A 57,070-nucleotide genomic window follows, 5' to 3' on the forward strand; every position below is an offset into this window, starting at 1 on the left:
CTGCCGGTACTGATCAACGACCGACGTTGCCGTCGACGTCAGCGTCCGGGCACCGGGCACGCCCGGCAGCAGGAGATCGGACAGGTTGACCGTGCAGCTCACGGTCACGGTGACCGTCCCCACCTGCCCCACGGGCACATTGAGGCCGCCGGTGTTCACATGGACGCTGACGGACGCGCACGTGATGCCCTGATCGTTCAGGGACTCGAGGGCGGCCGCGTGCGCGGCGGCCTGCGCGGAGGCCACGGTGCGGTGGATGGACGCCTCGCGTGCCGCGTCCTCGGACGCCGCGTCGATTTTCGCGCCGGAGGTGACGAGGCGTCCGCCGGCGATCGCCAGGCACAGGAACATGATCAGAGAGGGGAGGACGATGGCGGCCTCGATCGCGACACTGCCCTCGTCCCCACCCGCCGGCTGCCTCCAACAGGCCCTGATGCGCAACGGATTCACCCCCCGGCTGTCTGAACTGTCGCGAGTTCTCGTAAAGGGCGAGATCCCTGGCAGGCATACGGACCAGGTCGGCACGGTGCGGTCACACTCCTGCGAATTCCGGCCTCGAACGCTTCGGAATTCGTGAACCCACGAGCCTCCGTCGTCCAGCGTTCGACAGGCCCCGACGCCGACTGCGTGATCTTGAGCCCGGACAGGCCCGGGATCATCGACAAGGCCGTACCGGACACCCGTACGCGTACGCGCTGCCCGTCGCTGCTGGCCAAGACGCCGTAGCCGCGCAGGCTGTCCCCCGCACTGCGCGCAAGGACGTCCTGCGCGCGGGCCGTGCCATCGGCGGGAGACGCCTGGTAGGCGCGGGCCGCGGTGAGGCCCTCGCGGGCCGCGGTCAGGGCGATCTCCCGGGCGTAGTACCACATGGAGGCCTGGATGACGGCGATCGTGGTGAGCAGGATGAAAGGGAAGACGATCGCCATCTGGACGGAGGCGTCGCCCCGGTCGTCCCCCCAGCGCCGCCCGTGCCACCAGGCCCGGATACGGGGGCCGCCCGGCATCAGATCCCGCTCAGGCTCAGGTTGTATTTCGCGATCACTACGGCGATCGTGCCGGCGATCGCCAGGGCGCCGCCGACGGCGGCGACCCAGATGATGACGGTGGTGATGCTGATGTCGCCACGGTCCGGCTGACGCGTGGCCTCCTCCATGCGCGTGGCCAGCCGGCGGACGGCGCGGCAGGACCGTAAGACGGTGTACTTCATCGGGCGTGCTCCTCCACCAGATTGAGCGAGTTCGACGGTCGGAAACGGATTCAGACAGTGAGCATGCGGATCACCGCGGGAAACGCCATCAGCAACATGACCAGAACGGCGAGGAGAGCGCCGGGGGCGGTCATTTTCTCGCTGGCCGTGTTGGCCTCGGCGGCCTGGTCGGCGAGCAGTTCGGTGTTCAGTGCGGCGGTGCGGGCCCGCAGGGCCTTGTAGACGGCGGCGCCGTCGGTGGCCGAGCCGCGCATGATGTCGGCGACATCCGTCAGGACAGGCAGGTCGTACTCGTCGGCGAGTTCGGACAGCGCCTGGTACGGCGGGATCTTCTCCAGCCGGGCACGGCGCAGCGCGCCCTGCAGATACAGGAACGGCCACCCCCGCCCGACAGCCGCTGCCTTCTCCAGCGCCTCAGCCGGCCCGGCGTCCGCGGCCCGCTTGAGCGCCACCAGGTCGAGGTAGGCGGACAGAGCGTGCGCGAACTCCTCCCGCGCCCGCTTGGCCTGGTCACGTACGGCGAGATCGGGAGTGATGAACAGCAGGCCGGCGATGGCCAGTCCGGCGGCCGCGGGCACATAGAAGGGCAGGGAGACGCCCGCGATGATCCACGGGACGGACACCAGCACAGGGCAGAGCAGGCCAAGCGCGGCGAGCGCCGTCTTCTTCAGCATGAACTGGCCCGGCCCCTGTCCGAGCAGGGCAAGATTCGTGACGGGGATCCGTACGCCGGGCAGGTGCTCGAGGCGGGCCAGCAGCCACCTGCCCCACCGCTCCTCCCGGTCCAGCTCCGGCTCGGGCATGCTCAGGCGCGCGGGACCGGTGCGCTTGAGTGCCACCGCCAACGCGGGCTGCTGCTGCTGCAGCAATTCACGCACCAGCAGGGCGACACCGCCGCCCACGGTGCCTCCGGCCGCTACGACGGGAAGCAGATTCACGGCGTGACCCCTTCCCGCATGCGCCCCTGGTCCGGTTCTGCAGCGGGTGTGGGCAGGCGGACGGTGCTGCGCGCGTCGGCGATCAGGAACCGGGCGATGCGGCGGAAGGTGCCCAGCGAGCGCATCAGGGCGAGCGTGGCGATAAACCCGGCGGTCAGGAACGCCAACACCAGCTGGCCCAGCAGGGTGTTGTAGGGGCGGGTGAAGGACGGCACGAAGAATCCGCCGCCGACGATCCCCAGCGTGATCAGGGTCATCCACCGCACGGTCGTCCGCGACTTGGCCCGGTCGGCCTCCACCTTCCGCTTGCCGGCCACCTCCTCACGGACGGTCGCGGCCAGGTCCTCCAGCCCCTGCGCGAGGCCCGGGCCGCGGTCGCCCGCCGAGAGGATCAGCGCGGCCGCCACCTTGTCGGCCGTGATGTCGTCGAGCTCGTCGGCGAACGCACGGAGCGCCTCCTCGGGCCGCCATCCCAGGCGCAGCCGGTCGGAGAGATTGACGATCTGCCCGGCCAGCTCCTCCGGGGCACCCCGACGGCTAGTGATCATCGCCTGTTCCAGGCCCATACCCAGCCGCAGCAGTCCGGCCAGATGCTGCGTCCACGCGCTCAGCGCCTCCAGCTGCCCGATGCGCTCCTGCGCGATCTGCGCCGGCGCAATCAGCCACGGCACCCCGACCACAGCCGCGCCCACCATCGCACCGGCCACGAAATTCCCGGAGACCAGCCACACGCCCACGAACACCACCAGCGCCACGGCGGTCAGCGTGCGCCGCCGCAGCCGGACCTCCTCGCCCTGCTCGGTGCCGCCGCGCATCGCCTTCCACCGCTCGCGCAGCCGCGCCCGGCGCGGGGCGGAAGTCCCCACTGCACCGGCGACGGTCCCGATCAGCCCGCCGATGACGGCCATGCCGCTGAGCAGCGCCCACAACAGGATCACCGGCCGGCCCCCACCATCAGCTCCAGCGGCCGCTCCCAGGCCCCGTAGGTCAGTTGGAGCAGGCCGGAGTCGAAGCCCACACGGCGCAGGTCATCCACGCAGCCCGGGTCCATCCGCGGTACCGCACGCAGCTCCCCGAACTCCCTCCTCGGAGCGAAGATCTCGTTGGTGGCCGGGCGTCCGGACTCGCCGATCCCGGTCACCTCCAGGACATGGGAGACATAGCGGTGGCGGTAGCCGCCGATCCGTGTCTCGTCCGTCATGTCCACGTACACGATGAAGTCCAGGCCGTTGGCGGTCTGCCGGTAGGCCAGTTGCTCGGACAGGTTGCCCTGGGCCAGCGCATACAGCTCGGCGATCCGGTCGAAGACGATGTCGGGACGACGCGCGTGGATGGTGCACAGATTTCCGCCCGAGCCGTTCGTCAACGCCTGCATCATGGCGACGACTTCGGGACCGCGGACCTCACCGACCACGATCCGCTCCAGCGACATCCGCAGCGCCGGATGCATCAGGTCCAGCAGCGTGATCTCGCCCGCGCCGCGGCCGGTGACGTCCTTCTCCCCGTTGGACTCCCGCCCCACCAGGTTGACGACCTGGCGGTGGTAGCCGTTGGCGTGGGCGAACAGCTCGTCCTCGGTCTGGATGGTGGCGAAGCGGCAGTCCGGATCGAATTCCTTGAGCATCGCCCGCAGCAGCGTGGTCTTCCCGGCCTTCTGCTTTCCCGCGATCATGACGTTCTTCTCCGCGCGCACGCACGCGCCGAGGAACTCCCGCAGGATCGGGTCGATCGTGCCCAGCCGCACCAGGCCGTCGAGATCGGCGTGGGAGACCCGGTGGCGGCGGATGACCGCATACGTCATCGGGCCGAGCCCGGTGATCGCCTGCAGACGGGAGCCGTCCTGAAGCGACAGGGCGAGGGTGGGGTTCGCGGTGGAGATGGTCCGCTCGCTGTGCCCGGAGTCGCGGGCCAACTCCCGCAATAGTTCGAGGAGTTCCTCCTCCGAGTCCGCGATCGGGCCGACCATCCGGCGTTCGCCGTCGCCGTAGTCCAGCCACACCTCGCCCGGGCCCTGGATGATGATGTCCTCGACCCGCTCGTCGTCCAGATACGGCTGCAACCGCCCGGCCCGGTAGAGCAGGTCGTACACAGCGCGCCGCAGCGCCCCGTCCTCCTGCGGTGTCATCGCGTGCGCGTCCGACCACAACGCGACCGCCTCGTTGATCCAGTCCAGGCAGCGCTGTTCCTCGCTGGCCCGGTCCATGCCCCAGGCGCTCTTGAGTAACTCCTCACGCTGCCGGGCGACTTGGGCCGCGATGCTCCGGGCGGCCTGGTAGTCGACGGTGACCTGCGGTGCCGCGGTGCCGACCGCGTGCGGAGTCGAGGCGGTTCCGGCCGCAGTCCAGTAGGCCCGCTGAGGGCGGCCGGGCGGGTGAGTGACGGACGGATCGGGGTGCAGGGGCTTAGCGTCCACGGTTTGCCTCCCCAGCGGCGAAGGCGCGGCGCTGGCCGAGGCGGGAGCGGCGCACAGCGGCCCGCTGCACCAGCAGGGCACTGCTGGTACGGGCGGCCTTCATCAGCGGCGACCTGGTGAAGCGGCGGGGCTGCTCGGCGCCGTCGGACAGCACCCGGGCGTCACCCGGCGCGTACGGGAGTGTCGCCACGACCGGCACCTGCAGCACGCGCTGGATCTCGCCGGCGGGGTAGGGACCTTCATCGATGACGAGCAGGCCGACGTCCCCGACGCGTTCCTCCAACGCCATCACCCGGGACTGAGCGGCCTGAAGACTACGGAGGGTGTTGCGCACCACCACGACGACGGCATCCGCCTGTTCGGCCAGGACCCCGGAGAGACCGAAGGCGCCGCTGCGGCCGAGGTCGATCAGGACGTCGTGGCCGTGGTCAGTCTCGATGCCCCGGAACACGGACGCCAGGCCCTTCCACACCGAGCCCAGGCTCGCCGCCTGGGCAGGATCGGTGATGCCCGGCAGCAGCAGCCGGTCACGCGGTGACTCCCGCTGTCCGCCCTCGCCGCTCAAATCGATCAACTGGCGCCAGAAGGCGTCGCCGAACCGGCCCGTTCGGGCGGCCACCGAGAGGTTGCGCAGCCCGTACCGTTCGCCGAGCGTGCTCTGCAGCAGTCCGTGCAGCACGGCCCCGCCGTCCGGATCGCACTCGGCCAGGATCATCTTCCGGCCCGGCTCCAGCGGCCACGACAACAGCAGCGCGAGCGCACTGGTCGTCACCCCGGGGGCGCCAGTGCAGCCGGCCAGCGCGATGACAGCCATCAGCTGCCGTCCGGTGCGGTCAGGACTAGGCGCAGTGCGCTCGCCGACACCCACGCGGCGACGGTCGGCCCGTCGGTAGAGGAGGTTGCGACGTCGACGACGACGATTCCGGTGCCGGGGGCGGCTTTGGACGCCTTCACGACGCGCCCGGTGATGGTCTGCGGAGCGGCGGACGTCCTGTCGGTGTCCGTGTCGCCCTGCGCGGGAACGTGAACCAGCTCGACCTTCTGGCCGGGTACCAGGCTGGTGGCGGGAACCTGTTCGGGCTTGAGTCCGATCGGCACCAACTGCTCGCCAGCCTTGACCAGGGAGTCGCTCGTCACCTGTGACGGCGTCAGCAGCGAGCCGGGCTTCAGTTCCACGGCCGCCCGCTTGCCCACCACCGCCTTCACATCGTCCGCGTGGACGGCCTTCACCGCCGGATCCAGGGAGATCGAGGCCTTGCCGAGGTCCTGTTCGGTGAGAACCTGGCCGACCTGGACGTCGCGGACCACGGTGACGACCTGGGTGCGGTGGCCGACCTGCAGCAGCAGGACGGCAACACCCGCTCCACCGGCGGCGATCAGTGCGAGCGACAGGGCGATCACCCCGGGACGGCGCCTGCGGGCCGACACCCGCGGCGGCGCGACCGGCGCGGCCACTTGCCCCTGCTGGGGGACTCCGGCCCCGCTTGCTGTCTCCGCGCGTTCTTGGGTCTTGGTCCTGCTCAACGTTCATCCTTCCGGTGGCGTTATCTGACGACCTGGAGTTCGCCGATCGCCACCTGCATCTGGGACTGACGGGTTTCGGTGAATTGGCCGGTCTCTCCGGCACCTCCGACGACCTGCCAGTTGACCGTCCACGTGGCTGTCGCGGTCAGGGCGTACTTGCCTCCGGCCCGGGAGGCGGACGTCGTGCTGTACGTGTGGCCGCAGGTCGGGGACTCCCGTTTGCCGTACGCGGCCGCGTACTCGGTGCCGGGCCCGTTGCAGATGACCGCGCTTCCATCGCCCAACGACCACTTGATCTTGCTGACCTTCGCTGTTGCGCTGACCGTCACACCGGCCAGTGACGCGGACGCTGCGTTGGGTCCGTACGTGGTGGGGCTTTCGTTGACCCACATCCACATCGGCACGCCGACCACGTACTGTCCGGTGGCGCGCGGGCTGGCGATGCTCGGGCCGGTCAGCAGCATCCGGTCCACGGCCTCGCGCGCCAGTTGCTCGGGGTCGACGTTGACCGCCGGGGCCTGGGCCGCCCAGAACATCTCGGGGGCGATCTGCGCTCCTGCAGCGGCCGCGAGCGCGTCGCTCAGGCAGATGCGCGTGTAGATCGCTCCGTCGCCGGGCTTGTGCCCGTCCCAGACCGGGTCGCTGGCGGGGGGTTGCGGATCGAGGCGCTTCACCGAGCACAGCTGGGGGCTGGTGTCCTTGTCCGAACCCTTGGCGCTCGGATCGCCCGATGGGCTTCGCCTGTTCGAGGTTCCCGGCTGCTGTTCGCAGACCGTGACGTAGGAGCTCGCACCGGGGCAGTCGCCGCCGATCACCGGGTCGTTGCCGGCGCTCGCCGACGTCGCGGGCAGCGTGCAGAGCGCTGCGGTAGCCAGGAACGTGGCCAGCATGGAGCGGTTCAGCATGTGTGCGTTCCGTCTGGCGTGATCTCTGTGATCATCCACTGTTTCCCCCACTTCTCTACCTGAGCTGTCGTCATGTATCGCAAGGGCTGAGTCGACGGGAATGGCCGCACGGCGCCCGTCTTCCTCGTGACGGTCTTCCAGTTCGAGATGTCCAGGCAGTCCTGCACGGTGGCTTTCGGCGTTGAGCCGGTGAGCGTCAGGGACGTGACCTTCGCGTCGTGCGTCGGAGCGCCCGTGGTGGCGGTGCCAGCCTTCTGCATGACCAGCACGTCGCCCATGGCGCGGCCCAGGGCCTTCTTCGTGGCGTACTTCTCCAGGTCCGTGCCCTTGATGCTGGCCTGTGCGTACGCCTTGACCTGGGCGTCCCAGAATCCGTCGTACGCCGTGAGAACGCCGGCCTTGGCCTGAGCCTGCGGGTCGGTACGTGCGGAAGCGGCCGGCGGCGTAGAAGTGCTCCTGGCCGGCGGCGAATTCTTGGCGGACGACCCGGAGTCACCGCCGTCTCCGCAGGCGGTCACGAGCAGCAGACCGCCGGCGATCAGTACAGCGGTTGCGTACTCCCGGATGCGGACAGCGGTGAGCCCTCCCGGGAGTCGTTGTACACGTGTCATGTTGTCTCCCCGTACGACGTGGTGCGGCATGATCACTGGCGGTTGTCGGCATACGGCGCTCTGGATTCGCGGCCAGAGCCGGCTGCGGTGATGCGTCTGCGGAACCGCAAGTTCGCGCATATGCCAGTCAACTTCCCAGCTAGTTCAGTGAGTTCGCTCGCACAACCCGGGATGTATCGGGTCACGTTCAGAACTGGATGTCGGTTCGTCGTGCTGGCTCCTCCTCTCTCCTGCGGCCAACGTCACGACCGCGAGAAGGAGATCTCGACGCGTCGGTTCGCTCTCCGGCCGGCCTCCGTGGTGTTCGACGCGACCGGATCACGTTCGCCGAAACCCCGGGTCTCGAAGGCGATCGTCGGCGGGAGCCGGTGGGCCAGGACCCCTCGCACGGCCTGGGCACGCTGCGCGGACAGCGCGTCGCCGTGGGCCGAGGACCCGAGGTTGTCGGTGAAGCCGAAAATGCGGATCCTTACCGGCTGCTCATGGCTGATCGCGCGGGCGATCGCAGCGATGCGGGACTGCGCCGAACCGCTCAGCAGCGCGCTGTCCTTGGCGAACAGCACCTCGGCCTGGAGCGCGTACGTCACCTCCGTGTTCGTGTCCGTGCGCCGTTCGGAGCCGTCCTGGTCCGCGACCACCCGGCTGACGGCAACAGGGTCCGAGCCGAAATCGAGAATCTTGGGCGGGGCGAGTGCGGCGCCGCCGCGGAGCGCGAGGCCGGTGCCGCTGTGGTTCGGGAAGGCAACGGCCTCCTGGGCACCGCTGGCGGCGGTCGCACTGAGGGCCGCAGCCAGAGTGGTGAGCGCGAAGAGCCCCGCTGCAAGGCGCGACGGTAGTGGCCGCATGGGGTACCTCACCTCACCCGGAGATCTTGATGGTCGCGGTGTCGAACAGAGGGAGCTGGAAGCCGACCGAGGTCGTACTCGCCGGCGGTGCGGGGAACTGCATGAAGACGTGGACGCTCTCCCCGGCGTTCAGCGTGGTGAGGCCTGTCGTGGTGAGGGGATGGCCGCTCGTGTCGCGCAGCACGTAGTAGCGCTTGCGCTGCACGAAGTCGGTGACCGTGGCTCCGGCCAGCGACGGTCCGGTCCTGAGAACGGCGAGCTCGTCGCCGCGCAACTCGGCGGGTACGACGGCCTTTTGGGTCCCGTCGTTTTTGAGGTCGCCGCGGACGGTGAGGTACCCGGCCGGATCCCGGTCGGCGGATGTGATCGTCAGCGCCAGGCCGTTCTGTCCCTGGAGCTCGGCCAGCCCCGTGCCGCCCAGGCCCTGCTTCGCGCGCGGGGCGGAGCCGCTCGTTGCCGAAGCCGCGGCCAGTTCGCCGCCGCCTGCGCAGCCTGCGGCTCCCAGGACCAGGCCCGCTGCAAGGACCGGTATGAGCAGTCGTCTGCGCAGCGGGATGGTGAAGCACGTTCTCATGGCGCTATGTCCGTCCTTTCTGGCAGATGGTCCTGGTCGGAGTCGTTCTTGCCTCTTCTCCTCGCGCACGATGTGTTGCTCCACCGGATCAACTGCTCGCCTGGGGGCGGCCCCTACGGCGCGACCCGGTGTCATGAGATCTGTCCGCCGGGCCAGAGGACGAGAACGTTGTCGTCGAGCGTGACGTAGCGTCCGGGATGGCTCGTGCGGACATCGTGGAGTTCCTTCTCGGAGAACGTTCCGTGCACCACGACCGCCGTCTCCAGGGCCTCGGCACTGTTGGTGGTGGACTGGGCGGCGACGATCTCCAGCACACACAGCCCGTGGTGTGTGGGTGCGGGACAGGTGAAGCCGGCCCTTGCTTGTGGCCGACGGGAGCGGCGCATGAATCCTCCTCAGCCCGGAGTGCACCGGTCGAGCGGTATGGGACGGGATGTCCGCAGGAAGAAGACCGCCGGGCAGAGGCTGGGCCGGTCGGACGCCGGGGGCGTCTTGCCGGATCTCGCCCACTGGGCTCGGCGCTCGCTGCGGGCACGTGACGGGGGCCTGATGTGACTGCCTGGCCAGCCGGTCAGGCCCCCGTCCGCAGCTCTCGGCGCGGACCGGTACGGGGAGCCGGTACGAGCCGGGAGCGGTCAAGGCGGCCACTCAGGCCTGTGCCGTGCAGGCGACGGCGCCGACAGGCTGTATGCCCGCGGGACCTCCGAGCGCGCTGGCGACGGCTGCGGACGAGACGGCCTGGGCGACCGGCTGAGCTCGTGCGCCGTCCCGGAGCACCTGGCCGGGCGGCATGCGTCCCGCGGGGACTGAGCTGTTCACCGGCGGCGGATGCTGTGGAGGAGGGCTGTCGTACCCGCTCAGGACGATCGTCCGGAGACGGCGGTCGAGGTGGTGCACCTCGCGACGTGCCCAACCGGCGCCGATGTCGCGGAGATGCGCCTCGGTGAGCCCTAGGTCGAACGGGGTCCGGTCCGCGGGACTGCTGGCGTGAGCCCTCCATTCGGAGGCGTCGGCGCGGTCAGCGTCTGCGGTGACGTGCACGAGTGCGTAGAACATGCCGCCCGGCTTCAGCCAGCGGCCCACGTCCGTGAGGAGCCGACCCGGTTCCAGATACGGCAGGCCGTAGCGGCAGGTGACGATGTCGACGCTGCCGGGTGCCAGATGGCCGGGTATCGGATCCGCGACGATGTCCCAGAGCGCGTACGACAGGCCTTTGAGAGGCGCTGCCCTTTCGGCCCGCCGAAGGGCCTCGTCGGAGAAGTCGTACCCGGTTACCGCGAGGCCCCAGGAGGCAAGTTGGCGTGTCCACTGGCCCGTGCCGCACGCGAGGTCGATGGCGGTCATACCGGGGTGCGGGGCGGTGGCCTGCTCGAAGAGTGCGCTCTCGGCCGGACTGACGGCGACCGGCGGGAAAGACGCGGCCCACTCATTCCAGTCTGCTGCCGAGAGCCGGTGGGTTCTTAAGGCGGTGGGGGTCATGGCGTGTTCTTCGGCGGCGCGTCGGTGCAACGGATCTGGCGCAGCCGACTCAGGTCGAAGCCGGGAGTGGTCACCTCACCCGCGGGCACTCCGAACAGGTTCACTGGTGAGGGCTCGTCAGGGAGGTGCGGCAGGGCGGACAGGGCGGCCTGTGGCTCTCGGACCTGGAGGCGTTCTTCGGCCGGCGGCGCTGTCCAGGGCATAGCCGCATCCGCTGCCGGGGCGGCACGCCAACGGCTGCGGCGGCCCGGCCTGCCGCGGTGTGTCAGCGGTGACTTGCTCATGAGCGCGTCCTTCCTGGGAGGTTGGTGCGGCGAGAGCGGGGACCGAGGAGGTCCAGCACCTGGCCCGCGGCGTCGGACGGCGCTGCACGCGCTGTCTTCCGTGCGGAGTGGCTGCTCGGTGACGCTGGCGCCTGCGTGCGGGTGCGGTCCGACGCGGCAGCACGGCCGGCGGGCGGCGGTTGCTGGACCGTGGGCAGGGGCCGGTCCTGCGACGGTGGGATGGACAGGCCCCTGCCCGGTACTTCCGGCAGCCCCCGTTTAGGGGGTTCGGAGGGCGACCGGAAGCAGTGGGAGGAACTGCCCGACACCGCTGGGGCGGGAACCAAACCGCGCGCGGCGGGTGTCAGGTGGTGTGCGTGGCGCGTGCAAGGGGGTCTCCTGGTGGTTGGGTGCGGTTCAAGACAGCGCCAACGACGGTGATCCCGCCCGGCAGCCGGACGATTCACCTCCGCTGCCGGGTGATAGTGCTACGTGCGCACACCATGTGTCAACGATAGTTCTGAAATCCAGAACGATCGTTTCATCTCGGTAGATGGCCGGTGGTGCGGTCTTGTGGCCTCCGGGGCGGTCTGGCCCCATCCGGGAAGAACGCCGGGAATTTAACGATCGAATATGGCCAATAAACGATCGTTGAGAACTGTGGGTGTTGCGCGTACTCTGCCATGCACATGTACGGGAGCCGCTGCCCCCATGGGCCCGTAGGGAGAACCTCGTTGGAGCCTTCGACGTCACTGCCCGAGACGCTTCAGCGTCTGGAAGAGCTGATCCACGAACGAGGCCTGAAGCGCGCGGACATCTTCGACCCGCAGGCGCTGGCCGCGAAGACGGCCCTGCCGGACGCGGTCATCAGCCGCCTGCTCAAGGGCCGCAAGCCCGCAGCCGATACGGTCAATGAGCGCGTCTGCGCACGCATGAAGGTCGTCAGCACCGCTTACCTGGCCCGCACCGGCAAACGCATGTCGGAGCTGGCCGCCGACCTCCATGCACGACTGGGCATCTCCGACGTGTGGGCACGCAACGTTTGCGAAGGCCGGAAAACACCCAACATTGATCTCCTGCACCACTTGGCCGCGTACTTCGGCGTCGAGGACGACGAACGCTTCTTCACGGCGCCACCCGAGGAAGCCCTCAACCGCGTACTGCTGCCCACCCTGCGAGAACTCGATAGCCCCGAAGAAGATCCTGTCGAAGTGCTCATGCGCCGCTACGGCGTGAAAAACGCGCACATGCGGCAGGACGGCTCCATGACACGAGCCCAAATCGAACGCATTTTTGAGGGAGTGCTGCGATCGGTGCTGCCGCAAGAGGGAGAGTCCGGCAAATGAGCACCAAGGAGATGAAGTTACTGATCAGTGCCCTGGGGGAGGAAGCAGCGAAGGAACTTCAGCGCCCGGCGGAACCCCGGGATGTGATGCGCCAGTTCTGCCGGGCCATGAGCGTCCGCAAGGGCCGGCTCATAGAACTCAAGTTCTACTCCTTCCCGCCGGATGCGGGAGTTTCGGGCTTGTGCCTGGACCTCGGCGACCGTTCGATCATCGTCGTTGAGGAAGCCACCGCCTCCGAGGCCCAACTCGTCATTGTGGGCCATGAGCTCAAGCACGCGGACATGGGCACCGGCCATCACGCGGCCGGAATGCCGGCAGCGGCCCGCACTCACGGCACTCTTCAACAGCCCGAAGCCGTCCGCCGCGCGCTCCAGCAAATCCTTGACGAATACGATTTGACGAGTGAGGCCGTCCTGACTGTGTCGGCCCGCGATCATTGCGCCGACGAGCACGAGATAGACGCGGAGACCTTCGGCCTTCTGTTCGCCGCCGCCGTGAGGCCCTGGATAAGGGGGCGGTACGCGCAGGGACCCGTCAGCGACGCGACCGTCGAGGGACGCATCAACCTCTCCCTCCTCAGCCGCGGCGGCACCCTCTTATGAGTGCACACTTCCACATCCCCTACGCCATCCCCACCGCGCTCCTGGCGATCGCCCTTCTCCTCAAATTACCTACCCTCGTGCGGGCCTGGCGTGATCCCAACGTCAAGGCCACCACGCTCCTGCTGGCCTTCGCGACGGCCGTACTCGTCGTCATCACGCCCGTCAACATCGAACGACTCAACCAGCTGACCGGCGTCCCCAACATCGCATCACCCTGGGCCTATTCGTTCCTGACTGCGTTCTGCGCCACCGCCCTCACCATGATCATGCGCTGGCGGGAGGAACCGTCGGCCCAGCGTCAGCGGCGGATGCGCCGCATCTACTGGATCTACGCCGGTATCGTCGTCCTGCTGTGGGTGACGTTTCTGCTGGCCCATGTGCCCGAGCCGAGGATCTACGACCTCGACACCTACTACGCCAGCACCCCCTGGATGAGCGAGCACATCCTCCTGTACCTGGGCGCCCACATGGTGACGTCCGTGGTCGCCACGTCCATGCTGGTCAAGTGGTTCCCCAAGGTTGAAAACCGCTGGCTGAAATCGGGCGTCGTCTTCCTGCAGCTCGGCTTCACCTCCGGGCTCCTCTACGACACGACGAAGCTGATCGCGATCGGCGCCCGCTGGTCCGGCCACAACTGGGACAGCCTCAGCACCAACGTCGCGCCGCCCTTCGCCCTCCTGTCAGGCATCCTCGTCGCCATGGGGTTCATCGTCCCCCAGGCCGGGCCCCTCCAGCAGAGGTGGTTCCGCGACCGGCGTGAGTACCGGCACTTGCGCGCACTGTGGCGGGCCCTGTACGACGTCACCCCCTCGAGCGCCCCGGCCCGGTTCGGCCTCTGGGTGCCCCTCGACCTCCGCCTGGTCCAACGCCAACAGCGCATTCACGACGCCCTGCGCGTCCTGGCCCCCTATTTCGACCAGGACCTCTACCAGAAGGCACACCAAACGGCACTGGCCGACAACACCGAGGAGAAGGCCTGCGCCCTGGCCCGCGCAGTCACCGTCCGCGCAGCCATCGACGCCCACCGCACCGAATGGCCCAGCTCGGAGAGCCTCACCGCACGGCAGCTCGAATTCGGCACCGATATGCACGAGCACATCGACACGATCGCGCAGGCCCTGCATCGCCCTCGCCTCGTCGACAGCATCCGCCAGCGGGTGACCAGCACAGAAAGCGCCGATACCTATGCCCCCTAGTGCTACGAACCGCCGACCCACCTCCGTCGTCATCGGGGCAAGCGCAGCCGGGCTCTTCGCAGCGGCCGCCCTGAGCGAGATCGCCGACGTCACCATCGTCGAGCGCGACCTGCTGCCCCACGGGGCCGAGCCGCGCCGCGGAGTCCCGCAAGCGCGCCACGCTCACTTGGTGTGGAGCGGCGGGGTGAAGGCCTTCAACGACCTGCTGCCAGGCGTCACCGACGACGTCCTCGCCAAGGGCGGCCGCCTGGTCCACATCATGGGCGACATGGTCTCCCGTGCGCCCAACGAAGTGTGGTTCCGCCGCTTCACAGCGACCCATCACCGCAATCTCGTCTGCTCCCGCGACCTCCTCGACTCCGTGCTCCGCGACCGCGTCCGAGCTCTGGAGAACGTCACGATCCGCGAGAACACCACCGCGCTCGGACTCGTCGGAGACGCCGCCCGTGTCACCGGCCTGCACGTCAGCACCGACGGCGACGAAGCCACCCTGGCCGCCGACCTTGTCATCGATGCGTCCGGCCGGGGCTCCCGCAGTCCCGCGTGGCTCGAAGGCCTGGGCCTGCCCAAGACTCCCGAACGGGAAGTCAACGCCGGCGTCGCCTACGCCACCCGCCTCTACCGGGCTCCGGGCCGCACCGCCGACATCACCTTCCCGCTCGTCAACGTCCAGGCCAACCCCGCCAAGGCGCCAGGCCAGGGCGGCATCATCCTGCCCATCGAAGACAACCAGTGGATCGTCACCCTCGCCGGAACCCGCGGGGGAGAGCCGACCGACGACCCGAACGCCTTCGAAGACTTCGCCCTCAGCCTCGGCCACCCCGTCATCGGCCAACTCATCAAGGACGCCGAACCGCTCGGAGAGATCGCCACCACGCGAAGCACGGGCAACAACCGCCGCTACTACGAGAAGGAGGACCGCTGGCCCGACGGCTACGCGGTCCTCGGTGACGCCATCGCCGCGTACAACCCCGTCTACGGGCACGGCCTGACCGTCGCCGCCCAGTGCGCGATAGCCGTCCGGGACATCCTGCAGTCCACCAGCATCACCGCACCCGGCACGGCCAAGCGTCTCCAGCGTGCCGCCGCCCGCCCGGTCGCCGCCGCCTGGGACCTCGCCGTCGGACAGGACGCCTTCTACCCCGGGGCCGCAGACACACCACCCACCGCCGTGGAGAAGCTCCTCGCCCGATTCGTCGACCAGGCAGTCGCCACCGGAGCCCGCAACCCCCGGGCCCTTGGCGCGCTGCTGGACGTGATGAGCCTGGAGAAACCCGCCACCCGCCTCTTCTCGCCCGACATGCTCATCCCCATGCTCCTCGGCCCGAAGAAACCACACCTGCCCCAGGCCCCTCTGAGTGAGCAGGAATGGAAGAGCGTTTCCTAACCGTCCGAGTCAGGGCGCCGAGCCGCCGAGTCCATGGGGAGATTGAACGTGGAGCACGCCAGCGAACCGCACACCGACGATGCCGTCCACGTCACGGTCCTGGCCTTCGAACCCGGTGCAACATACGACTCCCGGGGCCATCCGTGCGCCCAGTGCCTGTGGCGTACGGACAGCGATCTGACTGCCACATCGGATCATGACATGGCGATGCTGGCCCGAGCCGACGGCAGACCCCGCGAACTGGCTTCCTTCGAGGCCCCCGTCGTGGACTGCCCGTTCGGTGAGTTGGACGCCGCCCAGCCGCTGCCCTGGTGCGCTGGGTGGCTCGCCGTGATCGGACAACACCATCTCGCGGTTCAACTCGTGATTGCGATGAACTCGCTGCCCCGCAACATCCTGAAACCGCAGGCCACTTGGCCGCCCCTGCACTCCAGCTTGGCGGCGCTCCTCGAAGCTCGCGAGGAGCAGCTGCAGCGCAGGCGAGTAGGTCGCGAAGGGCACGGATGACGGGACGGTGGCGCGCGGGATGGGGAGGCGCATGGTCGTCCACGACCTCAACCAGCCCGCGAGAAGGGGGAGCCTCTCGGACAAGATCAGTTCCAGCCGTTGTCCTTCGACAGGCGGACAGAGGTGCCGGCCGGAGTGTGCGCGGCGAGGAAGGCGGTGACGCGGCCGAGCTGCCCGGCCGCGCGAGCGGTGAGCTGGTCCAGCGGGAGCGCCCCGGCGTTGGCCTGGGCGGCCCGCTCCAGCGCGGGGACGTTCTTCGGGCGGGCCTGGGCGGCGAAGACGTCGTCGAGGTGAGGCCCGCGCAACTGGATGGGCCCGACACGATGGCCGCGGACGTTCAGCGAGACGAAGTGCTCGAAACGTTCCATGGTGGCGACCCGGTGCGGGCTCGGGTTGTCGCCCCACTCCGCGGTGATCGGCGCGATTGCCGATGTCGACCCGGCGGTGGTGGCCAGCGTGGACGCGTTCTGCACCAGGGACAGCCGGACCGAGGTGGGCAGCCGGGACAGCAGCTGGGTCATGCCGTGGACGTGGCACCGGTACTTGCGCAGGTCCTCGAACATGGCGGCGATGGTTTCCGGGGCCGCGCCGGTCAGGGTGATCAGTTCGTCGAAGTACGGGCGGAACGGCACCCGCTGGTGTTCGGGGGTGTCGCGCCGGGAGCGCGCCGCGCGCAGCAGATCGCGGGCGAGCAGCGCGGTCAGGAGCCGGTCGGTGGGCCCGTTGCCGCCCGGGCACACCCACACGATCATCTGGGAGTCCATCGCCGCGCGGATGTTGTAGACGCCGACCGGCTGGCCGAGGAACGCCCGGGTGACAGGGTTGGCGGCGAGGCGGGCGATCGGGTTGAGGACCACGGCGAACGCGTCCGGCGACAGCGTCGGGAAGACCACCTTCCACCACGAGCGGGTCTCCTCGTTCAGGCGGTCCGCCACTGAGGCGAGCGCCGCCGTGCGGAACGCCGCGTCGCTGAGCAGGGCCCGCACGTGGAAGATCGTGGCCTGGTCCTCGGGCCGGCCGGCCTGGCAGGCGGCCTCGTTGACCGCGACCAGGACGGCGAGCGCGGAGGTGAGGATGGTGAGCGCGCGCGGAGCGGTCGCGTCGTCCCAGGCCAGCACGGAGGCGTAGGCGTCGGCGATCGCCTCGACGACCTCGTGTACCGCCTGCCCATGGTGCATGCCAAGCGGATTCCACGAGCTGACCATGGGGTTGGGGCCGAGAGCGTTGAGGTCAACCAGAGCGATGCGTGGCGCCAGGTGCGCGTGGGCCAGGAACGTCGTGGCCCGCGGCCACGAGTCGCGGTGCGGGTCGACGAAGACCAGCCCTCCGCCCGCGTGCGCCCAGCCGATCGCCTGCGCCAGGGCCCGCTCGGTCTTGCCGCCGCCCGCCTTGCCGACGCCGACCTCGAACAGGGTCTCCTCGGCGTAGGTGGCGACCAGCCGCTGCCGGCCGTCCGGACCTCGGTAGATGCCCTGGAGCAGGAATTCGGGGTCGCCGAAGGCGAAGGTGGGCAGGTCACCGGCGAGGACCGGCTGGCGGCAGTTGACGGTCGGGGGCTTGAGCAGGCCGGTCAGTTCCTCCAGCCTCACCCAGTTCGCGCGTGGGGGCTGGCAGTGCCCCAGGTTCCAGCGCCGCTCGAACCCACGGCGGGTGGGCCAGTGGTCGGCGCCGATCCGCCACGGTCCCAGCCTCCAGCCGCGCATCGCCCATCGTGAGCGGCTGCCGAACACGTCGAGGGCGGCCTGGAGTTGGGCGAGGCGGGCCTGTGCGCGGCCTTCAATGTTGGAGGCGCACATCACGAGGAGCTGGATCCGGACCAGGTGGTCGTCCTCGGCGAGCTTGCCTAGCGCCTCCGTTGGCTCCACCCGGCGAGGCACTGGCGGCATCACCAGCCGCCGTCCCGCACCTGATCCGGACTTGTCGCTGAGGAGTTGCTGCAGCTGCCCGCCCCAGGAGTCCTCGATGCCGCTGGCGTCCTGCCGAAGCCAGCGTGCGGCCCGCTGGGCCTCCCGGCGCTCCGAGCGGCGAGCTGCGCTCATCAGCTGCAGGCGGCGGGCCCGCAGGGTCCACTTCGGGGCGCGCTGGACGTCGAGGCGGATCTCGGCGAGGTCGCCGAGCTCGGCCCGAAGGTCGGACACGGCGTCGACGAGCGGCTGGAGCGGGTCGGGGGCGAGCGGTACCTCGCGCAGCGGTGAGGTGACCTTGCCGCGCAGGATGAACTCGGCTCGCACGGTGTGCGTCCGGGGCTCGTCGACGATCGGCCTCGCCCGGTTGACGGTGATGTCCGGCCCGAACGGTGTGATGGACAGCAACCGTTCACCGCCGACCGGGCCTTCGATGCGGTAGCGCAGCGGAGTGCTGCCGTCCGCGCGCAGCCGGATCTGTACGGTCTTCGCCCGTCGCGGCGCCCACCACGGCATCGCCGTGGACGCGCGGGCGAGCTGGACACCGCGCCGGAAAATCTCCTCCAGACCCGGGTCGAAGTGCCGGTTGGAGACAAGCTCCAAGGCCATTCGCTCGGCCGAGGCCCGCTCCGCGAGCCGGCGGACCAGCCACTCGCCCACGCCCCAGCAGGCGGCGATGACCAGGGCGAGCAGATACCAGTGGTCGTAGAGCCAGTCGACGGCGTCGATGAGACCGGTGAGAAGGTCGATCACCTGACCGGCAGCTGTCTCGTCGGCCCGGCTGGTGAGGTGCGGGGCTGCGGAGTCCACGTCGCGGTTCCCTTCTTGATCGTGCGGGTGAAGTGACGGTCGGTGATGCGGAGGTCGGTGAAGGTGCCGCCGCGGTCCGACCCCGCCCACACCAGATGGACCACCGCCTTGTCGGGACTGCCGTCGCGGCGGGCGATCGCGGCCTGGATGCGGAAACGGGCGGTGGCGAACGCCGGGGCCACCGCCCGGCTCGACTCAGGGAAGACGTCCGGCCACGTGGCGCGGTCGATGCCGGTGGCGTCCGCGCGCAGCAGCGCGCGGCCGGTGGTGAGCAACTCCCGCTCGTCGGAGGCCGGAAGATCGGCGGGCCAGGCTGCGACCAGGTTCCGCTGGACAGCAGCGTCGCCGTCCACGCCCTCGCCGTGCGGCGGCAGCACGGACGACTCGACGGCCGACGATGTCTCTGCCGAGGGAGCCACACTGGCAACCGCACCAGCGGCCGGCTCGCCCATCGGGGGCGCAGCGGCTGCCGAGGACGGAATCGTGGCCGCGTGCACGGTTGGCGCCACCGCCGGCGCCGACGGTTCCTGACCATGCGGCACGCCCAGCAGGGCGACGCCGGCGACGGCGAGGATGACCGTGCTCAGCAGCAGACGCGGGGTGCGCGGGGTGGTGGTCACAGCAGCCGTGCTCCCCCCGCGTAGCCGGGCATCGTGTCGACGGCGTCCAGGCGCACGACGGTGCCCGGGCGGGGGGCGTTGACCATCTGTCCGCTGCCCAGGTAGATCCCGACGTGGTAGATCGTGGCATCGTGGCCGGGTGCGGTGGCGAAGAAGACGAGGTCACCGGGCTTGAGTACGAGCGGCCCGAGACCGGCGGGGATCCGCTGGCCCACGCCGGCCTGGGCGGCCGCGACGCGCGGCAGGGTGATACCGGCTCTCGCGTAGGCGTACTGGGTCAGCCCCGAGCAGTCGAAGCCCTTGATGTCCGTGCCGCTCTTGCCGCCCGGCGAGCAGCAGGCGCCGTAGGACGTGCCGTGCGCGTTGCCGCCGCCCCAGGAGTATGGGACACCCCGTTGGGAGAGCGCGGCCTCGATGACGGTGCGGACCTTGCCCGTGACGTTCTTCAGGTCCGGGTCCTTGGCGGCTGCCGTGTACTGGTTGATCCATCCGAGCACGTCGGTGACGTAGGCGTCGGAGTGGTTGTACTGCAGGATCGCCGCCCTGAGCTGCGAACGCTGGGCGAGATCACGGCCTCCTGCGCACAGGTAGACGGCGGCGCCGAGGGCTGCGTCGTCGGCGTTGTGCGGGTCGGCGACCTTGTCTCCGTTGCCGTCCTCGCCGACGCTTTCCCAGGTGGAGGGCAGGAACTGGAACGGGCCGACGGCGCGCTCCCCGTTCGCGGTGCCGTCCCATGTGCCGCCGTCGGTGTCCGCGACGGCGGTGGTGTTGCCGCCGGCACCGGAGCCGTTGAGGAGGACCCCGTAGATCTTGGGGGTAATGTCGCCGTTGGCAGCGATGTTGTGGTCGATGGCGTGGTTGGACTCGACCTTGGCGATCCCGGCCAGGATCGGCCAGCGCATGCCCCGGCACGTGGGCACGTACGTGCCGACCTGCTGGACGGCCTTCTTGTAGGCGGCGAGCATGCGCGCCGGGATGTCGGCTGTACTGCCGCCCTCGGCGATCCCGCCGTCGTCGATTACCCCCGTCTTCAGCGCCGTGTAGGCGCCGATCGTGCCTGAGACCGGTGCGGCGCAGCACACGGCGGCGAACATCAACACGGCGATCACGCAGGCCCACCGCCTGATCCGTTTCGTACGGCGCGCGGGCCGGCTCACTCGTCCTCACCGCTCTCGGACTGCCGCCGTTCCCGCATGGCGCGCAGTACCTCGGCCTGCCGCATGAGCTCCCGCACCCGGTCCTGATCACCCGGCCGGCGCCAGCCGCCCACACCGCCGCTGCCGCTCGGGTCCGGCCGTGCTCCGCCTCCCGGCCGGGCCATGGGCCCGGGAGTGAGACGGGACGTCCACGACGGCCCGGGAGGCGGCGGCGCGGTCGGGCGAGGTGGCGTGGCCGGGCGAGGCGGGAAGGTGGGACGGGGAGGTACCGGCCGGGACGCGCTGGGCGATGCCGGCGGCCTAACGGGCAGGCGCTGCGTGCTGAAGGGCCCCGAACCGCCTCTGTCGTCTGCTTCCCGTATGGCCTGGGCCACGTGGCGGCCGGTGTCGCCCCAGACGCGGGCGTCCTCGCGCACGGTGTTGCCCCACACCCGCACCTGCTGGGCTGCGTCCTGTGTGTAGCGCGAGCCGCCCTGGCGACCACGGCGGATGTTGGCCGGTAGGCCTACCGTTGCCCCGTAGGCGGCCCTGCCGCCGCGGTGGAGGATGCGGTAGCCGCGCAGGCGGACCAGCCGGTTGTGGGCGCGCGTCGACAGCAGGGTGCGGTCGGAGTTCTGGTCGTGCAGGATCTGACCGGTGGTGCGGTCGACGATCTGGCCCTGGTCGTTGCGGTACCGGTCGGGCGGGCCCGAGGGCCTGCCCGGTCCCCCCTGGCCTCCTTGTCCTCCCGGCCCCCCGGGACCGCCACCGGGGAATCCGCCGGTTTCCGGACCGCCTGCTGCCGTGGGCTTGCGCCACTTTTCCAGCTTCTCCCGGTCCGGCCGCTTGCCGATCAGCAGCCAGTGCGCGCCCTTGACGCCGAGCCGCGCCCCCAACCCGCCCACCGCCGCCGCCGCAGTCAACGGGGCCAGGCCCCGGCCGGCTTCGGCGGTGGCGTCGGCGAGCATCCCGCCGGTGTCCACCGGCATGCCGGCGCCGTCGACGAGGGAGGTGAGCGCGCTCAGCAGCCGGTAGCGGGTGCCGAGCAGACCGAACCGGCCGCCCCCACTACCGGCGAACACGCGGAGCCCGCCGTAACCGCCCATCGCCGCGGGGGAGTTCATGGCGAGGGCGGCGCCGAGCTCGGAGGTGTCACCGGGCAGGTGGGTGCCGCCGACCTTCGCGTAGCGCATCCGCATCGCCGTGCGCCGGCCGAAGGACGTGATGCCGGCCAGCAGCCGGCGGTGCCCGGCCGCGCCCGCGATGGCCAGCACGTCGATGAGCAGGATCCGTTCGACCATGAGGTCGGGCCCGTTGGTGATGGTGGCGTCGACGGCGATGCCGAAGAACGGGATGAACGCGCAGACCGCGACGAGCGCGCAGATCGAGATCCCCCACAGCGACAGCCATTTCCACACGCTCTGGCGCGGTGGCCCAGGCAGCATGCCGGCGACGAAGGTGACGCCGCCGGCCGCGGCGGCCGCGGCGCAGATGCCCTGGGTGGCGAGCATCACGATCGCGCTGGAGAGCAGCATGCCGCAGATGAACAGCGCGGCGACCAGCAGCAGGGCGGCGCCGCCGACCCGCCACCAGGTGGGCTTCTGCGCGTAGGCGGCGCACGCCTTGCCGACGGGACCGGCCTTCTTCATGTCGGCCAGGAACAGGGAGAACGAACGGTCCTCGTCGGTGATGAGCGCCGGGGTGGAGGTGTCCAGGAGTTCGCTGCCGGGGGTGAGCGCCGGGAGATTGTCGTCCACAGCGGTCTCCGCGTGGTCGTGACCGCGCTCGCAGATGTCCTTGGCGTCGCCAATGATCAGCCTGCAGGCGTGCTTCGCCTCCTCGGAGGGGGTCCAGTCCGGGTTGGGCAGGTATCCGCCGGTGATCCACTTCAGGTGGATGGCGTACGCCTTGCGGTCGGAGGCCTTGCCCGGGTCGAGGATGCGCCCGTACTCGAGGAGCATGTAGGGCTTGACGATCAGCGCGTTGGTGATCGAGTCCTGCAGCGGGCGGGCCACCTCCGCCGCGGAGACGGGCGCCTCGTCTTCTCGTTGCAGGCACTTGAGTTCGGCGTTGCCTGCCATTCCCGCGCACGGGTCGGTGGAGGCGATCTTGCCGCCCCAGTCGTAGGAGTTGAAGCTCTGCTGGGCGACCTCGGCGGCCACCTGCTGCGTCTGGCCGAGCGGGCCGTCCTGGGTGAGGAGGTAGTCGGGGCGCACGAACGTGGAGGCGGCGAACGCGCCGATCAGCAGGGTCAGGAAGATTTCGCCCAGTCCGCGGCCGATCCGGCCACGGACGATCATGAACCCGGCGAAGACGAACGCCCAGGCGAGAAGCAGCCCTTTCAGACCGAGTGTGTCGACGACCAGGTGGTCGTAGACGTCGGCGGCCTTCTGTGCCGGACGGATCAGGATCTTCAGCAGCGGGAACCGGAAGGCGAGTTCGATCGCCCAGCCGGCCAGTCCGGTCAGCAGGCGGATCACGGTGAACAGGCCGGACAGGGCGAAGGCGAGGGCCTGGCCCTTGAAGTCGAGGATGGAACCGCCCTCGGAGCTGAGGTCGTAGCCGTCGATCGGCACGCCTTCGGACGAGGTGATGTTCAGCGGGGCGAGGAGGCCTCCGCTCTCGCTGCTGCTGCTCGCCGCGTACACGACCTGGGTGTTGACCAGGACGAACACGCCGGTGAGCAGGACGACGAAACCGGCCGAGCGCAGGGTGGGGCGGTCTGGGCGCCGCATGTCAGCGCCGCTTCTGCCGGGCGGCGCGGCGCCACCAGACGGTGAGAGCGCCCAGGCCCGCTCCGACGGACACCAGCCTCCACGCTGCCGAAGCCCTGCCGTGGTGCTGGGCCGGGGCGGCGTGTGTGGTGCCGCGCTCGCAGTATTTCTTGGCCTCGCCCAGGATCAGGCGGCACGGATCATCGTGTGCCGGTGGTGAACTGGACGCGAAGGCCTGCCCGGTGTGTGGCCACCATGCGTCCGGCACGCCCGCCCCGCAGACCAGGACGAGCACGCCGATGGTCACGGCGAGAACGGTGAGGACGGCCGCGGCCGCGCGGATGTGCCGGGAGCGGTCCCACGAGGAAGAGATCATTGAATGTGTTCCTTCGGGCGGGCGACGGCTGCACCGGCGAGCAGCTGCTCCGCTGAACTCGCGTGGTGGGAGGCGTTGGCGGAGCGGTGTCCCGGTGTGGTGGTGATGGACGACTCGATGCGCGGGATGCGGGGGATGACGGCTTTCACCCGGCCGGTGTTCTGTCGCGGGCAGGCCAGCAGGAACTCGCCCTCCCGGCCCCTGCGGCCCACGGGGGACAGGCCGGTGGTCACCAGCCGCAGCAGCTCTGGGTCGCCCGGATCGAGGCCGACGAACTCCAGTCCGCGTCGGGCGCGTTCGCGGTCGGTGGTGCGGGCCAGCGCCCGGTAGGCCATCAGTCCGCGGTCGGGGCCGAGTTCTGCGGCGTCGTGGGAAGCGGCGAGGAGGCCGGCGCCGTGTTTGCGGCCGTCGTGGAGGATTTCGTGGACCAGGGCGGTGCCTTCGGCAGACGAGGTGAGCCAGTACAACTCGTCCAGGACCACGGCGGTGAACCGCTGGGGGTCTTCGAAGGCGGTCTGGCGGGCGATCGCCGCGATCAGGTAGAGCACCGCGCGGCCGATCAGCGCCTCCAGCGGCTGCTGGAGGAGAATCTCCGGCTTGTCGAACGCCGCCTTCGGCGGCAGCTTCAGCCCCGTGGTGGTGATGACGATCATGTCGGAGGTGCTGGAGGCGTCCAGCCGCACCGGCGGCAGCGCCGGGTCGAAGACCATTCGGGCCAGGGAGTTGGTGGCCACGACCCGCAGGAGACCGGCGAGGGTGGCGGCCGCGTCCTGCCGCTTGCCCACCTCGCTCGCGGCCATCCCGTCGAGGACCTCCACTACGCGGTGCATGGACGGCTGCTCGCCGGTGGCGGCCTGCTCGACGGCGTGGTGCAGCACCTCGCCGCCTGTGCTCATCGGCCCGATACCGAGCTGCAGGGTGAGGTAGGACAGGGCGTAGTGGCGGCCCTCGGGGCCGGTGAACATGCGCAGCGGGTCGATGGAGACCTCGGCCCGGGCGGCGTCGACGATCTGGACGCGGCCCTTCGCCGCGGTCCGGGCGAACGTGGCCCACTCGCGGACCGGGGTGCGGTCGATGCAGATCGCGCAGCCGCCGCGCGCCCACACCGCTTCCGTGATCAGTTTCTGCAGCACGGACTTGCCCGCGCCGAGGTCGCCGACGATGCCCATCGACGCGGACGCGTCCACCTTGGGCGCATCCGCCACGTTGATCATGACCGGGCGGGTGGTGCCCGAGTCGAGGTCGATCCCGAGGAACATGCCGGCCGGGTCGCCGACCTCGCCCACGGTGAAGGCGCCGCCCAGCGCCCAGTCCTCGGAGACCTGGTGCTGGGTGAACTCGCGCAGCACGCCCGGCCGTACGGTCCCGGGCAGGCTGAGGGTGAACAGGGCTTCTTGGAGGCCGGTCGGGCGTATGGCACGGTAGTCGGCGGCGGCGAGCAGGGCGGTCAGGGCGCGGGCGCGGGCGTCGCAGACGGCGGCGGTCGGCCCCCATACCGTCAGTACGGTCACCGACTGGACCTCGACCTCGACCGAGGTACGCGACAGCCGGGCATCCAGCTCGCCCAGATCCCGGGCGGCTTCGCTGAGTGAGGCCGGCATGCCGGTGGGGCGGGCGTCGTACTGGTCGGCCTGGTCGATGAGTTCGTTCTTCTTGCGCCGTACCTGCTGACGTGCCTTCTCCGCGGGCACCAGGGTGAGGTCGATGGTGTAGTCGACGGGGAAGTCCAGGGTTTCCAGCTGGGCGAAGAGATCGGCGGAGTCCTGGCTGATGGTGGGCGGGCACTCGGCCAGCGCCAACTGCGCCTGGTAGCCGGTGCCTGCGTCCGTTTCGACCTGCAGCCAGCGGCGCCGGAGCGGGGAAGCCGCCTTCAGCCGCCACCAGGCGTTCCGGCCCGACCGCGTTATCTGTCCGGCCCTCTTGAGGTCGTCGGTGTCGTCGAGTTCGGGGTCGATGCCGCCTTCCTGGAGGCGGACCTGGCCGAGGTCGGCGTAGCTGGGGGAGTGCAGCACCCCCTCGCGGATCTGACTTCCGTACAGTTCGCTGACCTCGGACTCGGCCAGCAGCGGCTCCGCGAGACCGCGGTGCAGGGCGTGCTGGATCATCCACACGACCTCCGCGGGGCGGGCGGGACGGAAGGCGATGCCGCCGGCGAGCGCGGCCTGGACCCGGGAGGCCTGTTCGCGGTACGCGGTCACCTCACGCCGCGTCACGGGCGCGGCCCGCATGCCCAGCGCGGGGGCCACGTCCGCCCACATCGCACCGAGCGACGCCGACACCTGACCGCCGGCGCCTTCGGTCTGCAGGGGTACGGCCAGCCACAGGGTGCGGTGGTGCATCTCCTGACGGTCCAGCAGGTCCAGCGTGGCTTCGACGTTCTCCACCCATGGGTGTGTGCCGTCGACCGGCACGGTCTCGGCCGGCTCGATGCCCTCGATCATGCGCAGGGCGATCTCCCCCGGATCGACCTGCGCGCACAGCCCGATCAGCCGCGGCGCACCCGACAACGACCGGATCAGGTGAGTGATCTTGGCGAGTTGCTCGTCGCGGACCGCGGCGGGCACATATGTGCCCTGGACGGTCTCCTCGCTGTGGCCGCGGGCGTCCGGGCCGGGGTGCAGCCGGTAGATCGCCCACACGCTGCCGTGCGTCGACCACACCAGGTGTCCGGAGATATGACGGACCGGCACTCTCATCGCGCATCCCCGTTCTGGGCGGTGAGGGTGAGTAGTTGCTGTACTCCCGAGACCGGAGGGGCCGGCGTCGGTGGGGCAGCCGGAGTCGTACGACGGCGTGGTGCCGAGCACGGTGTTGCCGGGCTACGACGACGGGGCGTCCGATCGGTGGAGGGCCGGGAGGCACGCCGTGGCGCGGGCGCCGGAGCGGGTGGGGGTGCGTCCTCGATGGTGAAGCCGCCGAGCAGCGGGTGGGGAGTACGGTCGCGGGCGGCGTGTCCGCCGATCCGTCCCCCGCGCGGCCGCCGGCCGAGCATCAGCCAGCCCAGGGCGGCCTGCATCGGGGCGCGGCCCCCGACCTTCGGCCGGCGCACCGCCCACACCGTCAGCAGCCAGGCCGCGATAGGGACCGGTCCCATCCACGACCACCAGCTGATGGTCTTGGCGAGGAGGAAGCCGCCTCCGACGGCGATCGTGATCTGTGCGGGTGTGTAGGGGCCGAGCGGGATCTTCCAGTCCGCGATTTTGCCCAGCACCCAGGGGTGGCGGCGGGCAGAGGTGTAGAAGCGTCCCACCCGCGCGGGAACGGCCGCGCTCACAGCCAGCCCCCAACGCCCGGTGAGTGGTCACGCGAGCCCGGGAGGTCGGACCGGACGATGCCGGGGACGGCGGGTGCGCCCCTGGCCGGGTTCTTCACCTCGTCCTCGAACATGTTCGCCAGGTCGTTGCGTGAGTTGTAGAGGCCCAGCGCGATCACCATCAGCAGCAGGGCCCCGATCCCCGCCTTCAACGAGAACTTCTGGATCATGATGACGACCACCAGTACGACCAGGCCGGCCTGAAGCCCGTTGGTCGCCCAGGTCTTGAACATGGTGATCCAGCTGTTGCCGAGGTCGTTGAGCTCCCCGGCGAGCATCAGGCCGTACACCGTGTTCACCGGGAACCCCCGTCCTGCACGGTCCCGGACTCCAGCGCGGCGACTTCCCACCGGCCCGAGCGGGCCCTGAGCGTCAGCTCGTAGGCCAGCGGCCACCGGCCGTCCGTGTTCTGGGTGTCCACCTGTGTGAGGACATGGACCTGGGTGCCGTCGGCCGGCATGTGCTCGGCGGCCGCGGCCTGTTCGACGGCGGACACCTGCTGCACGGTGGCCTCCGTGTACGGGGCGGGGGAGACGGCCGGCAGGTTCACGCCGGGCGCAAGGTAGCGGTCGACCTCTCCGGCGCCGGTCAGGTAGGCGGCGAAGAACTCCGTGAGCGCGGACGTCAGATCACCGTCGGAGACACTCACCCGGTACGGCGACGCGGGCACCGTGGCCCGCCCCGGGCCGGCCACCACACCGGGGGCACCGGTCACCGTGAACGAGCCACCGGTGCTGTCCGACACCAGCGGGACGGCGTAGTAGCGCAACCGTCCGTCGGCGTACTGCGCAGCCACCGTGACCGACCACGCGTCGTCGGCTCGCTGCGCACTGCGCACCGCGATGACGGACTCCGGCTTCGCCTGCGCAGCGGAGACCGGGGCGGGTAGGCCGACGTCCGGCGCGAGCGACTGCGCAAGACGGGCCTGCGCACTGGTCTCATCGCCGGCGCTGCTGCGCAGCCACGCGCCGACGAACACCTGCGCATAGCCGCCCGGATCGGCGGCGGCCCGCGTGGTGCGCACAGTGGTGGACGTGGTCGGTGTGGCGGCCTCGACGGCGGTCGGGCTGGAGGTGATGGCGAGGCCCAGGGCGATGGGGCCGGCCGCGACCGCGGTCCAGACTGCCAGGCGTGAAAGGCGCACGCGGCGCCGCATCGCTTCGAGGCGGGCGCCTGCGGCCATCGGTGCGGCGGCCCCGCTCTCCGGAGCCTGCTTGCCAGGAGGCATGGTCGAACTCCCAGGTCAGAACGTGTACTTGCTGACTTGAGAAAACCCGCCGACCCCGACCCGACCACCGACCACGAGACCCCGACCACGGTCACGATGGGGACACGAAGCCCGTGGTCGGGGTCATGGTCGGCCCGACCACGGGCCCCACCATGGGGTGGCCGGGCAAAGGGCACCGCATCCGCCCACGGCCCCCCGGGCTGGAACTGGGTGACCACGTGCCCCGCGGGCAACGGACCCGCAGGCCCCTGCGCAGACAGGTGCCGTCCGGATCTTGTGAGGCATCTACGCAGTGCGCGACCCCACCCTGCGCAGCAGAAGATCCGGAGTTCTCGCGCCGGTTGCGCAGCCGCCCCGCACGACCCGACTGAGCACGATCCTCGGCCGGTTGCGCAGCCCTATCGCGCACTGCCCGCCGAAGGCTGCGCAGTCGGATGCGCAACTGCTGCGCACCGCGGGGGCGAAGGCGGCGTGGTCGGCCCGACCATGAGCCCGACCACGGCAGTTGGACGGCCGCGTTGCCGGATCGTGACCGGTGGTCGGGACTCATGGCCGCCGGTCCGGTCGGGGCCGGCCGATGAGCTGACGGCATGGAACACACGCACGTGCCCGGGCCTGCCGGCCCTCACGCCGGTGGGGCCCAAGCGCCCTGCCCCGGCGATGGCGCGCGGCCCGTGCCGGGGCAGCGCGGTGAGCCGTTTCGGGGCGGGGATCCGCCGTGGCGTGATGGCGGCCGATCAGTTCACCCAGATCTCCAACGCGCTGTTCCGCGAGACCCGGTTGTCCTTCAAGTCCGAGGGACTGTCCGGACTGCTCTCCACACACCGGGACGGCCGGCGGACGGCCGTCGCCCGTCCCGGCGGCGGCCGCTGTGCGACCTGCGCCCGCGCCCGCGCCTGGGCCTGTGCTGTGACCGACCTGCTGGAAGGAAGCACTTCATGAGGGACCCGCTGCGCACCACATCGCATCCGGCCGCGCCGGGCCTGCGGCCGTTCGCCGGCGATCCGGCCCGCTGGGACGCGGAACGCTCCTGTGCCCTGCACCGGGGGCGGATGGCATGCGACACCGGATCTTGCACCACTGCTGCGGAGCCGTATCTGGTGTGCGAGCGCACCGGCTGGGGCTGGCTGGCCTGGACGGTTCCCGCCGACGGCAGCATGCCTGAACGCCCCCACCACATCGGTGTTCTCCCGCCCTCGGCGACCTGGGTAGACCGTGTGGCGGCCCGTTGGCTGGCCCGGCGCCCGGCCGGCCGCATGGCCCTGCACGCGACGAGCCACGGGTCGCTGCGCTACTTTGCCGTCGCGGTGGCCGTCGTCGGATGCTTCGCCGCCATCGACGCGATCGCCCGCGGCGTCCCCCTCGGTGTTGCCGTGCCGGCGGCGCTGGTGGCCCCGCTGCTCGCCGACCATCTCCCCGACCGCCTCGACCTGCGCGCCCGGCAGCGTGTGCGGGTCGTACACGGAGCAGCGGCCACCGGATACCTGCAGCGCCTCGGTGTCCTGCACACCGGTCTCCTCCGTGCCGCCGCGGGCAGTGACCGCCACGAGCTGCGCCGCGCCGCCGGGATCGGCCGGCATCTGCTGTGGGACGCCGCCGGCCTGCTCCAGGGGCAGGACATCCGCCAGGTCTCCCCTCAGCTGATCGCCTGCGAGCGGCTGATGCTCCAACTCGCCGACCAGGTCACCCAGAACACCGAGCACACCACCCCCGAGGACGCTGCGGCCGAGGACGCGCGGGCCCACACGTCCGGGCGGACCCGTGGCCCGAATCCTCCCTGGGGCCCGGCCGGCGGCGTCTGAGACACCCCGGTAGGCGCACGGCACGTCATCTCTGAAGGGAACCCTCCTCATGGCGCAGCCCGGATCCGGCCCGGCCGCCCGCACGGCGGACGTCTACCTGCTCTTCGCGCACGAGCCGTACTACCCCTCTCCCGGAGCCCGGGAGATCAACACCGCCGTCGTGGCCGCCGGCTCCCTGCTCCACCCGCGGGTGCTCCAGCCCGACGGAGCCCGCATCCACCGCCTCCTCACCCACGGACGGCAGCCGGGCGAGATCGTCCCGCTGTCCACCCTCACCCACGAACTGCGCGGGGGTGCCGACTGGCCGGCCGTCGGCGACTGGGAGCGCGTCACCACCGACCTGGTCCAGCTCGTCCGCTCGGGACACTGCGACGCCCTCAGCCTCGGCCTGCCCGGCATCGCGCGCGCTCTGTTGTGTTCCGGTCCGCACAGCCATGTGCGCGCCTACGACGCCGCGGCCGGCGAGTTCATCGACCACGGGCCCGGCGAGCGGGCCGCGGCGCTGGCCGACGTCGGCGTGTTCCTCGCCGTCCTCGTGGCCGAACGGGATCTGTGGCCCGGCGACGGCCTGCTCGCCCCGCTCACGGCACCTTCGTGAGCTGGCAACGGAGCCGGTTTCGAAACGCGGGTGCCGTGGGCTGGCTTTCCGATCCTGATCCTCCGGCTTCTCCAACGCGCCCGTTGTCACGGGCGGTACGTGTGCCGACTCTGCCGTTCCGTGCCACCGGCACCCTCACGGTGGCTTCCTAGGCGACGGTCGGGCTCCGGGCCTACTCAGCGAGTGAACTGCCCTGGTGGTGCCGGCGGGTGACGTTCGTGCATCCCGCGGCGGGCCGCTGCTCCCTGCACCGCCGGCGGCGCGCTCGGTACGTTCTTGCGGGTGCGTGCCGCGTCTGGCGGGTCGGGCCGGTCGCACCCCCACATGCATGGCATGACGATTTCGTCATGTACGGTGGGGGTGTGACGGAGCAGAGCATTTACGGGCATCTTCGTGAGTTCCGTGAGGCCTTCGACAAGCCTGAGCCGCTGGCCTGGCCTGAGATCAGCCATGGCCAGCTGCTGATGATGATGAGCCCGAAGAAGCAGCATCAGCTCGTTGCCCACCGCCTGCGTACCCAGCTGGAGCCACAACTGGGTACGGACCTGGTCCTCATGCTCGAAACGGACATGGAGGATGCGGCACTGGGCATCCTGCGGGTCCCCGACCTCGTCGTGATCGACGAGGAGGAGGCCACAGCCGAGAGCGATGCCATCGACCCGCGCCGCTGCCACCTGGTGATCGAGATCGTCTCCCGGTCCAACCCGGGCAACGACTACGAGGGCAAGCTGCGCGACTATCCGGCCATGGGGGTGCCGCACTACCTGATCGTCGACCCCCGGGACGGGACCGCTGTCCACCACTGGGCGCCGACACGCCGCACTGGCGAACCCACGTACGACAACAGGCAGCACTACGCCTTCGGGGACACCGTCACCGTCACCGGCTGGAAGATCGACACTGCTGCTCTGCCCCGCTACAGCGCGGACGCCGGACGGTGAACGACACCGCCGGCCTGGTGCGGTCCTGGCGCCAGCAGCGGGGCATGTCCCAGACGCGCCTGGCCGAACTCGCGGGGACCGGGCAGGCCGCGATCTCACGCATCGAATCCGGGCGGGACCTGCCCACCCTGGCACTCCTGGACCGCATTGCCTCGGCACTGGACTGCCGGCTGACGGTCACCTTCACGTCCGGCTCGGGGCAGACCCCGCCCCCATCCTGACCAGATGATCAAAAGAGAAAGACAAGCGCGGACGCGGCTCTCGTCACCCTCGCAGGCTCCGTACAACGCGTGGCGGCGTACCTCCGAGGCCGGAACGCGCTGATGTGCGTATCGAGGGGTACATGACACAGAGTCCCCTGCCATGACGATTACTGGCGTCGCCTTCGAGGGCGGCACGACCGTGGCCGGGGGAGTCGCTGTCGCCGAGGTGGCCGGTGGCGATGACGTCTCCGTCTGCGCCGTACACGGTGACGGAGGTTCCCTCCGCGATGTCGTCGTAGCCGCCGGTCCCCGCGCAGCCGCTGCCGTTGTCGGAGGCGTCCTCGGTGAGGGCGAAGGCTCCCTCGAGGGTGAAGGTGCCGGGTCCGGTGCCGGTGGTGGCGGTGATGCCCCAGACGGCGCCCATCAGGCCGGCCCCGGCTGCCAGTCCGAGGAGGCCGGCGGCCGTGGCGCTGAGGTTTCTGCGGGGCGGCGCGGGCGGTGGGGCCGGGAGCGGTGGAGTGTCGGGCAGCGGCGGCATGGTGTCTGTCATGGTCCCCCCAGGGATGAGACGGATCGGCAGGCTATAAGCCGGTTGAAGCTGCTGACGCCTGATCAGTTGAGGATTCACCGATTCGAGGTCACGGAGCGGGACCCTCACCGCCGGGCCTTGAGACGGCCCGGCACCGGGCGGGGAAGACCAGAGGCCGGGCGTCGAAGCATCTGGCCGGTGACGAACCATCACCGCATCCGGAGCTTCGGCAACGTGACCGGTTATTCGTATCGACACCCGCTCGGAGCCTACGGCTGACCCGCAGGTGACCCTCCCGCACAGGCGGCGTGCAGCCGGGCTGCCGGATTCCGGGCACCCGCGCTGAAGGCGGGCGGGTTCCCGGTTTTGGCAGTGTCCCGGAATGCTCGCCCTGAATGGCCGGCGCACGTGCCCTGCTGCCTTATGTCAGGCCCGGGCGGAGTCCGTCGAGCACCCGGTGCTTTTCGCCTTTCCCGACCGTGCCGGCAGGGATGCGGGCGTACCGCTGGGCAGCGCGGGCTCGGGCACCTGCCCCCCCGCACCTGCACGGTTTCAGCGTCCGCTGCCCTGACCCGGGTTGGGCGTGGGGTGCGCAGCCCGGAATGCCGGTGCCGGTCGCCTGCGGACACGGAAGGGCGGACACCCGGCCCCATGGTGTGTTCGGGCAGGGGCGGCCCCTGTTGGCTGCTGATCGTTGGGGTGGTTGTGTCAGTGCCTGCTGCTACACCAATTCCCAGGGCTGGGGCCGCAGTTGGCGGGCCGGTGATCAAAGGGGAGGATGCAGTGGCGAAGCCGCCCGGGGGGTACCACGTTGTCCGCAGGCACCTCCGAAGCGGCCCGCGCCGGGGCGCGGGGAGGCTGAGCGGCTGGATGATCGCCGCGCTGATCGCCGGGGTGTGGTCGGGGAGCCGGCTCATCGGTTTCGGCGAGGCCGCCCCCGCGGCGCCGGGTGCCCCGCGGCCGGCGGTGCCCGGGTCTGCGGGCGCGGGCCGCTGATGGCCCGCCGCCCGCTGCGGCCGCGCCCGCCCCGGGGCCGCGGCGAGCAGGTCGCGGCCGCGGCCGTCGCCTGTGCCGCGGGATGGCTGCTGGCCCGGCTGGCCGCGGCTGCCTGGCATGCGGCTCTCCGGGTCTGGCCGTGGCTTGCCGTCGGTGCCGCCATTGCCGGTGTCGTCGGCGCATGGCGGATTCTCCGTGCGGTGCGCGGCCGGCGGATGCGCGTGCGGGCGCTGGCCCGCCTGCGGCTGACCCTCGCCGAACTCGACGCGATGGACGACCGGGCCTTCGAGTGCGCGTTGCGCGACCTGCTCGTCCGGGACGGCTGGACGGCCCGGCGGGTGGGCCGGCAGGGCGACCAGGCCGCCGACGTCATCGGGCAGGACCGCAAGCGGGGCAGGATCGTCCTGCAGGCCAAACACACCCGGGTTGCCGCGAAAGTCGGCTCGGCGGTGATGTACCAGGTCAAGGGGACAGCCGGCCCGGTCCACGGCGCGCAGATGGCGGTCGTGGTCACCAACGGCTCCTTCACCCGCGACGCCAGGATGTGGGGCGAGCGCCACCACGTGTACTGGGTCGACCGTGACCGGCTGCGCAGCTGGGCCGAGCACGGAACGTCCCTGCAGGACCTGCTCCGCCTGCCCCACCGACCCGCCCGCCGCACGGTGTTGCGCCGGCCGGCCTGAGGAAGGTCCGTCTGCCGGGCCGGTCCTGCGCGGGTTCCTCGTTGCCGCTCCGCGGCGGCTGACAGGTGACGCCGCAGGCCGGGGCACATGATCCCGGCCGCCGGGTGATGGTGTGTCAAGAGACCGGTCGGAGCGCCGGTTTCCTTCTCGGCTGCGGTGAAGAGCGGTCGAAGGGCGGGTGCGGTTGTGGGCGATGCACCGGACGGGCGGCGGGGCGGCGCGGCGCTCGGTGCAGGCGGGGAAGGCGGCGTTGACGGCATTCTCGGAAGAGAGTTGACATGCTGTCGGTACTCGACTTACGTTTGCTGCGTGTAGCCGCTTGGTTGCATGTTTTTGGGGGACGGGCTTCATCGCGTGAGCGGTGGAAGCCGGGGAATTAACCCCAGGAGACATGCGGCGTGAGCGGCTTGTTGCTTTTCCGGGGGCCCAGTCCCTCGCGAGCCCGTCCTTCCTGACCGGGAAGGAACGGCGGTGCCCTCGCAGGTTGAGCCACCAGAAGAGAACTCTGTTGTTTCGGATACCGCCCGGGAGTCCCCGGAAGGGCCCGATCACCGCACAGTCGATTTGATCGCGCTGGTGTCCATCCTGGCCGCCTGCACCGCGATCTGCCTGTCCGTCGGTGCGGCGGCTCTCCAGGCAGTGATCGGCGCGGCCGGTATGTTGTTCGCCGCGTGGCGGACACCGCCGCGGGCCAGGCGGGAGCCGGGACCGGCCCGGCGCCGGCGGCCGCGTCGCCCCGGAACGTGACATGGACCGGGCTCTGACGGTGACCGGTCAAGACATTCCGGCGCCCTGGGGTCCGGCCCGCGCCGACGTCAGTCCGGTGTGCAGGCGCTGGTCACGCCGCGGGGGAGCGGGAGTGCTCCGGCCTGCTTGACGGAGGGACCGTGTCAGTTGCACCGTCGCCGAAGTTCTCAGCCTCCGGAGCTTTGAACCTGTGGCGGAGTGCTTCCGTCGGTGGGCGGGTGAGGGCAGTTCTCCGGAGTACAGGGGCTGATGCGGCTGGCACCCTGCACCTCAGGGGCGGGCTGGGCAATGAGGGGGCTGTGTGACGGACGCGGTGATGACGGCGTGGATCGCCGCCGGCTCTGCGGTGGCCGGTGCGCTCGCCGGCGGTGGGGTGACGGGATGGTTCACCTTGGCGGCCGCCCGGAAACAGGCGCAGAGCACGGTCGATGCCGCTGCCCGGCAGGCGGATGCGGCGTGGGCGGCGGGCCAGCGGCAGGCGGATGCCGCCTGGGAGGCAGGCCGCCGGCAGGCGGATGCCGCCTGGGAAGCCGGACGCCTGCAGGCGGATGCCCAGCTCGATGTCGCCCGCCAGACCGTTGCCGCCCAACACCTTGCCGCCCAGCGTGAGGTCCGACGGGCCGCCTACGCCGCCTTCCTGGCCGCTACCGACACCGCCCACCAGTGCCACCGGGCATGGCAGCAGGCCTTGGGCAGCCCCGAGGCGGCCGGCTGCCGCGACCGTTACCGGGCCGCGCTGCCCGCCGTTGTCGAGGCACTCACGCTCGTGCGTCTCGAAGGTCCCGACCCGGTCGGTTCTGCCGCTGAAGTTCTCGAGCAGTCCCTCGAGGCGAACGCGTCCCTTGACCGGTACCAGAGCGCGCACACCGCCTTCCTCGACGCCGCACGCACCACTTTGAACGCACCCTGACCCACCGCTGGGGTACCGGCCTCGCGCATCTGGCCGGCCCGGGCGGCCGGGGGATATTCGACGCTGCACGGGCTCGCAGCGGCTGCTGCGTGGTCCGCGGTACACGGGTACGGTCCCGCCGGGGCGATTGGGCCCGCTCGGGGAGGGCGGGGCCGTGCGTCTTGGCGCTGCGAACGTCGGATGTACGCACGATGCCGGTGGGGCGGCATATGCGAACGTACTCTGATCGCCGCAACCCTCGCTGCTTGATAGTGCATTGGCGCTCCACGGAAAGATGCCCCGCTTCATGCAAGGAGAGGCAGGCGCAAGGTCTGCCGGCGCCCTGCGGTGCGGTTCCCGGCCCCGGACGTGCCCCGGGGCGGGATCTGTTGTGTCTGCCCGGGCTGCTTGCCACCGGTGCACTGCCTGCGGGGGTGAGGTGGCCGGAGATCGGTGCCGGCACCGTGCTGGGGGTTAGTGCCAGGGGGGTGTGGGGGTGCCGTCGGGGTCGAGGCCGTGGGGCCACCGCTCGTGTGGGGAGGCGCGGCGGGTGTCGACGCGGAAGACGTAGCCGGCGTCGATGGCCTGACGGGCGAGGGCTTCGGCGCCGGCCGGGTCGGCGCGGCTGCGCACCGCCGCGAGGCGCAGCAGGGCGCGCGCGGTACCTGCGTCCGCGGCCTGCCAGGCGAGGGCTTCGGCGCCCGCCGGGTCGCCGGCGTTCTCGCGCAGCGCGGCCATGGCAGTGAGGGCGGAGGTGTGACCGGCGTCGGCGGCCCGACGGTAGAGGGTTTCTGCGCCTGCCGGGTCGCCGGCTTTCTCGCGCAGCCGGGCCGCGGACAACAGGCTGTGCGTGTGGCCGGCGTCGGCGGCCTGACGGTAGAGCGCCTCGGCGTCCTCCAGGTCGCCGGCCCCTTCTCTCAGCTCCGCCAAAGGGACCAGAGCGTGCGTGCAGCCGCTGTCGGCGGCTTTTCTGCACAGGGCTTCGGCGCTGTGCAGGTGGCCGGCTTCGGCGCGCAGCCCGGCCAGGACCGTCAGAGCACGGGTGTGTCCGGCCTCCGCAGCCTCCAGCGCCAGGTCGTCGGCGCTGATGGGATTCCCGGCCTCTTCGTGCAGCACCGCGAGGCAGACCAGAGCGTAGCTGTGGCCGGCGTCGGCAGCCTGCCGGTAGAGGACCTGGGCACTGGCCAGGTCCTCGGCTGCCTCCCTCAACCCTCCCAAGAACGCCAGCACTTGAGGGTGGCCCCTGTCGGCGGCAAGACGGGCGGTGGCTTCGGCATCATCTCGCTCGCCACGCGTTTCGCGCAGGGCCGTCAGCCGGATGAGGGGCTGGCCGTGGCCGGCGTCGGCAGCCCGCAGCGCCACGGCCTGCGCCCCGGACCGGTTGCCGGCCCCTTCCCGCATCCCCGCGATACGGGTCAGCGCCCGCGGATGGCCGTCCGCGGCCGCCTGCCAGGCCAAAGCTTCCGCCACATCAGGCTCGTCGGCCTGCTCATGCACTTCCGCCAGCAGCGCCAGAGCCCGGGGGTGACCACCGTCGGCGGCCCGCCGGTACAAGGCCTTGGCCCCCGCCCAATCCGCGGCCTGCTCGCACCGGGCTGCCTGGGCCAGCAGCGCCCGCACCTCACCGGCCTCGGCGGCCCGCCGCTGCAGGTGGTCGGCCCACTGCAGCCGGTACCGGGCACGGGCCGCCCGGGCCAGGCTGCTGAGATCGTCCGCGTGCATCAGGTGAACGAAGGCGGCGTTCCAAAACGAGGCCGGCGGGCACAGCCGTCGGCGCGTGGCACGGCCGTGCTGCTCCAGATAGCCGGAGAGCTGGAAGAGCGGACTTCTCATGCCTGCTGCGGAACCGGCCAGAGGCCCGCTTGCGGGGGAGCGGTGCCGGGGACGCGGGGTGGTTCGGGACAACGGAGCCTGTTTGCCGTGCACCAGGCGGGTGAGTTCGGCAAAGGCCGACTCCACCCAGTTCTCGTCGAGTTGGGCATAGTCGACCTCGTCGAGGTAATCGACGGCCGCGTCGGTCAGAAAGGCCTGCGGCAGATACAGGCCCACCCCCAGACGCCGCGCATCCATGGCCGCCTCCAGGAGGGCTACGGCAGCCGGTGAGCCGTGCCGGTAGCGATGCAGCAACTCGGGTGCCCCCGCCAGGTCCTGAGTGATCCGTCCGGAGGCGCCGGCCCGGGCGAGCGCATCGGCCAGCAGTACATCCCCCTCGCCCGCCAAAGCGGCCGCCGCATCCAGCGCCTCGCGGTCGAAGGCCTCGGGCACCGACAGCATCCGCGCGGCGAGCAGTTCCCGCACCCGGCTGTGCGGATCCTCCTCACCCGGCTGAGGCAGTGCCAGGTACTGCCGGGCGAACTGCGGCCACAGCGTTCCCAGGACCAGAACGGGGCCACGGCCGGTATCCGTCAACAAGCCGTGCAGGGCCGCAGCAATCCGCTCACCCCTGGCCGGATCACCAAGGAAGTGCTGGGCCTCATTCAGCCACACGACCGTGCCCGGCGGCACCGCATGCAGGCCGGCAAGCGCCGCCTCGGCCCGAGTGGGGGCGAAGGGATGCCACAGCCACCACCCCGCCTGCGCCAGCGGTCGTACGGCCTCCCAGCAGGCCCGGGTCTTCCCGGTCGACGACGAGCCGACCAGCACCGTCATGTGACTGCGGCCCTGCGCCGCCGCATGCACCACCTCGGCCAGCACCTGGTCGTGGTCACGGACCACGTAGCCAGACAGCAGCCCCTCCGACCCGGCCCGGCTGCCCGCATGACGATCCTGCAGAGTACCGGCGGGATGCACCTCCAGATCGTGCGGACTGCACTGCGCTATCGGCCGGCCCACACGGCCCTCTCCCGTCACACCATGCTCCCCGCCGCGGCCGACCGCTGCACACACCACACCGGCTGCACCGGCAGACACACCGAGCGCGCCACCGCGGTGCGCCTCGCCGGCACATGCTCACCTGACGGCACCGCCCCCTGCACCCCCGCACGCAGTCCCACCCGCATCTGCTCCCTTGCCCTGCGTAGCCCGGCACGCGTCGTCCTTTCGGCCGGACTCAGGCACAACTGCCGCCCCGCCACAGCACGCTGTACTCGCTCAGCCGGTAGCTGATTGGTCTCCCGCCGACGTTATGTATCTGCTCGTGGTTCATCATCGCCCGGGCGTCGGGTGGCGAACCCGACACGACGTTCGGATCGCTGATCGTGTTGTTGTCCCGGCGCTCCGCCAGGCGGTGTCGGCGGGATACCAGATCGAGGGACCGCAAGCAGGGCCGTCGTGCACTGCGGAAGCCGGATGCCATGGCCGAGCGTGCGCGGACACGGCCGCGTGTGCTGGTGTGGGTCGGGTGGGTTGCGTGGCTGCCTACGCTGGGTAAATGCCAACGGAGCTGGACGAGTTGGGGCGCACAGGCATCTGCTCGGGGGTGAGGCGTGGTGGCGGCTGGGGCGATCCAGGGCGACACGTTCGATCTGAAGGAACTGTTCGGGCAGGCCCGCTACCAGATCGAGTACTACCAGCGGGAGTACGCGTGGTCGGCGCAGGACGTCAGCACGCTGCTGGAGGACCTGTTTGAGGCCTTCGAGACGCTGCAGAGCCAGGGCCGTCTGCACAGCAGGGACGCGGAGGCGTTCTTCCTCGGCCCGTTCGTCTACGTCCAGCAGTCCCGCACCCAGCGGTTCCTGGTGGACGGCCAGCAACGCTTCACCACGCTGCATCTGCTGTTTCTGCACCTGTTCAGGGCCGCGGTCGGGTGGAGGCAGCGCGACGCGGTGAGCAAACTGGAACGGGTCATCACTGATTTCGGCCCCGGCAACCGCCTGATGTTCCGCCTCGACATCGACGAGCGCCAGGACGCGCTGGAGGCCCTCTACCGCGACCGGCTCTACGAACTCCCGCCGCAGGCCTCGCTGTCGGTGCGCAACCTGCACGAGCGCAGCCGGCAGATCGCCGATCTCCTGGAGGAGCGGCTGGAGGCGGAGCACTGCCCGCAGTTCGTGGACTGGCTGCTGTCGAAGGTCGTGCTGGTCGGCATCCGCGCACCCAGCCGCGACAGCGGATTCCGCATCTTCGAGTCGATGAACGACCGCGGGGCCCGCCTGACCCCGGTCGACCTGGTCAAGAGCTTCCTGCTCTCGAACGCCCGCAGGGACGAGGAGAAACTCAACGAACAGTGGCGCCGCATGCTCGCCGAACTCACCGGCGTCCGCGACGACACCGACGCCCCCCGCACCTTCCTCAAAGCCGCCCTCCTGGCCCGCTACGCCGACCTCGACGGGGACAGCGACACCGGTGACGGGCCGGAGATCGACGCCGCGCTGCACATCTGGGTACGCAAGCACCGCGAGCGCATCGGACTGCGCCACCCGGACGACTACTTCCGCTTCGTCGAGGACCTGCTGCGGCTGGCCGGCCACCACCGCACCTTCCTCGAGGCCTGCAAACGCCCCTATCCCGACCAGGGGCTGTCCGCGCTCTACTACAACGACACCAACGGCCTCAGCGGCCAGATGGCGATGATCCTGGCGGCGATCCAGCCGCACGACACGGACACCCCCGCCAAACAGAAAGCGGCCCTGGTCGCCAACTTCCTGGACCGGCTCTATGTCGAGCGCATCCTCAACGACGAACCCGTCCAGGCCAAGGACTTCCACCACGACATCCACCGCCTCATCCCCCGCCTGCGCCACTGCGCCACCACCGCGGACGTCGCCTCGGTTCTCTCGGCCGAACTGCCCGACACCTCCTTCCGGCAGGTCGTCACCTTCGGCATGCGCGGCAACACCAAGGCCCAGGTGCGCTACCTCCTGGCCCGCCTGACCGCCCACGTCGAAACCGGCCTGGGCAGAACCGACCTCAGCGCCGACTACCTCGGTGCCGAACGCCGCTGGCAGATCGAGCACCTCTACGCCAACCACCCCGAACGCCACGTCCCCCACGACGCCCCCGACGAGGCCACCTTCCGGGCCTGGCGCGCCCGCCTGGGCGTGCTGGTCCTGCTGCGCCGCAGCGACAACGCCAGCTACAACGACCTGCCCCTGGAGACCAAACGCCGCCACTACGCCCGCGAAAACGCCCTGGCCGCGATCCTCGCCCCCGACTACCGCAAGAACCACCCCGCCCTGCGGCGGTTCATCGCGGACAACGGCATCGAAGGCCACTTCCGTGAACTGGGCAGCGCCACGATGGGACAGGCCGTCGAAATCCGCGGCGAACTCTACCGCCGCCTGTGCCTGCGCATCTGGGACCCCCACCGTCTCGGCCTGCGCCCACCCCCCTTCCAGACACCCGCCGGCCCGCCACTCCCGGCCGCGCAGGCCGCCGCGGTACCCGTCCCGCGCCGCCGCCCGCTGCGCACCGACCTGGCCCGCATGATGCGCCAGGGCGTCCTGGCCCCCGGCATCCGGATCGAAGCCGACCACGCGGGCCGGCACCACACGGCCACCGTCGACGCCGACGGAGTCATCACCCTGCCCAGCGGCGACCGCTTCACCAGCGCGGACGAGGCCGGGAAAACCGTCTGCGGCACCCGCCGCTGCACCGGCATGACCTTCTGGCACATCACCACCGCCGACGGCCTGCGGCTGTCGCTGCGCGAGGTGCGCAACCGGGCCCAGCAGCAGGGGCGTCTCGGCGCGGCTCGAAACAGGTAGCCGACGGCGAAGCCCGCGCAGGCGTCTGCTGCTGCGCCGCACCCCGTCTTGTCAGTCGTCGGGTCTGCCGCACCGCGGCGTGGACTGCCGGGGTACCGTGCGCGCAGCGCTGCGGCGGCGTGTCTCAACACCCGGTTCCCGGCGTCGGGTTGAGCAGAGGGCTCTGGAGAGTCTCCCGCGGCTTATGGCGTCGGGCGGACGGCGGCGCGGCGCCGGTAGGCCTTCTGTCGGCACGAGGCCCGCAGTAGGAGGAATCCGCACGTCCAGCCGTAACGGGCTTGCCGCACGGCCGGCCCGATCCCCTGCCGCCGTGACGGATCCGCGTGAGGGATGTCCGACAGGCCCGGGAGCACGTCACTTCCGCAAGCAGTCTTTCCGTGCGCCGGACCACGACCAGACCGCAGCCGGCGCACGGCGTCGGCTCCAGGATCTCGCCGCGGCCGACCAGTTCCGTCCATCGCGCCGACGCCGACCGGCGGGCGGCGCCCGGGCGGGACAGGCCGGTGACCGGGTCGGGGCCTCCCGCGCCGTAGCAGCCGGCACAGATCGGGAAACGATCGCCGACGGTCGCCGCGAACACTTTCGGCAGTGCCTCACGGCTGCCCGAAGAAGCGGGCCCTGGCGGTGAAGAGGTCCAATTCCATACCCGCCAGGGCGCTCCCCGTCCACCCGCCCGCATAGGGGGCACGGTCCCGGCAGAGGGCTTAGGCATGCCCTCATGCCCAGCGAGAGCCGACAGTCACGCTGGTGGGAACCCCTTCCGCAACCAAGGCGACTCGCGCCTCGGGTACCCCGTGTCCCGTGCCACTGGATCTTGACCGTTTGCCATCGGACTTTGACGGACACGAGTTTGTGTCATCGGAGTTTGATCACCGCAGGTCAGCGACTCAGCGCACCGAGGTGCGCTGAGTCGCTGACCTGCATTTAGAAGCCGTATCTCAACCGATCATGGAACGTGCGGTTCGAACAGGTTTCCCGCCGGGGTGATCTTCCCGTTGTACGCGCATGAAGACAGGGCCTCTCGGTAGCTCGGGGATGCGAATCTGACCGAGCAGTGCCGGGAGGCCCTGGTGTCCTTGTTGTACGTGTCCGAGCCGGTCCAGCTCAACTCGGCTGCTCCATCGTGTGATTGCCTCGCGCATGCGTACGGCAACGCGGCCGACCATCCTGACCGGGTGCGCAGGTATCCGTCGGACATGATGGACGCGGAGTGGGCTGCCGTGCGGCCGTTGCTGCGGGTGCCGGCCTGGCTGAACGCCCCGAGAGCTACTGCCACCGTCAACTGCTGGACGCGATCCGTTACCTGGTCTCGGGCGGGATCTCCTGGCGGGCGATGCCTGCGGACTTCCCCGATTGGGGCCGCGTCTACGCCTTCTTCCGCCGCTGGCGCGAGCACGGGCTGATCACCGAGTTCCATGACCGGCTACGCGGGAAGGTCCGTGAACGCGAAGGCCACGAGGCCGAGCCCACCGCGGGGATCATCGACGCCCAGTCGGTGCGGGCCGCCGCGACAGTGCCAGCCGCCTCACGCGGCTACGACGGCGGAAAGAAGGTGCCGGGCCGCAAACGGCACATCGCGACCGACACGCTGGGCCTGCTCCTGGTCGTCGCGGTCACCGCCGCGAACATCGGCGACCGGGACGCCGCTGTCGGCCTGCTGAGGCGGATGCGCCGCCTGCACCGCGACATCACCCTCGTCTGGGCCGACGGCGGCTACACCGGCTCCCTCGTCGACTGGTGCCGGGACAAACTCGCCCTGACCTTGGAGATCGTCAAGCGCACCGACGACATGGAGGGTTTCGTGGTGCTGCCGAGACGGTGGGTGGCAGAGCGAACGTTCGCGTGGCTGATGAACTCCCGCCGTCTGACGAGGGATTACGAAACTCTGCCCGCTACCAGCGAGGCGACGATCCGGTGGTCGATGATCACGCGGATGAGCCGGCGTCTGGCACGGCCACGGGCCGCCGCCGGCACTGATGGGTAGCCGCGTGGTCACACCGGAGCACGTGGTGGATAGCTTCGCGGCCTTCGCAACGCTGCTCGGCGCGGCGGCCGGGTGAGGCGTTACGTCAGGCGGCGTGCGAATTGTGCTGGTGTCGCGTGGTATTGCTTCTTGAACGCGCGGATGAAGTGGCTGCTGTCGGTGAAGTGCCAACGCGCGGCCGCCTCGGAGACGGTGAGCCGTGACCCGGAGGCGGTGAGTGCCTCGGCCGCTTCCTCCAGACGTCGGCGGCGTATGTAGGCGCTGAATGACTCGTCCACACTCGCGAAGGATCGCTGCAGGGTCCGGACGGAGACGTGCAGTTGCGCGGCGACCGCGGCCGGCGACAACTCGGCGTCGGTGAGCCGGGCATCTGCCAGGTCCTTGGCCGCCTGCGCCAGCGCAGGGGTGAAGGCTGGCTCGCGGTCGTCGAAGTGGTCGAGGACCAGCCCTTTGGCGAGTTCGAGCAGGGCGTTGCGGGACGCGTGCGCCCCCGCCGGGCCGAGGCCGCTCACGGTCCGCTGCACCATGCTGGTGTGCGCCGTGAGGATCTGCGCTGCGGGCGACGTGGCCTGACCGGTGCGCGGTTTCCCGGCGACCAGGTACCGCAGGGCGTCGCCGGGAAAGATGAAGATGCGGGTGCCGATCACGGGCGTGGTGTGGAAGTGGTTCTCCGTCACGACGTGGTGCATGAAGTAGGTGTCGGCCGAGACGTACGCGTCACCGCCCTGATCGTGCGGGTCCTGCAGGGCCACCGCGCCGCGCAGCCCGACGTACAGCCTGACCTGATCGTGCTCGTACGTTCCGACCGCCCGGGTGCTCACGGGTGAGGATGCCCAGAGCTCGTTGACGGCGGTGTCTTCCAGCGTCACCGAGCGCATCGTGCCCTGGAAGCCGTCGACCGTGGAAGCGCTGAATTCCGGCAGCGGGTACAGGTCTCCCATACGGTCGTTCCAGGTGTCGATGAACGGCTCCCACGTGCCCCGGCCGGTGCCGGTGGAGTCGGCGTCGACGTTGAACGTGCCCACCCTGGTGGCCGGGCCAGGTAAACGCGGCCTGCCCGTCATGTGCCCTCCGCCCCGATGAGGATGTCGCCGGAATCCCATTCCGTGTCGCGAAGGTACACCCGTTCCACGCACGCCTGTTCCTACGCTTGGTGGCGATTCAACCTCCACGACGATCTACCGCCTGCCGACCGCGCCCGGCGTCGCAGCCACCGTGCTTTGCGTCCTGACCTCGCGCACGGCGCAGGGGCGACCGCGACCTCGCGGGCGAAAGTGAGAAGAACTATGAAGGCAGTGCGCTTCCACCAGTACGGCGACCCCGACGTCCTGCGCTACGAGGATGTGGAACAGCCGGATCCAGGCGCCGGGCAGGTGCGGGTCCGTGTCGCAGCGACGTCGTTCAACCCCGTCGACGCCAACATCCGCGCCGGGTTCATGCAGGGGCCGATCCCCGTGACGCTGCCGCACACACCCGGCATCGACGTCGCCGGCACCGTCGACGCGCTCGGCGAGGGCGTGACCGGCATCCAGGCCGGGGAGCAGGTCATCGGCTTCCTGCCGATGGCGGGACCCGGCGCCGCCGCGGAGTACGTCCTGGTACCGGTTGAGGCCCTGACGCCGGCGCCCAAGAGCGTTGCGCTGGCCGACGCGGCCGCGCTGCCGCTGGTGGGCCTGACCGCGTGGCAGGCGCTGTTCGATCACGCCAAGCTGACCGCCGGGCAGCGCGTACTGGTCAACGGTGCGGGCGGCGCGGTCGGCGGCTACGCCGTGCAGTTGGCCAAGCAGGCCGGCGCCCACGTGATCGCCACGGCCGGTCCGCGCAGCAGTCGGCGCGTCACGGCCGCGGGTGCGGACGAGGTCATCGACCACACGACCGCCGACGTCGTCGCGGCGGTAAGCCAGCCGGTCGACGTCCTGCTCAACCTTGCGCCGGTCGAACCGGCACAGATGGATGCGCTCCTCGGTCTGATCCGGCCCGGCGGTGTCCTGGTGAACACCACCGTGTGGATGCCCGCGCCCAGCGACGAGGAACGCGGCGTACGCGGCATCGACCTGTTCGTCCGCAGCGACGCGGAGCAGCTGTCGCACCTGGTGAAGCTGATCGACGGCGGCGAGCTGCGCGTCGAGGTCGCCCGGCGGGTGCCGCTGGCCGAGCTGCCGGCCCTGCACGCCGACGCTGCCGCGGGCGTACTGCCCAGCGGCAAGGTCGTCGTCACGCCCGGCGCCTGACACGTCCACCTGACTGAGCTGTGAAGGAAACCACCACGATGATCCCCGACGACGATCCGTCGCGCTCGCTGACCGTGGCGAACCCTGACGACCCCGACACGACGTACATCTCACTGGTGGGCAACACCTACGGCATGCTGATCACCGGCGAGCAGACCGACGGCCGATACTGCCTGATCGACATGCGCATCCCCAACGGCGGCGGCCCGCCGCCGCACCGGCACGACTTCGAGGAGATGTTCACGATCCTCGAGGGCGAGATCGAGTTCACCTTCCGCGGCGAAAAACACACCGTACGAGCCGGGTCCACGATCAACATCCCGGCCAACGCGCCGCACAGCTTCCGCAACGCATCGGGTGCGTCGGCCCGCATGCTGTGCATGTGCACCCCCGCCGGCCAGGACGAGTACTTCACACGCATCGGTGACGTCGTCGTCGGCAAAGACGCACCGCCCCCGCAGCTGTCGGACAACGAACTCGCCGAACGGCGTCACCGGGCGGCCGAGTTGGCGTCGGCCTACCGGAGCGAGTTCCTGTAGCTCGCAGGCCCGGCAAGCCCGGCACCGTTCTGCCGTGGGCAAACTCGCCCTGACCTTGGAGATCGTCAAGTGCACCGACGACATGACAGGGTTCGTGGTGCTCCCCAGACGCCGGGTGGCAGAGCACACGTTCGCATGGTTGATGAACTCCCGCCGTCTGGCCCGGGACTACGAGACGGTGCTGGCCAGCAGCGAGGCGGTGATCCGGTGGTCGATGGTCACGTGGATGAGCCGGCGTCTGGCACGGCCACGGGCCGCCGGCCGGCACTGAACATCCCCGACGCCTCCAGGAGGAGCCACCCGCGCTCCGCCAGGCGCCTGGCCTTCGAACGCACCCCCTCGACCTTCGCCGGCGTCGTCCCAAGGTCCAACTCCGCCGCGATCTCCTTGGCCTTCACCGGTCCCTCGCCCGCGGACCGCCGCTTCTCCAACACGCCCAGAATCCGCTGGTAGTCGGGCGCGAGTACGGTCACCGGCAGCCCGTCCCGCCAGGACGGCACCACCGATCCTGGCACCGGTGAGGGCACCGCTTCCTGCTCCGCCCCGGTCACGGCAGTCGTCCCGGCGGCGGACAAGGCCAGGGCTTCGACCAGTTCCTCCCGCCGCGATCACCCGCCGATCTAGCTCGATCTCCGCGGCCTCCAACACCTCAGCCAACCGCGCGGCTTCCTCCCGCAGGCCCTCCACCCGTACCCGGGCAGCCGCCTCCCGCTCCTCCAGCATTCCCAGCACCGACGCCACCGCGCACTCCTCGGTCATGAAGCAGATACAAGACGTCCGCCGCATGCCTCCCTCACCCCGAGTAAAACCATGCCTGACCAGTAGAAATCAACGGATCAGGTTCGGTTGAGATACAGCTTCTTATGTGCAGCACTTCGTAAACGTCTAGGTCAGAGCGTTGCGATCGTCGTGCAGGCTGCTCGTTTTGTGGGGACGGGGCGTCAGGAAGGCTTGACCGCCGAGACCGGGGTGACGGTCACCTTGTTGTCGCACTCGGCCCACCACCCGTCGTTCAGGGCGACCTGGTGCTTCCCGGAGTGCGGCAGCCCGATGACCATCGTCGGATACGCCTTCGGGGTCTTGCCCGACACGCAGTAGCCGTCGCCCTCCCCCTGGACCTGGACGAAGGTCAGCTTCACCCACGCCTTGTGGTGCGGCCGGACCGTCACGGTGGCCGCCCTGCCGGTGGGGGTGACCGTGAGCGGGGTGTTGTGGGTGGGGGAGCCGTTGCCGGCGCCCGCGACCGTCGTCGGATGGCCCTTCAGGACGCACGTCTTCCGGGAGACGTTGGTGAACTGCACGACCGCCGCCCCGGTCCCGGTCCCGACGGGCGGGTGGGCGGCCTGCCAGGCGCTGACCTGGAGGGCGGAGGCCGGGCAGGCGGGCGGCGGGGTGGAGGTGGTGGTGCTCGCAGCCATGGCGGTGCCGGGCAGGATGCCGGTCACCGCCGCCGCGAGGGCCGTGACCGCCGTCGTCGCCAGAGCCGCCCTGCGAATGCCGTTGCTGTGCCGCATGCTGTGGTCCCCCTGAGTCGTCTCGTCCGCGGGTTTCGGTCGTCGGTTGGTGCCCCGCGGTACGAGTGGTCGTGGTACGTGAGTGCAGATGGGACGGGAGAGCGGCAGGGTTCCGTGCGGCGACTGCTTGTGACGGAACGGTGACGACAGGCTGCACCCGTGCAGACGGCCGTCAAGGCAGACCGAAGCACCTCCAGCGCGCCATGAGTTTTACCACACCCCCGGCGCGCACCGAAGGTTCAGCTGAGTCGCTGACCTGCGGTGATTAAACTCCGATGACACAAACTCGCGTCCGTCAACGTCCGATGGCAAACGGTCAGGATCCAGTGGCACGAGACACCCCGTTCGCACCGTGCGCCAGCCGGTACCCGCACGGCAGGCAACCGGCACGCGCAGCCGTAACGACCTTGGCGTCGGTGCCCCGTGGCAGGCACCTATCTCGCCCACGGCCTTGCCCCGACAGGCTGGGGCGGTCGGCGGCGGAGTCTGTCACGGATCCTGCAGAGCGATCGCGAAGCATCGCCAGGGCGTTCGATTGCGGTTGGCCACCCTCCGTGAGACCGCGTACGCCGTGCCGTCGAGCAGCGGATGTTGACGCTCCGTCATCGCCGCTGCGCTCACGCCTGTGGTGGGGCAATGCCCCGATGGAATATTTGACGTGATGATTGCGTCAATGCGTCATGGGGTGATGCTCTTCCCTGCGCCGGATCTCACCGAGGCGGACCGTGAGGTCCTCGACCAGATCGACCGGATGCGTGCGGCGCTGCGGCACGACGTGCGCACTCCCACGAAGTGGACGGCCGGCCTGCGCAAGTTCCTCACCGCGGACGCGGTGGCGGCCTCGAATTCCATCGAGGGTTTCAAGGTGGCCACCGTGGACGTCGAGGACCTCCTGGAGGGCGAGAGCGAGGTCGACGTCTCGGAGGAGAACCGGGAGGAGACCCTTGCCTGCCAGCGGATGATGACCTACATCCAGACCCTCCACGACGTGGAGGACTTCTCCTACAGCAAGGGTCTGCTCAACGGTCTTCACTGGATGCTGCAGGGGCACCGGCACAGTGCCCGCCGGCCTGCGGGCCAGTGGCGCAAGGGGCCGGTCTACGTCACCGACGCCCGCGATCCGAGCATCGCCGCCTACACCGCCCCCGACGCCCCGCTCGTAGCCGCTCTGATGCAGGAACTCATCGACTGGCTCAACGAAAGCGACGGCACACACGCCCTGGTGCGGGCCGCGATGGCCCACCTGCATCTGGTCGCCATCCACCCCTGGGCCGACGGCAACGGCCGCATGTCCCGCTCCCTGCAAACCCTCATGATCGCCAGGGAAGGAGTTCTCGCGCCCGAGTTCTCCTCCATCGAGAGCTGGCTGGGACGGCCGGGCAACACCTGGGAGTACTACCGCGAACTGAACGACCGGGGCAGCCACTATCGACCCGATCAGGACGTTTCCGGCTGGATCAGATCCAACCTCACCGCCTACCACCAGCAGGCCCAGACCGTCCAGGGCCGCCTCGCCCGCTCGGGCCGCGTCTGGAGCCGTCTCGCCGCCTTCGCCGCCGGCCGGAGTCTGGACGAGCGCACCGTCACCGCCCGGCCATGACGTGGCCATGGCCGGACGCGTACGCCGCTCCCGCTACCAGAATGGCGAAGCTCTCAGCCTTCAGCAGGCCCAGCGCGATCTGCGTGACCTCACGGCCGCAGGCATCCTTGAGCCTGTCGGCCGCACCCGTGCCCGCTACTACACCGCGGGCCGCGCATTCCCGCAGGACGCCCTCGACACCGCGCGGACCCCCATGACCCTGACGCGCCCCTACCGCGACTGACCCCTTTTGTGCGAGGAAGGCGCCGCAGGCGCCCTGGCTGTTGCAGAAGCACCAGCCGCCTGCGCTGCTTTGGAGCCGGCCACAGTCGTTGCTGTCCATGTGGTCGCCGAAGCGGCCGACGAAGGTGTGCCGTCCCGATGTTGATGAAGGCGTGGCCCTGCTTGGCTCAGGCCGTCGCCCGCAAGGCGGGCGTCTCCCGCGCTTTCCCCCACGAAGGCCTCGAGGTCAGGGGACCGGCCTGGCTGGGCTCGGGCCGGCCCGCCATTGCCACGGATCGGGTCAGCCGCCATCAGTGGCTCGGTCCGGTCTCGCACCACGTCAGTGATCACCAGCGGGACCGCTCCGTCCGGTCAGCCGGTCAAGGAGGCACGCCCCCGGGCGTTCCCGTGGCAACCCGGCTTTGTCCGTGGGCAGTCGGACCGCGGCAGACCTCGCCTGCTGGGCACCGCTGCCCGGCGGATCAGCCCCGGGCGGGCGGAGGACAGCGGTGTGGGTCGAGTGGGTTGCGTGGCTGCCTACGCTGGGTAAATGCCAACGGAGCTGGACGAGTTGGGGCGCACAGGCATCTGCTCGGGGGTGAGGCGTGGCGGCGGCTGGGGCGATCCAGGGCGACACGTTCGATCTGAAGGAGCTGTTCGGGCAGGCCCGCTACCAGATCGAGTACTACCAGCGGGAGTACTCGTGGTCGGCGCAGGACGTCAGCACGCTGCTGGAGGATCTCTTCGAGGCCTTCGAGACGCTGCAGTGGAAGGGGAAGGTGCCCTCGCCGCGCCCGAGTTGACGCGCGCTGCGACCGGGACCGCTGGATGCCGACGAGAAGCCGCTCCCGGTGAGCAGACCACGCGCCTGCCCGATCTGTCCGGGCGCGTGGCTGCATCAACTACGCTGTCACTGATCGCGTGGCCCGTGTCCGTGTTCCGGGAGCAAGGCCCCTTGACCACCTTCGAAGGCGCCTGGAGGCAGCCGTGACCGCCGGACTTCCTGACTGGATGATCCCACCCAGGCCCAGTGGCTGGGAGGCGGAGGACCTTGACCATCTTCCTCAGGCGCCGCGGCACACCGAACTCATCGACGGAGCATTGATCTTCATGATGTCGCCGCAGCGGTCCTGGCACTCCCGGCTTGTGGAGAGTCTCACGTTCGGCTTGCGGCAGGCAGCTCCCGCGGGCTTCGAAGCGGAGCGGGAGATGACGGTCCGCCTGGACAGGAAGAGCCGGCCCGAGCCCGACATCCTTGTCTCCACCGCCGCATATGACCCTGACCGCACCTGGTACGCGCCCGAGGATGTCGCTCTGGTCGTCGAGGTCGTCTCGGAGGAGTCGGCGGACCGTGACCGGTCTCTGAAACCCTTCAAGTATGGCCAGGCCAAGATCGCCCACTTCTGGCGTATCGAGGACGAGGGGGGCGCCCCCACTGTCCACACCTACGAACTCGACGCTATGACCAGTACCTATGTGCCCACAGGCATCCACAGAGGCCGGCTGAAGGTGTCCGTGCCCTTCCCCCTGGATATCGATCTCGACGCCCTCGTACCGTGACCGAGGAGTGGGACTTGCGCCGATTGTGCCCCTGACGTGGTGGGCGCTGTCGCACCTGGACGCCATCTCACATGGCAGAGTCTGTGGGGTCTTCCGGCCCTGCCTCCGAGAAGGTTCCGTTCTTCGGCCAGCAGCTGTCGGAGGGGCCCGGAAGCGCGTGAGACCGACTGGAAGTCGTGCTGCGGACGCGGCTCAAGCAGGTCGGCGGTGCTCCATCGCCGGGACACGCCGCGAATACGTCGATCAGGTCGCGGGGTGCACCGCGGTCGCCGAGGGCACGGACTTTGGCTCCGATCACGTCTTCCTCCGCGAGGACGGGCCCGTAGGGGCTCTGGGCGATGGGGCGCCAGAAGATCTCTTTGAGGATGTCGACCTCGCAGTCCTGCCCGGTGACCGGGTCGGTCACGGTGAGGCGGGCGGACAGCGCGCCCGCACGGATGGGTGCTGATTTTCTGCGCCGTGCCGGGATCGGGGGGACGGTGGCGGTGTTTGTAGGGCTGGCCAGACGCTGACAGAGCCTGTCCACCCCAGACCTGTGCGGTGTGGCCAGCGTGCATCATGCGGCGGTGACCGGCGGGTCTTCGCCGAGCCGGACAGAGCGTTCGCCGGTGTAGGCGTCGTACTCGGCGCTGTTGAGGAATCGCACCGGCATGCGGGTGCGAACCGGCGCAACGCCGTCGGCTGCCAGCGTTACGACGAGCGCGGCGTTGCCGGGGTCGAACTCGGTCAAGTCGGTGAAGTCGAGGGCCGGCAGCGTGCGTGACCACTTGCCGTGGACGATGCTGTCCGTACCGCCCTCCCATTGGAGCGAGCGGATCCCCAGCATATGGACCCGCTCATCCTGCCATCCGGACTGTTGGCCGATGCCGTTGAGTCCTTCGAGTTCAATGCGCACGCCCGGGTTCTTGGCCGCGTAGAGGCTGGTGTTGCTGAGCGTGACGGTCGCCGATACCTGCTTGAAGGCCTCGATTTGTCGGTGCTGGTCGGGTGTCCCGGCGTCGCCCGCCAAGAAGACGGGCTCGTTCGGGAAGCTGAAGTTGAACGTGATCTCGATGTCGAGGTCAGGGCGTCCGCTGGCGTCGCGATAGGCGAGGAGGGCGACAACGCCGGCGACTGCGACGAGGAGCCAGGAGGCTGCGGCAATCACGGTGTTGACGGTGGCTACTCGGTCCTCTGTGTGCAGACCCAGCTTCCAATCCCAGATGCCCATGCCGATCAAGCAGGCTGGACCAGCCCCGAGAACGATGACGGTGACGACTGTGACCCACGCGCGGGAGTCTCGAAGGTGCTTCACGAGCGGCAGCGTAGGGATACGAACCCGAACGGGTCATCACAGACCGGCAACATCCGCCCGCGGTCCGTGCACGGCTGCCACTGTTGCCGCACGCAACTCCGCACCACCAAGGGGGGCATCGTGCGCCGCACCATCCTGCCCATTACTGCCATCCTGCTGACCGCCGCCTGCGGAAGCGGCGGCGGCCACACCGCCTCGGCGTCTTCGCCCAGCTCGCGTCAGCCGGTCGCGAAGCGCAGCCATGCCACGGCCGCGCCCCGAAAGAGCAGCTCCAGCGCCGCGAAGCCCACGCCGAAGACGTCCCATTCGTCGAAGGGCTGCAACCTCTCACCCACGCGCGACGTCATCCTCTGGTACAAGACGCCAGGGCTGCCCAACAGTGCCCAGGTTGTTGGGAACTACGACCTGGTGAACTGCGAAACCACGTTCAGGTCGTTGCCGCGCTCGTCGCCAACGCAGGCCGGGTATTGCACCGAAGCGGCGTGGGCGAGCGACAACCCGGGTTACAACGCCGACGCCACCCCAGCGAAGCGACTGAAGAAGGTACAGGTGGCCGTCGGGCCCGCCTGCTGAAGCAGGCGGGCCCTGGGACACAGGACCCGATCTGCGAGGACAGCCCGCTACTTGGGCACAGTGACTCCGTTGACCGTCTGGCCGGGGGCCGGGGGCGGGAGTTTCCGCATGCCGGGCATCTTGCCGGCACCTGCGTTCCAGCCCACTCGGAACGTGGCCTCCCGCAGAAGTGCCACTTCGTCCGCCAACGCCTCCATCTGCTCGACCGTAACGGCGGAGGTGCGGTAGCCGAGGTTCTTCTTCACGGGGTTCATCGCTTCGATGCCAACGCCGGATTCGGCCTGTGCGTAGAGCGCGTGCACGATGGTGTTGCGTCGGTCGCGGAACTTCTCCGCACGAGTGAGGCAGGCCTCGATCTCTGCGGCATCCTCCGGGGTGACGCGTCCTACCTTGAGGGCCAGCTTGCAGAATTCGATGAGCTGGCTGGTGTTGGCCGCGTTCGCGTACATGAGCAGCGTCGGCTCGTGCGCGATCGCTCCGAGCAGATGGCGCAGGGCGAAGTCGAGTTGCCCACCAGCAAGGGTCACGCGTCCGACAGCTTCCAAGAAGGGGTCCCGCTCCCGGGGAACGGCGTCAGTGGTCATGGCCGGGATGGTACGGCGGCAGGTCGGGACGCTGCGGCAGGTCTAGGTGAGTGCTCACTCGGCGGTTCTGCACCGGCCCGAGCCCGCGGGAACGGGCCTGGGCCTGACCGTTGCCTCCGGCCAGGCCCGGCCGCTCGGTACCCGCCTGACCTTCCGTAACCATCCCGACGGGGGTGCGGAGGCGCCCCTGCGCCTCACCGGGGGCGGCCCCCGCTGACGGGGATGCCGAGTGCAACGCCGTCCCGGATGACAGAGGTCTTCTCCGGTGGCCGCCAAGGGCGGGGAACGCGACCGTTTGAGACCACCTGAAAGCTCGGTGGATTTCCCGGCGTGGGCGTAGTGCCGGCGTCGGGGCAAGGGCTTTCTCGGGGGCGAGTCTGGGGTGTGGGATTCGTCTGCGTTGTTGGCAAGGTCTGCGAGGATGAGGAGGGCGGCCGACCCCACTAACGCTGGGGTCGGCCGCCGTTTTTCGTCTCCGGCCATTTCAGGTCAGGGCCGGTGGGTGTTCAGGCCAGGTGGTCGAAGGCGCCTGCCTTCGCTCCGGCCAGGAGTGCCCCGATCTCGCCCCGGGTGTAGAGGAGGGGGGTCTGCTCGGGCCGCTTGGAGTCGCGTACGGCGACCAGGTCGCCGATCACGCCGAATTCCACGCAGTTGTCGTTGCCCCCGCTGAACGGGCTCTTCTCCCAGGTGACGGTGGAGAAGTCCAGCTCGGCGGGGTCGGGCTTGGCGTTGCTCACTTACAGCTCCTTGAGCATGTTCTTGATGCGGCTGCGGGTCTCGGGCGGACCGAGGGCCGTGGCCCGCAGATGATCGAAGACCTCGGTGTAGCGCCCCACATCGTCAGATCCCTCGAAGTACACCGAGTTGGTCAGATTCTCCACCCAGACCACATCGGGATTGGGCTCGGGGAAGCCCATGAGCATGAACGACCCGTACAGGCCGGGGTGGAATCCGGCGTCGAACGGTAGGAGCTGCAGCGTGATGTTCGTGCGGGGCTCGATGTCCAGCAGTTGTTCCAGCTGTTCCTTGAGTACGGCGGGTTTCGACTCGATGCGGCGGAAGGCGGCCTCGTCGATGACCGCCCAGAGTTTCGGCGGCGGGGCGTCCTCGCGGGAGAGGATGTCCTGGCGGTTCATCCGGACGTCCACCAGGGCCTGTACCTGTTTGGCGTCCAGGTCGACGCGCATCGCGGTGATGACCTGGCGGGCGTACTCGGGCGTCTGCAGGAGTCCGGGAATCAGTTGCGGTTCGTAGGAGCGCAGGAGTGTCGCGCTCTGCTCCAGTTCGAGGTAGCCGCCGTACTGCGTGGTGTTGATGACCGCGGAGTACTTGCGCCACCACTTCTTGCGCTGGGCCTGATCGGCGCGGACCAGGTCCAGGATGTCCTCCCGGACGGCGGGGTCCGTGACGCCGTAGCAGTCGAGCATCGCTTTGACCAGGATTGGGGTGGTGCCGCGGTCGCCGTTCATGATGCGGCTGAGCGAGCCCTGGTTGACCTCGATGATCGCTCCGACCTCGGCCAGCGTTTTGCCGGACTGGTCGTGCAACTCCTTGAGCTGGGCTGACAGTTGGCGGCGGTACACGGACTTGGGGGCGGGGTTCCTCTTCCAGGCCATGGCGACAGTGTGGCGCTTGCCTGCGGCATGAACAACCAGTCTGAGGAATGTTGATTGGGCATGTTGCCCAATTGAGTTGCTGAGGGGCATGCTGTCTATCGAGCGCGGGGTGTGATGATTCCATCGCTCTTCGTGTCGTCTGTCGTTGTCCTACGCCGACTTCTCGGGCTATCGCTGTCCTCGGAGGCCGACGTGCCGACCCTCAGCGCGAGCCCGGCCGACGCCGGCCAGCTGCCCGCTCTGTCGACTGGGGAGCACGCCCATGAACCAAGCCCGGGCCCACACGGGACCGACCGCCGTTTCACCGCAGGCTTCCTGCGGCTTCTACCTGGTGCACCACGGTGCCGGGTTTGCCTTGCACATGAGCGCCAGCCCGGAGCATCTGCAGGAGATGCGGCAGGCGGTGTTCAAGGCGGTCACCGGGGCGGGGATAGGCGAGGCGATCGCGGAGTCGGCCCGGCTGGTGGCCAGCGAACTGGTCGGCAACGCGGTGCGGTTGTGCGGCCCGTGGGCCCCGGTGATCGTCCAGGTCCATCCGCAGGAGGACCACGTTCTGGTGCAGGTGCACGACCCGGAGTCCGCCGCTTTGCCCGAGCGGCGCGGACAGGCTCCCGATAGCGCGGATGCCGAGGCCGGGCGGGGACTGTGGATCCTCGACGCGCTCGCGCCGGGCTGGACGGTGGAGCCGACCGCGGTAGGCAAGCAGATCACCTGCACCCTGCCTGCGCCGGCCCCGGTGAGCGTCTGACGCCGTCCTTCGGCCCGCACGGTGGCCACCTCTTCCTCGGGCAGCCCGCCGCACCGGAGCCGCGCATCGTGTCCGGCGCCCCGGCGGGTGCCGCGCTCTGCCTCCTCAAGGGCGGTGCCGTTCGCGGTCCGGCCGCCGGCGCACACCCTGCCGGCGGCCGGAGATCCCCCTTCGGAGCACTGTCCGACCGGCACCACCTTCAGCCCCAACCGCTCGTGTCCAGGAGGTTCTTGATGGAGCGTGCTCCTACCCGCGTGAGCCGCACAAACGCCGTCACCGTCCGGCCCGGCCGACCGCTTGCCGGCACGGTGCGGGCGGACGGCTCGAAGAACGCGGCCCTGCCGCTGCTGGCCGCTGCCGCGTCCCTTGGCCGTGAGGTGTACCTGTCTGGCATCCCGGCCGGCACCGACGTCCAGAGCATGCTGGGCCTTCTCGAGCAGTGCGGATACCGCCTCGCCCGCCCGGTCGCCGAGCCGGGGACCGTGATCGTGATGCCCAGGGGCGGCCCGGCCGAGGTGCCCGAACTGGCGGACGCCGCCCGGATCAGGGCCTCCTACTACCTGGTGGCGCCGCTGCTGGTGGCCTGCGGGCGGGCGGTGCTGCCCTGGCCGGGTGGCTGCCGGATCGGCGACCGCGGGATGGACCTGCACTTCAAGGTGTACGAGGCGTTCGGCGACACCGTCCTCCTTGACGACGGGGGATACCGCGTACTCGCCGCCGGCCAGGCTCGCGACACGGTCGCCCTCACACTGCCGTTCCGCTCACGCGGAGCGAGCATCGCCGCAGTGTGCCGGGCGGTCGCCTCCAACAGCCGCCTGGAACTGGGCAATCCGAACCTGTCCCCGGAGACCACCGGCGTGCTGGCCGCCTTACGCACCGCCGGGTGGCAGACCCACGCCGGCGAGGAGAAGATCATGCTGGACCCGCCGCCGGGCGTCCCGGCCGGCACCGTCGCCTGGACGGTCCCCGGCGACAAGATCGAGGCGGGCACCCTGGCCTGCGCGATCGCGGCCACCGGCGGCGAGGGCCGCATCGAGGGGATCAACGGCCCAGACCTCAAGGTCCTTGCGGGCCTCCTGGACGGGGTCGGTGTCCCCGTCACCCTCGCCCCCGATGCCATCACCGTCCACCAGGCCCGCGCGGTCGGCGAACAGCCGCTGCGGGCCATCGCCTCACTGGCCCCGGACGGCCTGGACGCCGACTTCGAACCCCCGCTGATGGCTCTGGCTCTCACCCTGCCGGGCGTCCACCTGTTCTGTGACGACATCAACCCCGGCCGCCACGGCAATCTGATCCCTCAGCTCACCCGCCTCGGCGGCGTGATCGAAGAACTCTCTCCCACCCGGTGCCGCCTGGCCGGCCCCCAGCTCCTGAGCGGGACCGGCGTCAAAGCCACCGACATCCGCACCGGCTCCGCGCTGCTGATCGCCGCTCTGAACGCCCGCGGCGCCACCACCATCAACGGCTTCGACCAGCTCAGGCGTGGACACGCCGACCTGCCCGCCACACTTCGCACCCTCGGCGCCGACATCATCGAGGTATCGCGATGACCAGGACCTTCACTCAGATCGCGGCCACCACCGACGTCCACTCCGCCCTGGAGCGGGCCGACTGCCTGCTTGCGCACCTGCACGATCTGCGGGAGACCTCGCTGATCGCCGACTGCGGCGACTTCTTCGAGGGCACTGGCTACTA

54 protein-coding genes and 3 pseudogenes (1 of these 57 cut by a window edge) are annotated in these 57,070 nt (G+C 70.2%); 24 read left to right on the forward strand and 33 right to left on the reverse strand.

Annotated elements, in window-relative coordinates; translation table 11 throughout:
- The 14 genes and pseudogenes from SSP08S_RS46960 to SSP08S_RS58555 all read right to left on the reverse strand — a co-directional run.
- On the reverse strand, positions 1-441 hold a 441-nt coding region (locus SSP08S_RS46960; protein ID WP_245608100.1), incomplete at its 3' end, for a TadE/TadG family type IV pilus assembly protein.
- Between the two features lie 152 nt (positions 442-593).
- Positions 594-1,004: pseudogene (locus SSP08S_RS63940) on the reverse strand (TadE family protein); the annotation flags it as partial.
- Complete coding sequence (locus SSP08S_RS46970) at positions 1,004-1,207, reverse strand: hypothetical protein (protein ID WP_019074610.1); 204 nt, start codon at positions 1,205-1,207, stop codon at positions 1,004-1,006. The gene SSP08S_RS46970 and the pseudogene SSP08S_RS63940, both read right to left, overlap by 1 nt.
- Before the next feature lie 50 nt (positions 1,208-1,257).
- Positions 1,258-2,145 (reverse strand): type II secretion system F family protein, encoded by an 888-nt coding sequence (locus tag SSP08S_RS46975; protein WP_019074611.1) that lies wholly within the window; start codon positions 2,143-2,145, stop codon positions 1,258-1,260.
- The gene (locus SSP08S_RS46980; protein ID WP_019074612.1) at positions 2,142-3,083 is read right to left on the reverse strand and encodes a type II secretion system F family protein; all 942 of its coding nucleotides are present in this window, start codon (positions 3,081-3,083) and stop codon (positions 2,142-2,144) included. Before SSP08S_RS46980 ends, SSP08S_RS46975 begins: the two co-directional genes overlap by 4 nt.
- Entirely contained in the window at positions 3,080-4,558 is a 1,479-nt protein-coding gene (locus SSP08S_RS46985) for a TadA family conjugal transfer-associated ATPase (protein WP_019074613.1), read from the reverse strand. Before SSP08S_RS46985 ends, SSP08S_RS46980 begins: the two co-directional genes overlap by 4 nt.
- Complete coding sequence (locus tag SSP08S_RS46990) at positions 4,548-5,372, reverse strand: CpaE/TadZ family protein (protein ID WP_019074614.1); 825 nt, start codon at positions 5,370-5,372, stop codon at positions 4,548-4,550. Before SSP08S_RS46990 ends, SSP08S_RS46985 begins: the two co-directional genes overlap by 11 nt.
- Entirely contained in the window at positions 5,372-6,013 is a 642-nt protein-coding gene (locus tag SSP08S_RS46995) for an SAF domain-containing protein (protein ID WP_019074615.1), read from the reverse strand. Before SSP08S_RS46995 ends, SSP08S_RS46990 begins: the two co-directional genes overlap by 1 nt.
- 89 nt (positions 6,014-6,102) lie before the next feature.
- Positions 6,103-6,987, reverse strand: a complete 885-nt coding sequence (locus SSP08S_RS57395; RefSeq protein ID WP_019074616.1) for a hypothetical protein — start codon at positions 6,985-6,987, stop codon at positions 6,103-6,105.
- Positions 6,981-7,598, reverse strand: coding sequence for a hypothetical protein (locus SSP08S_RS47005; protein ID WP_019074617.1), 618 nt, complete (start codon positions 7,596-7,598; stop codon positions 6,981-6,983). Before SSP08S_RS47005 ends, SSP08S_RS57395 begins: the two co-directional genes overlap by 7 nt.
- A gap of 242 nt (positions 7,599-7,840) precedes the next feature.
- Positions 7,841-8,443: an OmpA family protein gene (locus tag SSP08S_RS47010; RefSeq protein WP_019074618.1), complete on the reverse strand. Its 603-nt coding sequence runs from the start codon at positions 8,441-8,443 to the stop codon at positions 7,841-7,843.
- Positions 8,444-8,456: 13 nt separating this feature from the next.
- A complete protein-coding gene (locus tag SSP08S_RS47015) occupies positions 8,457-9,017 on the reverse strand; it encodes a hypothetical protein (protein ID WP_019074619.1) in 561 nt (186 codons plus the stop codon).
- A 131-nt stretch (positions 9,018-9,148) separates the two neighbouring features.
- Positions 9,149-9,403 (reverse strand): hypothetical protein, encoded by a 255-nt coding sequence (locus SSP08S_RS47020; RefSeq protein ID WP_158697313.1) that lies wholly within the window; start codon positions 9,401-9,403, stop codon positions 9,149-9,151.
- A 262-nt stretch (positions 9,404-9,665) separates the two neighbouring features.
- On the reverse strand, positions 9,666-10,496 hold the full coding sequence (locus tag SSP08S_RS58555) for a class I SAM-dependent methyltransferase (protein WP_078532783.1): 831 nt from the start codon (positions 10,494-10,496) through the stop codon (positions 9,666-9,668).
- A 997-nt stretch (positions 10,497-11,493) separates the two neighbouring features.
- Here SSP08S_RS58555 and SSP08S_RS47035 point away from each other — a divergent pair.
- The 5 genes from SSP08S_RS47035 to SSP08S_RS57405 are packed head-to-tail and all read left to right on the forward strand — an operon-like array spanning position 11,494 to position 15,797.
- Positions 11,494-12,105 (forward strand): hypothetical protein, encoded by a 612-nt coding sequence (locus tag SSP08S_RS47035; protein ID WP_019074623.1) that lies wholly within the window; start codon positions 11,494-11,496, stop codon positions 12,103-12,105.
- On the forward strand, positions 12,102-12,707 hold the full coding sequence (locus SSP08S_RS47040; RefSeq protein WP_019074624.1) for a hypothetical protein: 606 nt from the start codon (positions 12,102-12,104) through the stop codon (positions 12,705-12,707). Before SSP08S_RS47035 ends, SSP08S_RS47040 begins: the two co-directional genes overlap by 4 nt.
- Entirely contained in the window at positions 12,704-13,903 is a 1,200-nt protein-coding gene (locus SSP08S_RS47045) for an MAB_1171c family putative transporter (RefSeq protein WP_019074625.1), read from the forward strand. Before SSP08S_RS47040 ends, SSP08S_RS47045 begins: the two co-directional genes overlap by 4 nt.
- Positions 13,893-15,290: an NAD(P)/FAD-dependent oxidoreductase gene (locus SSP08S_RS47050; RefSeq protein ID WP_026179431.1), complete on the forward strand. Its 1,398-nt coding sequence runs from the start codon at positions 13,893-13,895 to the stop codon at positions 15,288-15,290. Before SSP08S_RS47045 ends, SSP08S_RS47050 begins: the two co-directional genes overlap by 11 nt.
- 48 nt (positions 15,291-15,338) lie before the next feature.
- A complete protein-coding gene (locus SSP08S_RS57405; protein WP_019074627.1) occupies positions 15,339-15,797 on the forward strand; it encodes a DUF6283 family protein in 459 nt (152 codons plus the stop codon).
- 86 nt (positions 15,798-15,883) lie between these two features.
- Here the strand turns inward: SSP08S_RS57405 and SSP08S_RS47060 are convergent, their stop codons facing one another.
- Genes SSP08S_RS47060 through SSP08S_RS47095 form a run of 9 tightly spaced genes read right to left on the reverse strand, consistent with a single transcriptional unit; the run spans position 15,884 to position 27,898 of the window.
- Positions 15,884-18,511, reverse strand: a complete 2,628-nt coding sequence (locus SSP08S_RS47060) for a hypothetical protein (protein WP_019074628.1) — start codon at positions 18,509-18,511, stop codon at positions 15,884-15,886.
- The gene (locus tag SSP08S_RS62740) at positions 18,451-19,131 is read right to left on the reverse strand and encodes a hypothetical protein (RefSeq protein WP_019074629.1); all 681 of its coding nucleotides are present in this window, start codon (positions 19,129-19,131) and stop codon (positions 18,451-18,453) included. Before SSP08S_RS62740 ends, SSP08S_RS47060 begins: the two co-directional genes overlap by 61 nt.
- On the reverse strand, positions 19,128-20,240 hold the full coding sequence (locus SSP08S_RS47070; RefSeq protein WP_245608101.1) for a C40 family peptidase: 1,113 nt from the start codon (positions 20,238-20,240) through the stop codon (positions 19,128-19,130). The genes SSP08S_RS62740 and SSP08S_RS47070 overlap by 4 nt, the downstream gene beginning before the upstream one ends.
- A 44-nt stretch (positions 20,241-20,284) precedes the next feature.
- Complete coding sequence (locus SSP08S_RS47075; protein WP_020684323.1) at positions 20,285-23,002, reverse strand: hypothetical protein; 2,718 nt, start codon at positions 23,000-23,002, stop codon at positions 20,285-20,287.
- A 1-nt stretch (position 23,003) separates the two neighbouring features.
- Entirely contained in the window at positions 23,004-23,357 is a 354-nt protein-coding gene (locus SSP08S_RS47080) for a hypothetical protein (RefSeq protein WP_019074630.1), read from the reverse strand.
- Positions 23,354-26,053, reverse strand: coding sequence for an ATP-binding protein (locus tag SSP08S_RS47085; protein ID WP_043260320.1), 2,700 nt, complete (start codon positions 26,051-26,053; stop codon positions 23,354-23,356). The genes SSP08S_RS47080 and SSP08S_RS47085 overlap by 4 nt, the downstream gene beginning before the upstream one ends.
- Positions 26,050-26,631: a hypothetical protein gene (locus tag SSP08S_RS60235; RefSeq protein ID WP_078532784.1), complete on the reverse strand. Its 582-nt coding sequence runs from the start codon at positions 26,629-26,631 to the stop codon at positions 26,050-26,052. The genes SSP08S_RS47085 and SSP08S_RS60235 overlap by 4 nt, the downstream gene beginning before the upstream one ends.
- On the reverse strand, positions 26,628-26,969 hold the full coding sequence (locus tag SSP08S_RS47090; protein WP_019074632.1) for a hypothetical protein: 342 nt from the start codon (positions 26,967-26,969) through the stop codon (positions 26,628-26,630). Before SSP08S_RS47090 ends, SSP08S_RS60235 begins: the two co-directional genes overlap by 4 nt.
- Positions 26,966-27,898, reverse strand: coding sequence for a conjugal transfer protein (locus SSP08S_RS47095; protein ID WP_026179433.1), 933 nt, complete (start codon positions 27,896-27,898; stop codon positions 26,966-26,968). The genes SSP08S_RS47090 and SSP08S_RS47095 overlap by 4 nt, the downstream gene beginning before the upstream one ends.
- 726 nt (positions 27,899-28,624) lie before the next feature.
- On the opposite strand from SSP08S_RS47095, the gene SSP08S_RS47100 reads away from it, so the two are divergent.
- From SSP08S_RS47100 to SSP08S_RS47120, 5 genes are all read left to right on the forward strand, one after another.
- Complete coding sequence (locus SSP08S_RS47100; protein WP_019074634.1) at positions 28,625-28,840, forward strand: hypothetical protein; 216 nt, start codon at positions 28,625-28,627, stop codon at positions 28,838-28,840.
- Positions 28,837-29,700, forward strand: coding sequence for a hypothetical protein (locus SSP08S_RS47105; RefSeq protein WP_019074635.1), 864 nt, complete (start codon positions 28,837-28,839; stop codon positions 29,698-29,700). The genes SSP08S_RS47100 and SSP08S_RS47105 overlap by 4 nt, the downstream gene beginning before the upstream one ends.
- Positions 29,701-29,749: 49 nt before the next feature.
- Positions 29,750-30,298: a hypothetical protein gene (locus tag SSP08S_RS47110; protein ID WP_019074636.1), complete on the forward strand. Its 549-nt coding sequence runs from the start codon at positions 29,750-29,752 to the stop codon at positions 30,296-30,298.
- A gap of 362 nt (positions 30,299-30,660) precedes the next feature.
- Positions 30,661-31,239 (forward strand): Uma2 family endonuclease, encoded by a 579-nt coding sequence (locus SSP08S_RS47115; RefSeq protein WP_102133560.1) that lies wholly within the window; start codon positions 30,661-30,663, stop codon positions 31,237-31,239.
- Entirely contained in the window at positions 31,236-31,460 is a 225-nt protein-coding gene (locus SSP08S_RS47120; protein WP_019074638.1) for a helix-turn-helix domain-containing protein, read from the forward strand. Before SSP08S_RS47115 ends, SSP08S_RS47120 begins: the two co-directional genes overlap by 4 nt.
- A 43-nt stretch (positions 31,461-31,503) precedes the next feature.
- On the opposite strand, the gene SSP08S_RS62950 is transcribed toward SSP08S_RS47120, so the two are convergent.
- Positions 31,504-31,992 carry a hypothetical protein gene (locus tag SSP08S_RS62950; protein ID WP_174479457.1) on the reverse strand — a complete coding sequence of 163 codons (489 nt, stop codon included), beginning with the start codon at positions 31,990-31,992 and terminating at the stop codon, positions 31,504-31,506.
- 974 nt (positions 31,993-32,966) lie between these two features.
- Here SSP08S_RS62950 and SSP08S_RS47135 point away from each other — a divergent pair.
- Both SSP08S_RS47135 and SSP08S_RS47140 read left to right on the forward strand, forming a co-directional pair.
- Positions 32,967-33,650 (forward strand): restriction endonuclease, encoded by a 684-nt coding sequence (locus SSP08S_RS47135; RefSeq protein ID WP_019074640.1) that lies wholly within the window; start codon positions 32,967-32,969, stop codon positions 33,648-33,650.
- 1,048 nt (positions 33,651-34,698) lie between these two features.
- Complete coding sequence (locus SSP08S_RS47140; protein WP_019074641.1) at positions 34,699-35,307, forward strand: hypothetical protein; 609 nt, start codon at positions 34,699-34,701, stop codon at positions 35,305-35,307.
- A gap of 453 nt (positions 35,308-35,760) precedes the next feature.
- Here SSP08S_RS47140 and SSP08S_RS57415 read toward each other — a convergent pair whose 3' ends face one another.
- Positions 35,761-38,136, reverse strand: a complete 2,376-nt coding sequence (locus SSP08S_RS57415) for a tetratricopeptide repeat protein (RefSeq protein WP_158697315.1) — start codon at positions 38,134-38,136, stop codon at positions 35,761-35,763.
- Between the two features lie 575 nt (positions 38,137-38,711).
- On the opposite strand from SSP08S_RS57415, the gene SSP08S_RS47150 reads away from it, so the two are divergent.
- The gene (locus SSP08S_RS47150) at positions 38,712-40,931 is read left to right on the forward strand and encodes a GmrSD restriction endonuclease domain-containing protein (protein WP_078532787.1); all 2,220 of its coding nucleotides are present in this window, start codon (positions 38,712-38,714) and stop codon (positions 40,929-40,931) included.
- 1,210 nt (positions 40,932-42,141) lie between these two features.
- Positions 42,142-42,915, forward strand: coding sequence for an IS5 family transposase (locus tag SSP08S_RS57420; RefSeq protein WP_245608102.1), 774 nt, complete (start codon positions 42,142-42,144; stop codon positions 42,913-42,915).
- Between the two features lie 80 nt (positions 42,916-42,995).
- Here the strand turns inward: SSP08S_RS57420 and SSP08S_RS47160 are convergent, their stop codons facing one another.
- Positions 42,996-43,979: a helix-turn-helix domain-containing protein gene (locus SSP08S_RS47160; protein ID WP_245608103.1), complete on the reverse strand. Its 984-nt coding sequence runs from the start codon at positions 43,977-43,979 to the stop codon at positions 42,996-42,998.
- A 222-nt stretch (positions 43,980-44,201) separates the two neighbouring features.
- Between SSP08S_RS47160 and SSP08S_RS47165 the strand changes: the two genes are divergently transcribed.
- Positions 44,202-45,146, forward strand: a complete 945-nt coding sequence (locus SSP08S_RS47165; RefSeq protein ID WP_019074645.1) for an NADP-dependent oxidoreductase — start codon at positions 44,202-44,204, stop codon at positions 45,144-45,146.
- A gap of 38 nt (positions 45,147-45,184) precedes the next feature.
- Complete coding sequence (locus SSP08S_RS47170; RefSeq protein ID WP_019074646.1) at positions 45,185-45,685, forward strand: cupin domain-containing protein; 501 nt, start codon at positions 45,185-45,187, stop codon at positions 45,683-45,685.
- A gap of 218 nt (positions 45,686-45,903) precedes the next feature.
- Here SSP08S_RS47170 and SSP08S_RS57425 read toward each other — a convergent pair.
- Positions 45,904-46,444 (reverse strand): annotated as a pseudogene (locus tag SSP08S_RS57425) (hypothetical protein).
- A 182-nt stretch (positions 46,445-46,626) separates the two neighbouring features.
- Positions 46,627-47,199, reverse strand: coding sequence for a DUF4232 domain-containing protein (locus tag SSP08S_RS47185; protein ID WP_019074648.1), 573 nt, complete (start codon positions 47,197-47,199; stop codon positions 46,627-46,629).
- 673 nt (positions 47,200-47,872) lie between these two features.
- On the opposite strand from SSP08S_RS47185, the gene SSP08S_RS57430 reads away from it, so the two are divergent.
- The 4 genes from SSP08S_RS57430 to SSP08S_RS47200 all read left to right on the forward strand — a co-directional run bounded on the left by SSP08S_RS57430 (position 47,873) and on the right by SSP08S_RS47200 (position 50,560).
- Positions 47,873-48,799 (forward strand): Fic family protein, encoded by a 927-nt coding sequence (locus SSP08S_RS57430; protein ID WP_369407118.1) that lies wholly within the window; start codon positions 47,873-47,875, stop codon positions 48,797-48,799.
- Between the two features lie 7 nt (positions 48,800-48,806).
- Positions 48,807-49,022 (forward strand): hypothetical protein, encoded by a 216-nt coding sequence (locus tag SSP08S_RS64670; protein WP_369407119.1) that lies wholly within the window; start codon positions 48,807-48,809, stop codon positions 49,020-49,022.
- A 583-nt stretch (positions 49,023-49,605) separates the two neighbouring features.
- On the forward strand, positions 49,606-49,803 hold the full coding sequence (locus SSP08S_RS47195) for a DUF262 domain-containing protein (protein WP_019074649.1): 198 nt from the start codon (positions 49,606-49,608) through the stop codon (positions 49,801-49,803).
- 208 nt (positions 49,804-50,011) lie between these two features.
- On the forward strand, positions 50,012-50,560 hold the full coding sequence (locus SSP08S_RS47200) for a Uma2 family endonuclease (RefSeq protein ID WP_043260325.1): 549 nt from the start codon (positions 50,012-50,014) through the stop codon (positions 50,558-50,560).
- 176 nt (positions 50,561-50,736) lie between these two features.
- Here the strand turns inward: SSP08S_RS47200 and SSP08S_RS63945 are convergent.
- Together SSP08S_RS63945 and SSP08S_RS47210 are read right to left on the reverse strand one after the other, a co-directional pair.
- A pseudogene (locus SSP08S_RS63945) lies at positions 50,737-50,987 on the reverse strand (hypothetical protein); the annotation flags it as partial.
- A gap of 129 nt (positions 50,988-51,116) precedes the next feature.
- The gene (locus SSP08S_RS47210; protein ID WP_158697316.1) at positions 51,117-51,854 is read right to left on the reverse strand and encodes a hypothetical protein; all 738 of its coding nucleotides are present in this window, start codon (positions 51,852-51,854) and stop codon (positions 51,117-51,119) included.
- Between the two features lie 120 nt (positions 51,855-51,974).
- On the opposite strand from SSP08S_RS47210, the gene SSP08S_RS62215 reads away from it, so the two are divergent.
- Positions 51,975-52,427 carry a hypothetical protein gene (locus tag SSP08S_RS62215; RefSeq protein ID WP_158697317.1) on the forward strand — a complete coding sequence of 151 codons (453 nt, stop codon included), beginning with the start codon at positions 51,975-51,977 and terminating at the stop codon, positions 52,425-52,427.
- Positions 52,428-52,474: 47 nt separating this feature from the next.
- On the opposite strand, the gene SSP08S_RS47225 is transcribed toward SSP08S_RS62215, so the two are convergent.
- The 3 genes from SSP08S_RS47225 to SSP08S_RS47235 form a co-directional block, all read right to left on the reverse strand.
- Positions 52,475-53,011, reverse strand: a complete 537-nt coding sequence (locus SSP08S_RS47225; protein ID WP_245608104.1) for a hypothetical protein — start codon at positions 53,009-53,011, stop codon at positions 52,475-52,477.
- Positions 53,012-53,517: 506 nt separating this feature from the next.
- Positions 53,518-53,748 (reverse strand): DUF397 domain-containing protein, encoded by a 231-nt coding sequence (locus tag SSP08S_RS47230; RefSeq protein WP_019074656.1) that lies wholly within the window; start codon positions 53,746-53,748, stop codon positions 53,518-53,520.
- Positions 53,749-54,627 (reverse strand): helix-turn-helix domain-containing protein, encoded by an 879-nt coding sequence (locus SSP08S_RS47235; protein WP_026179436.1) that lies wholly within the window; start codon positions 54,625-54,627, stop codon positions 53,749-53,751.
- Between the two features lie 262 nt (positions 54,628-54,889).
- On the opposite strand from SSP08S_RS47235, the gene SSP08S_RS47240 reads away from it, so the two are divergent.
- The 3 genes from SSP08S_RS47240 to SSP08S_RS47250 all read left to right on the forward strand — a co-directional run.
- On the forward strand, positions 54,890-55,375 hold the full coding sequence (locus tag SSP08S_RS47240; protein WP_019074658.1) for an ATP-binding protein: 486 nt from the start codon (positions 54,890-54,892) through the stop codon (positions 55,373-55,375).
- 233 nt (positions 55,376-55,608) lie between these two features.
- On the forward strand, positions 55,609-56,925 hold the full coding sequence (locus SSP08S_RS47245; protein WP_051106114.1) for a carboxyvinyltransferase: 1,317 nt from the start codon (positions 55,609-55,611) through the stop codon (positions 56,923-56,925).
- On the forward strand, positions 56,922-57,070 hold the start of the coding sequence (locus tag SSP08S_RS47250) for a metallophosphoesterase (protein WP_019074660.1). 1,078 nt of this gene lie beyond the right edge of the window; the window shows 149 of its 1,227 coding nt (coding positions 1-149); the start codon lies at positions 56,922-56,924; the stop codon falls past the right edge of the window. The genes SSP08S_RS47245 and SSP08S_RS47250 overlap by 4 nt, the downstream gene beginning before the upstream one ends.

Source organism: Streptomyces hokutonensis (assembly GCF_000376565.1).
In the GTDB taxonomy this organism is placed as follows: domain Bacteria; phylum Actinomycetota; class Actinomycetes; order Streptomycetales; family Streptomycetaceae; genus Streptomyces; species Streptomyces hokutonensis.

Bases quoted from the DNA above. Each gene is read 5' to 3' on its own strand.
- SSP08S_RS46970 (WP_019074610.1), bottom strand. From the start codon at position 1,207: ATGAAGTACACCGTCTTACGGTCCTGCCGCGCCGTCCGCCGGCTGGCC.
- SSP08S_RS46990 (WP_019074614.1), bottom strand. From the start codon at position 5,372: ATGGCTGTCATCGCGCTGGCCGGCTGCACTGGCGCCCCCGGGGTGACG.
- SSP08S_RS57395 (WP_019074616.1), bottom strand. From the start codon at position 6,987: ATGCTGAACCGCTCCATGCTGGCCACGTTCCTGGCTACCGCAGCGCTC.
- SSP08S_RS47005 (WP_019074617.1), bottom strand. From the start codon at position 7,598: ATGACACGTGTACAACGACTCCCGGGAGGGCTCACCGCTGTCCGCATC.
- SSP08S_RS47010 (WP_019074618.1), bottom strand. From the start codon at position 8,443: ATGCGGCCACTACCGTCGCGCCTTGCAGCGGGGCTCTTCGCGCTCACC.
- SSP08S_RS47015 (WP_019074619.1), bottom strand. From the start codon at position 9,017: ATGAGAACGTGCTTCACCATCCCGCTGCGCAGACGACTGCTCATACCG.
- SSP08S_RS47020 (WP_158697313.1), bottom strand. From the start codon at position 9,403: ATGCGCCGCTCCCGTCGGCCACAAGCAAGGGCCGGCTTCACCTGTCCC.
- SSP08S_RS58555 (WP_078532783.1), bottom strand. From the start codon at position 10,496: ATGACCCCCACCGCCTTAAGAACCCACCGGCTCTCGGCAGCAGACTGG.
- SSP08S_RS47040 (WP_019074624.1), top strand. From the start codon at position 12,102: ATGAGCACCAAGGAGATGAAGTTACTGATCAGTGCCCTGGGGGAGGAA.
- SSP08S_RS47045 (WP_019074625.1), top strand. From the start codon at position 12,704: ATGAGTGCACACTTCCACATCCCCTACGCCATCCCCACCGCGCTCCTG.
- SSP08S_RS47050 (WP_026179431.1), top strand. From the start codon at position 13,893: ATGCCCCCTAGTGCTACGAACCGCCGACCCACCTCCGTCGTCATCGGG.
- SSP08S_RS47075 (WP_020684323.1), bottom strand. From the start codon at position 23,002: ATGCGGCGCCCAGACCGCCCCACCCTGCGCTCGGCCGGTTTCGTCGTC.
- SSP08S_RS47080 (WP_019074630.1), bottom strand. From the start codon at position 23,357: ATGATCTCTTCCTCGTGGGACCGCTCCCGGCACATCCGCGCGGCCGCG.
- SSP08S_RS47085 (WP_043260320.1), bottom strand. From the start codon at position 26,053: ATGAGAGTGCCGGTCCGTCATATCTCCGGACACCTGGTGTGGTCGACG.
- SSP08S_RS47095 (WP_026179433.1), bottom strand. From the start codon at position 27,898: ATGCCTCCTGGCAAGCAGGCTCCGGAGAGCGGGGCCGCCGCACCGATG.
- SSP08S_RS47100 (WP_019074634.1), top strand. From the start codon at position 28,625: ATGGCGGCCGATCAGTTCACCCAGATCTCCAACGCGCTGTTCCGCGAG.
- SSP08S_RS47105 (WP_019074635.1), top strand. From the start codon at position 28,837: ATGAGGGACCCGCTGCGCACCACATCGCATCCGGCCGCGCCGGGCCTG.
- SSP08S_RS47110 (WP_019074636.1), top strand. From the start codon at position 29,750: ATGGCGCAGCCCGGATCCGGCCCGGCCGCCCGCACGGCGGACGTCTAC.
- SSP08S_RS62950 (WP_174479457.1), bottom strand. From the start codon at position 31,992: ATGACAGACACCATGCCGCCGCTGCCCGACACTCCACCGCTCCCGGCC.
- SSP08S_RS47135 (WP_019074640.1), top strand. From the start codon at position 32,967: ATGGCCCGCCGCCCGCTGCGGCCGCGCCCGCCCCGGGGCCGCGGCGAG.
- SSP08S_RS47160 (WP_245608103.1), bottom strand. From the start codon at position 43,979: ATGACGGGCAGGCCGCGTTTACCTGGCCCGGCCACCAGGGTGGGCACG.
- SSP08S_RS47165 (WP_019074645.1), top strand. From the start codon at position 44,202: ATGAAGGCAGTGCGCTTCCACCAGTACGGCGACCCCGACGTCCTGCGC.
- SSP08S_RS47170 (WP_019074646.1), top strand. From the start codon at position 45,185: ATGATCCCCGACGACGATCCGTCGCGCTCGCTGACCGTGGCGAACCCT.
- SSP08S_RS47185 (WP_019074648.1), bottom strand. From the start codon at position 47,199: ATGCGGCACAGCAACGGCATTCGCAGGGCGGCTCTGGCGACGACGGCG.
- SSP08S_RS57430 (WP_369407118.1), top strand. From the start codon at position 47,873: ATGCGTCATGGGGTGATGCTCTTCCCTGCGCCGGATCTCACCGAGGCG.
- SSP08S_RS64670 (WP_369407119.1), top strand. From the start codon at position 48,807: ATGGCCGGACGCGTACGCCGCTCCCGCTACCAGAATGGCGAAGCTCTC.
- SSP08S_RS47200 (WP_043260325.1), top strand. From the start codon at position 50,012: ATGATCCCACCCAGGCCCAGTGGCTGGGAGGCGGAGGACCTTGACCAT.
- SSP08S_RS47225 (WP_245608104.1), bottom strand. From the start codon at position 53,011: ATGACCACTGACGCCGTTCCCCGGGAGCGGGACCCCTTCTTGGAAGCT.
- SSP08S_RS47235 (WP_026179436.1), bottom strand. From the start codon at position 54,627: ATGGCCTGGAAGAGGAACCCCGCCCCCAAGTCCGTGTACCGCCGCCAA.
- SSP08S_RS47240 (WP_019074658.1), top strand. From the start codon at position 54,890: ATGAACCAAGCCCGGGCCCACACGGGACCGACCGCCGTTTCACCGCAG.
- SSP08S_RS47245 (WP_051106114.1), top strand. From the start codon at position 55,609: ATGGAGCGTGCTCCTACCCGCGTGAGCCGCACAAACGCCGTCACCGTC.